The 57,671-nt window shown below is 34.3% G+C and carries 39 protein-coding genes (1 of these 39 cut by a window edge); 37 read left to right on the forward strand and 2 right to left on the reverse strand.

The genetic code is table 11. The features are described from left to right. Positions 1-454: 454 nt before the first annotated feature. Complete coding sequence (locus tag ACT53I_RS01245) at positions 455-1,336, forward strand: DUF72 domain-containing protein (RefSeq protein ID WP_476078065.1); 882 nt, start codon at positions 455-457, stop codon at positions 1,334-1,336. Between the two features lie 217 nt (positions 1,337-1,553). Here the strand turns inward: ACT53I_RS01245 and ACT53I_RS01250 are convergent, their stop codons facing one another. Further along, positions 1,554-1,883, reverse strand: coding sequence for a hypothetical protein (locus ACT53I_RS01250; RefSeq protein WP_133159982.1), 330 nt, complete (start codon positions 1,881-1,883; stop codon positions 1,554-1,556). A gap of 35 nt (positions 1,884-1,918) precedes the next feature. On the opposite strand from ACT53I_RS01250, the gene glyA reads away from it, so the two are divergent. From glyA to ACT53I_RS01290, 8 genes are all read left to right on the forward strand, one after another. Next, on the forward strand, positions 1,919-3,190 hold the full coding sequence (gene glyA, locus ACT53I_RS01255) for a serine hydroxymethyltransferase (RefSeq protein ID WP_476078066.1): 1,272 nt from the start codon (positions 1,919-1,921) through the stop codon (positions 3,188-3,190). Between the two features lie 51 nt (positions 3,191-3,241). After that, positions 3,242-3,859, forward strand: a complete 618-nt coding sequence (locus ACT53I_RS01260; RefSeq protein ID WP_476078067.1) for an outer membrane beta-barrel protein — start codon at positions 3,242-3,244, stop codon at positions 3,857-3,859. Between the two features lie 123 nt (positions 3,860-3,982). Next, positions 3,983-4,750, forward strand: a complete 768-nt coding sequence (locus ACT53I_RS01265) for a polysaccharide biosynthesis/export family protein (protein ID WP_476078068.1) — start codon at positions 3,983-3,985, stop codon at positions 4,748-4,750. Between the two features lie 5 nt (positions 4,751-4,755). Continuing rightward, positions 4,756-7,125, forward strand: a complete 2,370-nt coding sequence (locus ACT53I_RS01270; RefSeq protein WP_476078069.1) for a GumC family protein — start codon at positions 4,756-4,758, stop codon at positions 7,123-7,125. Between the two features lie 16 nt (positions 7,126-7,141). Continuing rightward, positions 7,142-7,993: an ABC transporter permease gene (locus tag ACT53I_RS01275; protein WP_476078070.1), complete on the forward strand. Its 852-nt coding sequence runs from the start codon at positions 7,142-7,144 to the stop codon at positions 7,991-7,993. Positions 7,994-8,249: 256 nt separating this feature from the next. Continuing rightward, the gene (locus tag ACT53I_RS01280; protein WP_476078071.1) at positions 8,250-9,485 is read left to right on the forward strand and encodes an ABC transporter ATP-binding protein; all 1,236 of its coding nucleotides are present in this window, start codon (positions 8,250-8,252) and stop codon (positions 9,483-9,485) included. A gap of 4 nt (positions 9,486-9,489) precedes the next feature. Beyond that, positions 9,490-10,554, forward strand: coding sequence for a glycosyltransferase family 4 protein (locus tag ACT53I_RS01285; protein ID WP_476078072.1), 1,065 nt, complete (start codon positions 9,490-9,492; stop codon positions 10,552-10,554). Then, positions 10,547-11,695: a glycosyltransferase family 4 protein gene (locus ACT53I_RS01290; protein ID WP_476078073.1), complete on the forward strand. Its 1,149-nt coding sequence runs from the start codon at positions 10,547-10,549 to the stop codon at positions 11,693-11,695. The genes ACT53I_RS01285 and ACT53I_RS01290 overlap by 8 nt, the downstream gene beginning before the upstream one ends. A 60-nt stretch (positions 11,696-11,755) precedes the next feature. Here the strand turns inward: ACT53I_RS01290 and ACT53I_RS01295 are convergent, their stop codons facing one another. After that, a complete protein-coding gene (locus tag ACT53I_RS01295; protein WP_476078074.1) occupies positions 11,756-12,316 on the reverse strand; it encodes a helix-turn-helix domain-containing protein in 561 nt (186 codons plus the stop codon). A 634-nt stretch (positions 12,317-12,950) separates the two neighbouring features. On the opposite strand from ACT53I_RS01295, the gene ACT53I_RS01300 reads away from it, so the two are divergent. The 28 genes from ACT53I_RS01300 to ACT53I_RS01435 form a co-directional block, all read left to right on the forward strand. Further along, positions 12,951-13,586 (forward strand): DUF6266 family protein, encoded by a 636-nt coding sequence (locus tag ACT53I_RS01300; protein WP_476078075.1) that lies wholly within the window; start codon positions 12,951-12,953, stop codon positions 13,584-13,586. Between the two features lie 288 nt (positions 13,587-13,874). Further along, on the forward strand, positions 13,875-14,777 hold the full coding sequence (locus tag ACT53I_RS01305; RefSeq protein WP_476078076.1) for a glycosyltransferase family 2 protein: 903 nt from the start codon (positions 13,875-13,877) through the stop codon (positions 14,775-14,777). Beyond that, positions 14,778-15,725: a polysaccharide pyruvyl transferase family protein gene (locus ACT53I_RS01310; RefSeq protein ID WP_476078077.1), complete on the forward strand. Its 948-nt coding sequence runs from the start codon at positions 14,778-14,780 to the stop codon at positions 15,723-15,725. It abuts the gene before it with no gap. A gap of 58 nt (positions 15,726-15,783) precedes the next feature. Then, positions 15,784-16,620: an SP_1767 family glycosyltransferase gene (locus ACT53I_RS01315; protein ID WP_476079360.1), complete on the forward strand. Its 837-nt coding sequence runs from the start codon at positions 15,784-15,786 to the stop codon at positions 16,618-16,620. Then, on the forward strand, positions 16,617-17,594 hold the full coding sequence (locus ACT53I_RS01320; RefSeq protein ID WP_476078078.1) for a glycosyltransferase family 2 protein: 978 nt from the start codon (positions 16,617-16,619) through the stop codon (positions 17,592-17,594). Before ACT53I_RS01315 ends, ACT53I_RS01320 begins: the two co-directional genes overlap by 4 nt. A 965-nt stretch (positions 17,595-18,559) precedes the next feature. Further along, positions 18,560-19,570, forward strand: a complete 1,011-nt coding sequence (locus tag ACT53I_RS01325) for a glycosyltransferase family 2 protein (RefSeq protein WP_476078079.1) — start codon at positions 18,560-18,562, stop codon at positions 19,568-19,570. Then, positions 19,567-20,724, forward strand: coding sequence for a polysaccharide pyruvyl transferase family protein (locus ACT53I_RS01330; protein WP_476078080.1), 1,158 nt, complete (start codon positions 19,567-19,569; stop codon positions 20,722-20,724). The genes ACT53I_RS01325 and ACT53I_RS01330 overlap by 4 nt, the downstream gene beginning before the upstream one ends. A 450-nt stretch (positions 20,725-21,174) precedes the next feature. Then, a complete protein-coding gene (locus ACT53I_RS01335) occupies positions 21,175-22,410 on the forward strand; it encodes a glycosyltransferase (RefSeq protein ID WP_476078081.1) in 1,236 nt (411 codons plus the stop codon). After that, complete coding sequence (locus ACT53I_RS01340) at positions 22,376-23,362, forward strand: glycosyltransferase family 2 protein (RefSeq protein WP_476078082.1); 987 nt, start codon at positions 22,376-22,378, stop codon at positions 23,360-23,362. Before ACT53I_RS01335 ends, ACT53I_RS01340 begins: the two co-directional genes overlap by 35 nt. Positions 23,363-23,366: 4 nt before the next feature. Then, on the forward strand, positions 23,367-24,251 hold the full coding sequence (locus ACT53I_RS01345; protein ID WP_476078083.1) for a glycosyltransferase family A protein: 885 nt from the start codon (positions 23,367-23,369) through the stop codon (positions 24,249-24,251). Beyond that, the gene (locus ACT53I_RS01350) at positions 24,248-24,802 is read left to right on the forward strand and encodes an acyltransferase (RefSeq protein WP_476078084.1); all 555 of its coding nucleotides are present in this window, start codon (positions 24,248-24,250) and stop codon (positions 24,800-24,802) included. The genes ACT53I_RS01345 and ACT53I_RS01350 overlap by 4 nt, the downstream gene beginning before the upstream one ends. After that, positions 24,799-25,926: a glycoside hydrolase family 88 protein gene (locus ACT53I_RS01355; RefSeq protein ID WP_476078085.1), complete on the forward strand. Its 1,128-nt coding sequence runs from the start codon at positions 24,799-24,801 to the stop codon at positions 25,924-25,926. Before ACT53I_RS01350 ends, ACT53I_RS01355 begins: the two co-directional genes overlap by 4 nt. A gap of 4 nt (positions 25,927-25,930) precedes the next feature. Further along, the gene (locus tag ACT53I_RS01360; protein WP_476078086.1) at positions 25,931-27,118 is read left to right on the forward strand and encodes a glycosyltransferase; all 1,188 of its coding nucleotides are present in this window, start codon (positions 25,931-25,933) and stop codon (positions 27,116-27,118) included. 747 nt (positions 27,119-27,865) lie between these two features. Then, the gene (locus ACT53I_RS01365) at positions 27,866-28,987 is read left to right on the forward strand and encodes a glycosyltransferase family 4 protein (RefSeq protein WP_476078087.1); all 1,122 of its coding nucleotides are present in this window, start codon (positions 27,866-27,868) and stop codon (positions 28,985-28,987) included. 385 nt (positions 28,988-29,372) lie between these two features. After that, positions 29,373-30,464, forward strand: a complete 1,092-nt coding sequence (locus tag ACT53I_RS01370; protein WP_476078088.1) for a glycosyltransferase — start codon at positions 29,373-29,375, stop codon at positions 30,462-30,464. After that, a complete protein-coding gene (locus ACT53I_RS01375) occupies positions 30,464-31,021 on the forward strand; it encodes a serine acetyltransferase (RefSeq protein ID WP_476078089.1) in 558 nt (185 codons plus the stop codon). Before ACT53I_RS01370 ends, ACT53I_RS01375 begins: the two co-directional genes overlap by 1 nt. Positions 31,022-31,074: 53 nt before the next feature. Next, the gene (locus ACT53I_RS01380) at positions 31,075-32,115 is read left to right on the forward strand and encodes an EpsG family protein (RefSeq protein ID WP_476078090.1); all 1,041 of its coding nucleotides are present in this window, start codon (positions 31,075-31,077) and stop codon (positions 32,113-32,115) included. Between the two features lie 2 nt (positions 32,116-32,117). Next, complete coding sequence (locus tag ACT53I_RS01385; RefSeq protein ID WP_476078091.1) at positions 32,118-33,293, forward strand: glycosyltransferase family 4 protein; 1,176 nt, start codon at positions 32,118-32,120, stop codon at positions 33,291-33,293. Between the two features lie 345 nt (positions 33,294-33,638). Then, entirely contained in the window at positions 33,639-34,040 is a 402-nt protein-coding gene (locus tag ACT53I_RS01390; protein ID WP_476078092.1) for an endonuclease domain-containing protein, read from the forward strand. Positions 34,041-34,375: 335 nt separating this feature from the next. After that, positions 34,376-35,422, forward strand: a complete 1,047-nt coding sequence (locus ACT53I_RS01395; protein WP_476078093.1) for a glycosyltransferase family 2 protein — start codon at positions 34,376-34,378, stop codon at positions 35,420-35,422. Between the two features lie 183 nt (positions 35,423-35,605). Further along, positions 35,606-36,739 carry a glycosyltransferase family 1 protein gene (locus tag ACT53I_RS01400; protein ID WP_476078094.1) on the forward strand — a complete coding sequence of 378 codons (1,134 nt, stop codon included), beginning with the start codon at positions 35,606-35,608 and terminating at the stop codon, positions 36,737-36,739. A gap of 112 nt (positions 36,740-36,851) precedes the next feature. Then, the gene (locus ACT53I_RS01405) at positions 36,852-37,751 is read left to right on the forward strand and encodes a glycosyltransferase family 2 protein (protein WP_476078095.1); all 900 of its coding nucleotides are present in this window, start codon (positions 36,852-36,854) and stop codon (positions 37,749-37,751) included. Positions 37,752-38,125: 374 nt separating this feature from the next. Next, positions 38,126-39,289 carry a glycosyltransferase family 4 protein gene (locus tag ACT53I_RS01410; RefSeq protein ID WP_476078096.1) on the forward strand — a complete coding sequence of 388 codons (1,164 nt, stop codon included), beginning with the start codon at positions 38,126-38,128 and terminating at the stop codon, positions 39,287-39,289. Between the two features lie 133 nt (positions 39,290-39,422). Then, positions 39,423-42,650: a T9SS type A sorting domain-containing protein gene (locus ACT53I_RS01415; RefSeq protein ID WP_476078097.1), complete on the forward strand. Its 3,228-nt coding sequence runs from the start codon at positions 39,423-39,425 to the stop codon at positions 42,648-42,650. Positions 42,651-42,838: 188 nt separating this feature from the next. Then, entirely contained in the window at positions 42,839-46,105 is a 3,267-nt protein-coding gene (locus ACT53I_RS01420) for a choice-of-anchor D domain-containing protein (protein ID WP_476078098.1), read from the forward strand. Between the two features lie 204 nt (positions 46,106-46,309). Further along, positions 46,310-50,020 (forward strand): T9SS type A sorting domain-containing protein, encoded by a 3,711-nt coding sequence (locus tag ACT53I_RS01425; protein ID WP_476078099.1) that lies wholly within the window; start codon positions 46,310-46,312, stop codon positions 50,018-50,020. 383 nt (positions 50,021-50,403) lie between these two features. Beyond that, positions 50,404-53,136 carry a PKD domain-containing protein gene (locus ACT53I_RS01430; protein ID WP_476078100.1) on the forward strand — a complete coding sequence of 911 codons (2,733 nt, stop codon included), beginning with the start codon at positions 50,404-50,406 and terminating at the stop codon, positions 53,134-53,136. 366 nt (positions 53,137-53,502) lie between these two features. Then, on the forward strand, positions 53,503-57,671 hold the 5' portion of the coding sequence (locus ACT53I_RS01435) for a choice-of-anchor D domain-containing protein (RefSeq protein WP_476078101.1). 310 nt of this gene lie beyond the right edge of the window; the window shows 4,169 of its 4,479 coding nt (coding positions 1-4,169); the start codon lies at positions 53,503-53,505; its stop codon lies off the right edge, out of view.

Raw genomic sequence — 57,671 nt, forward strand, 5'->3', positions numbered from 1 at the left:
TTAACTCTATAAAATCATAAATCCTTTTAGATTCCTACGGAACGATAAACATAAAATCCAATCTTTGTGTTCTCTGTGAAAAAACTCTGTGCTCTCTGTGTTAAAAAATCAGCGCAATCCGTGAGAAACTTTTAACTCTATAAAATCATAAATCCTTTTAGATTCCTACGGAACGATAAACATAAAATCCAATCTTTGTGTTCTCTGTGTTAAAAAATCAGCGCAATCCGTGAGAAACTTTTAACTCTATAAAATCATAAGATTCTTCAGATTCCTACGGAATGATAAACATAAAATCCAATCTTTGTATTCTCTGTGAAAAAACTCTGTGCTCTCTGTGTTAAAAATCTGCGAAATCTGCGGGAAATATAAATTCACTTTCTTTTTAAAATCTACAAGAAATTTTTACCTTTGAAACCAATCCCTTTTTCCTAATCCCTAAAAACTAAAAAAAATGAAATTCGGACAAGTTGCAGACCCATCACAAATAGACTTCACCCTTCCAAAAGACCATCCTAAAACCCAAGAAATTCTAGGAAAATCAAAAGGAAATGATTTTAACATCTACATCGGTTGCGCCAAATGGAACAAAACAGACCTGAAAGGGTTTTACCCAAAAGGAACCAAAGACGAGTTGAAATACTACGCTACACAATTCAATTCTATTGAACTGAATGCTACATTTTATTCTTTGCCGAGTCCAGAGCAAGTGCTCACATGGAAAGAAAAAACGCCACCTAATTTTAAGTTTTTCCCAAAAATCACCAATACCGTTTCACATTTCAGAAGACTGATTAATGTGACTGATGTAATAACCGATTACGCTACTTCAGTTTTGAATTTCGGGAACCAGTTGGGAATGGTGTTCTTGCAGTTGCATGATAATTTCAAACCTAAAGATTTTGACAGGGTAGAAAAATTTGTAAAAGACTGGCCAAAAGAAGTTCCATTGGCGATAGAAGTGCGCAGTGCAGAGTGGTTTGAAGAAGAAAATTTTGAAAAATTCTCTCAATTGCTGGAAGAAAATAACATCGCGAATATCATCGTAGATACGGCAGGTAGAAGAGACATGTTGCACATGAGACTCACATCAGACACTGCTTTTGTAAGATATGTAGGCGCTAATGCAGACAGTGATTATGCAAGATTAGATGATTGGCTAGAACGCATTAAATTATGGAAAGAAGAAGGTTTGAAAAACCTGTATTTTTTCGTTCATCAAAATGTAGAATTGGCTTCACCGTTGTTGTCGGCTTATTTCATTGAGAAAATCAATGCAGCATTCGGAACAGAAATTCACGTTCCTATAATGGCAGAAACAAAGACTTTGTTTTAATAAAGAATCATAGAAGAGATTTAGAAGTAATCCAGAATGCATTATGGTAAAGAATCTGAAATTTAACTAAAGCATAAGCTTTTGCGAATTTATTCGCTTCTTTGCTCGCTTAAAAACAGGTTGAAAGGATAAAGAATCTTTGCGTTTTAAAAAGAATGAAGTACATCATTTTTAAATAAAAAAAAGCAATCTTTCATGAAAGATTGCTTTTTTATTTTTACGATAAGAACTTAATTTCTTTATCCTTGAAATTATTTTTCTCCACCAATTTATTCATGGTTTTCATCATTTTATGACGAAGTTTTGCCATTTTTCTAATGTTTTTGTCTTCGCTGTAATCAAAAATATTGTCTTTAAAAGTAAAGGTGTCTCCATCTTTAAACTCAATATTGTTTTTCTTCAATTCTCCTAGAAGCATCAAATTGGTCATGCTCTCCAACAAAAGATGTTCAGATTTCCCTAAAGATTTCAGAGATTTAAGCAACTGTTTTTTATATTTTTTCTTTCCCATAATTATTAATGTAAAGTTATCTGCAAATATCTGCATAATTTCTTATTTTTGAGCAAAATAAAAAATCTAATATGAGCAACGATATCATTTTTGAATTGATTGAAAAAGAAAGACAGAGACAAACGCATGGCATAGAGCTTATTGCATCAGAAAATTTTGTTTCTGATAACGTGATGAAAGCCATGGGAAGCGTCTTAACGAATAAATATGCAGAAGGTTACCCAGGAAAGAGATACTACGGAGGTTGTGAAGTGGTAGACGAAGTGGAAACTTTGGCAATTGAAAGAGCAAAACAACTTTTCGGCGTAGAATATGCCAACGTACAGCCGCATTCTGGTTCACAGGCCAATGCAGCGATTTATCTTTCGGTGTTAAAACCGGGAGATACCGTAATGGGAATGGATTTATCAATGGGAGGTCATTTGACACACGGTTCTCATGTAAATTTTTCGGGAATTAATTTCCGTCCTGTATTTTACGGAGTTGAAAAAGAAACAGGGTTAATCGATTATAACCAAATGCGTGAAGTAGCACTTCGCGAAAAACCAAAAATGCTGATTGCAGGTTTCTCTGCCTATTCTAGAGATTTAGATTATGCCAAATTTAGAGAAATAGCAGATGAGGTAGGCGCTACATTGTGGGCAGATATTGCACACCCTGCAGGTTTGGTTGCCAAAGGATTATTGAACTCACCATTCGAACATTGCCATGTAGTAACCACCACTACGCATAAAACCCTTCGTGGACCAAGAGGAGGAATGATCATGATGGGCAAAGATTTCGAAAATACCTATGGTCACAAAACACCAAAAGGCGAAACCAAAATGATGAGCGCCGTATTAGATGGAGCAGTATTCCCAGGAACTCAAGGTGGGCCGCTAGAACACGTGATTGCTGCAAAAGCAGTAGCCTATGCAGAAGCCATCGACCAAAAATTTGAAACCTACACCAAACAAGTGGTAGCAAACGCTAGAGCATTGTCCCAAGCAATGATAGACAGAGGTTTTGACATTGTAAGTGGAGGTACAGATAATCACCTGATGTTGGTAGACCTTAGAAACAAAGGCGTAAACGGTAAAGAAACCGAAAAAGCTTTAGTAAAAGCAGACATTACGTGTAATAAAAATATGGTTCCTTATGATGATAAGTCGCCATTCATTACTTCGGGAATCAGATTAGGAACCGCTGCCATTACCACGAGAGGTTTAGGAGAAAAAGACATGGAGACCATTGCAGATTTAATCAATGAAGTGGTAACCAATATCAAAGATGAAAATACCCTAGAACAAGTAAAACAAAAAGTACATCAGTTAATGGAAGGAAGAGCATTATTTAACGGATAATGTTGCTTAACTGAAATGAAAACTGTTAATTTGTTATAAATTTCATGATTTATGAAAAAAATATTCTTTGTTTTTGCCATTTTGCTTTCAGGATTTTCTTTTTCGCAAGAAGTAAGATGGGGAGCAACTGCAAACGTGCATTCTTCGTCTATCGAGGGAATTCATGACTTTTCTAGAGGGAGAATTGCGCCAAGTGTAGGACTATTTATGGAAATTCCTTTAGAATCTTTCCAGAGAAGTATCTATGCACCGCTTCGTTATTACATTTATCCTGTAGTAGAATTCAGCATGGAAGGCGAAAAAACCATTCTAGAGCAAGGCAGACAATATTACAGAAATGATTTTGTAGCTTTTGCATTGTATGGGAAATTTCACTTGTACAGAGGATATTTTGAGAATTTTTATTTCATGATTGGGCCTAGAGCAGCCTATGCCGTTTCGGTAAATTTCAAAGGACCGAATATAGAGTATGAATCAGGACCTTTAGGCGATGATGTAACCAATAAATGGAGCTTTGCAGCTTCTGCAGCAGTAGGATATGTAGTAAGTGATAATTTAGAAGTGTACCTCAGATTTGACCAAGGTTTATCCGAAGTATACCCTAATTACAATCTCATGCGCACATGGAACAGATTATTAGGAGTAGGATTTAGTTATTCTTTTAACTAATCAAAACAATATAGAGCAACAAGGCACAGTATTCACCATACTGTGCTTTTTGCATAAAGTTAAAGCGCCTAAAATGGTTGTTTATCATAAAATTATATTATTTTTGTTTTATAAATTGCCCACGTGAAGAAGATACTAAGATTTTTTATACTGCTCATTTCTTTGGCTGTAATTTCTTGCGGTCCTAAAAAGAATATGATTTACATGGATAAAGTAGATTATAACCAAGAAATAAAACAAGCGCAATATAACGGCAGTCTTATACAAACAGGAGACGAACTCAATATCCAAATCACGGGATATGATGAGCTAGCCATCAAACCTTTTAACATCAATACCATCTCAAATACAAATGTGAAAGAAGCTTCTGATGCTTCTGCGGTACAATCTTATATCGTAAACAAACAAGGCGAAATTACCATGCCCGTTTTAGGAAATATTCCCGTGACAGGCAAAACCATAGACGAGGTAAAAGTTGACCTGGAAGAACGCCTGAAAAAATACTTAGTAGAGCCTATCGTGATCATTAAACCCATGAACCTTAAAATTATTTTCTTAGGAAAATTCGGAGCAGCGGGAATGAAAGTACATGATAATGAGAAACTCAATATTTTACAGGCCATCGCATTAGGAGGTGGAACTTCTGAAGATGCAGACCTTAAAAACATCAGACTCATCAGAAATGTAAATGGGGTAGACGAAACCTATGTTTTAGATGTTACAGATTATGCCATCACCACTTCTCCATACTACTACTTGCAGAATAACGATATTCTCTATGCGGTTCCAGACAAAAATGCACAGATTGCAGCCAATAAAAATGCATATTGGATGAAAGGAATGGCAGGTTTTGGCTTCTTAATCACTATTTACACCTTGTTTTTTAGATAAAATAAATGGAACAATTACAACCCATACAATCAATACCTCAGAAAGTTAGAAAAATAGAATTTAAAAAAGAAATTTTTAAATATCTAAGAGTTTGGTATTGGTTTGTACTTTCTATCGCTTTTTTTTATGCTTGTGCCAAGATTTATTTGAGATACACCATACCCGTTTATAACTCTCAAGCTTCCGTTTATTTTAACACCTCTTTGAAGAAAAACACAGGCGTAATTGGGCTTAATGACTTACAGAGCTTAGGTTCTGGAGGAGTTTCTAAAAATTCTATTGCAGACGAAATTGTGCTCTTCAAGGCAAAACCTTTATTGAACAATGTAGTAAAAGAACTGAATCTGGATGTAGAATTTGTAAACAAAGGAAAACTGAAAGACGATGCTTTATACGGTTCCGAAGCGCCTTTCTACGGTAAAATTATCAGACTGAAAGACGAAAAAAAATTCGGGGGAGCCAGTTATAAAATAAAATCACAGAATTATAAATCATACATTCTCACAGATTTTAATGGCAATAATCCTAAAAGCTATTACTATGACCAGCCTTATGATTTAGGATTTGGGATTGTCACCATTTCTAAAAATCCAAACATCAACTTTGATTATCCCGTAGATTTATATTTTAAAAATTATAAAGGGGTAGCAGCAGGAATTGAAGGTGGCATCATTGTCAATTACTCCAGCCAAGATACTAATATCTTAGACCTCATTTACAGAGGAACCACTCCAGAAAAGTCAGAAGATATTATTGATGAATTAATCGTTCAGTACAATAAAGATGCAGACAATGATAAAAAATTAGAAGCCAGAAATTCTGAAAAATTCATCAATGACCGTCTGAGAATTATCTCTAGAGAACTTTCTAATATTGAAGGCCAAAAAACCAGTTTCAAAAAAGAAAATAATATTTTCGACATCGAAACGCAGGCACAATCGAACATCAGCGGTTTAGACCAAGGAACCCAAAAAATACTAGAACTTACCTCTCAGTTAGAGATGGTAAACTCTGTTTTGGCATTGGCTAATGCTTCCTCAGAGCAGTTGCTCCCTACCAATATTGGCGTACCTACTTCTGCAGAAAGCCTCATCAGCCAATACAATGATTTAATCATTCTAAGAAATAAAACACTGAGACAAGCCACTCCTGCAAACCCTGTCATCATTCAGTTCAATAAAGAAATTGCAGACCTTAAAAAACTCATCAGAGAAAATTTATACAAATCGAGAGACGTCTTAGCCAATAATTTAAATTATCAACAGTCCAAAATCGCTCAGTATAAACAGGAAATGAACATGTTCCCAGAACAAGAAAATTTCTTTAAAAATATTGATCGCCAACAAAAAATTAAAGAGTCACTTTACCTATACCTCCTTCAAAAAAATGAAGAAATTTCTATGGCACTTGCCGTAACCACTCCTAAGGTAAAAGTCCTGAATCCTGCTTTCACTACGGGTGTAATGACGCCTAATGTGAGCAAAATTATGATGTATGCCTACGGTTTAGGTTTTTTCCTTCCGTTGATATTTTTCTTCCTCAAAAACTCTTTAGACACCTATGTGCATTCTAAATATGATGTGATGGAAATTGCCAAAGAAATTCCAGTGGTGGCAGAAATCCCAAGTATAGAAAAAGGAGATAGTGATACAGTAGGAGTAAATGACCTTTCCTCCTTTGCAGAATCCTTTAGAATACTGAATTCTAATATCAAGTATTTCTTCAATAAAAATGAGAAATGCCCAGTCATTCTCATTTCCTCATCCATCAAAGGGGAAGGTAAAACCACCATTTCGGTGAATACAGCCCTTACCTTGGCTTTAACCAAAAAAGTATTGATGATTGGGGCAGACATCAGAAATCCTCAGCTCAAGAGATTTATGAAATTGCATGGGCAAGGATTATCAGAGTTTTTGAGCGATTACAATGCAAAACCACAAGATTTTGTACAAGATACCAGCATCAGCAAGAATTTAAAACTCATCCATTCTGGAGCCATCGCTCCGAATCCTAATGAATTATTAGAAAGCGAAAAATTTGAAGAACTCTTGCAATATGGCAAACAAAATTATGATTACATCGTCATAGATTCTGCGCCGTTATTGATGGTAGGAGATACCTACAACTTAATCAATTATGCAGAGGTAATGTTGTTCTTGGTAAGATCTGAGTATACCGACAAAGAAATGCTGGAGTTTGCCAACCAAATCTACCGTGACCATGCCAAAGGAAAAATGGCCATTGTACTGAATGATGTAAGCTACCTTAACCTTACCTACAGCAATAAATATGGCTACGGATATAAATACGGTTACGGATATTCTTATACCGCAGATAAAGATAAGAAACCTTGGTACAAAAAGATATTTTCTTAAAGTAATTTTCTAAAAGATGAAGGAACCCAAACAAATGTGGACTGAAGAAATAAAAGCAGAGTCCTCTCTTTTTGCAATTAATTTCAGGGAAATATGGCATTACAGAGATTTGCTCTTCATGCTCGTAAAAAGAGATTTCATCACTTTCTATAAGCAAACCATTCTTGGGCCGTTATGGTTCATCGTGCAGCCACTGCTCACCACACTTATTTTTGTGGTGCTTTTTGGGAATATTGCCAAACTCTCTACAGACGGGATTCCGCAGTTGGCTTTTTATTTGGCGGGCATCACCATTTGGAATTATTTTTCAGAAAGCCTTACCAAAACGTCATCTGTTTTCACCGCCAATGCTTCTATTTTTGGGAAAGTCTATTTTCCCAGATTAATCATGCCACTATCGATAGTCGCTTCTAGTTTATTGAAATTTGCAGTGCAGTTTGCCCTTTTTATTTTGGTAGTTCTCTATTATACCTTTGTAGCACAAAGCATACAACCCAATCTTTGGATATTGTTTACCCCTGTGTTAATTCTATTGATGGCACTTTTTGCTTTAGGCGTGGGAATGATTTTCTCTTCCCTCACCACTAAGTATAAGGACCTTACGTTTTTATTGGCATTTGGCATACAGTTGTTCATGTACATTACACCCGTAGTTTACCCAAGTTCTGCTTTGCCAGAAAAACTCCAAATATTAGCAAAAATCAATCCTTTATCCAGCATTTTTGAGTGTTTCAGATATGCCTATTTAGGGACAGGAACTTTCACCATAACAGACCTGCTCATCTCCGCACTCGTGATAGTATTTCTATTTTTTACTGGCGTGCTCGTCTTTAATAAAGTAGAAAAATCATTCATGGACACCGTGTAAAAAGGAGACAAAGTGACGAAGCGATGATGTCAGTAAAGCAATTAAAGAATTAAAGAACTAAGAATTAAGAATTATAGATTTTAAATTATAAATTTTAAATTATTTAAGAATTAAAAAATTTAAAGAATAAAACAAACCATTATCAAATTATCAAATTATCACATTGCCTTATAACCTTATAACCTTTTAACTTTATAACTTTATAACTTTATAACCTCATAACCTCATAACCATTTAACTATATAACTTTTTAACCTTGAAAAAAAACCTTGCCATAAAAGCCGAAAACATCTCCAAGCAATACCGATTGGGAGAGGTAGGAACGGGAACCATCACCCATGACTTAAATAGATTTTGGGCAAAATTGAGAGGTAAAGAAGACCCGTATCTTAAAATTGGCGAAGCCAATGACAGAAGTAAAAAAGGAGACAGTGAATATGTATGGTCGCTGCGAGACATCAATTTCGAAATTGAACAGGGAGATGCAGTAGGTATCATTGGGAGAAATGGTGCGGGGAAATCTACCTTGCTGAAACTATTAAGCAAAGTTACCAAACCCACCACTGGAAGCTTCAAAGTAAACGGAAGAATTGCTTCCTTGCTAGAAGTAGGTACAGGTTTTAATCCCGAAATGACGGGCAGAGAAAACATCTACCTCAATGGAGCCATTCTGGGAATGAGAAAACACGAAATCGATAGGAAATTTGACGAAATTGTAGATTTCTCAGGTGTAGAAAGATATATAGATACACCAGTAAAACGCTATTCTTCTGGGATGTATGTACGTTTGGCTTTTGCAGTAGCGGCGCATTTAGAGTCTGAAATCCTGATTGTAGATGAGGTTTTAGCCGTAGGGGATGCAGAATTTCAGAAAAAATGCCTCGGCAAAATGGGCGACGTTTCCAAAGGAGAAGGCAGAACCGTACTGTTTGTGAGCCATAATATGGCAGCGGTGAAAAAATTATGCAATAAAGGGATGCTTCTTCATAATGGTTATTTGAATTCTTTTGATGAGATTGAAAAAATTACAACACTTTACAATCAGTTGAATATTTCACAGAAAGAAAATCATTATTTCAATGAAAAAGGAGTTTTACAGAGTATAAATGTTTTAAATAGTAGTTTTCAGAAAATAGGAACTGTTCAAAATGATGATGTACATTATTTAGAGTTTGTTTTTAATATAGATAATCCCAAATCATTAAATTTTGGATTTACTTTATATAATATGGATGAAATCCCAATTATATCTTCACCAGTAACAGAAGGATTTACTTCTGGAATTAATAAAAAAAGAATACAGTTGCCTACAAATATATTAAAAGCAGGTTCTTATTATATAGAAGGAGCTATATGGAGAGATGGCGGTGAGGTGCTTGATAAAAATGATTGCTATATGGTTTTTGAAATAGAACCTAGAACTAAAATTGAAATGATAAGTGGTATAAAAGGTTTAGTTAATAATCCTTATTCATGGTTAGATAATAAATAGTATAATGATTGATAATAAAATATTAATTTTTTCACTTTTTAATTTTAATATAAATTCAGGAGGGCCATCAGGTTTTCTTGCTCAGAATCTTATAGATAAACCAAGAGATTTTTTTGTTTTTCCTCAAGATTTAATTTTTCCAAATAGATTTAGAAATATCCTTAAAAATTATATCAATGATAAATTTTTGAAAAAGGAAAAAAACTATTTGATAGATATTTTTAAAGAAAGTAATGCAAAAAACTACAAGTATATTTTTTTTCATGATTGTGCTACTCTCTATAAGTGTAGAAATCTTATTCAAGACCATCAAATCGTAATTCTACAATCTCATTCTCCTGAATTACCTTCAAAGGAAAGTAAAGAAGCTGGTGCTTCATCAGATTATATTGCGTTTTTACAACAAGCTGAGCAATATTCTTTTCAAAGGGCTAATTATATTGTTTTTCCGAGTGAAGGAGCTGTAAATATATATAGGACATTAAATTTTGATGAGAAGAAAGTTAGATTGATTTTATCGGGTTGCAAAAACATAGACTTAGTAAGAAAAGATTATCCATTAGAAAATAAAATTAATTTATTTTTTATTGGAAGGAGAAATAAAGTGAAAGGTTTTGATATTGTATTAGAGAGTTTCAAAAGAGCAGTAGAAGTAAGAGATGATATTAATCTCATTATTGCAGGTGGAGGAGACGAAATAAAATACAAAAATGTATATGATTTAGGATTTATAAATAATCCTTTAGATTGGTATCATAATGCAGACTATGTTATTAATGCGAATAGACAAAGTTATTTTGATTTATCAATTTTAGAAGCATTATCTGTTGGAGCTCGATTAATCATGACCACTAATTTTGGACATAGTTTTTTTAAGGGTACTTCAGAAGATATTTTAGAATTTGATGCGGAAGATGCAAACGGACTTTATAATGTTTTAACTTCCGAAAAATTGACTAAAAAGATATTACCAAGCAATCTTAATAAGGAGTTATATCAAAAACATTTTACAGACCAATTGTATTATGAAAGACTTAAATCTTTTTTCCAAAAATTAAGAAATGAATAAACCAAAATTAGGAATTATCGCATACAAAGCACTTTCTGGTGGAGTGATTGTGATTTTTGAGCATGCGTATTACCTTACGCTCAGAAATCAATATGAGGTATTTCTAATTTTCGATACAGAAGTTACAGACGAAGACATCAGTTGGTTTGATAGAGCTACGACATTAAATAAAATTTCTTTTGAAGAAGCAAAAAACATTCACTTTGATGTAGTAATAGCTACTTTTTGGAAAAGTTGTTATGAAATAGCAGAATTGAAATCTAATTCTTACCTCTACTTTAATCAATCAGTAGAATCTAAATTCTATAAAGATAATCCACATAAAGCAGCATTAGCAGAAGCCACTTATTTACTGGGGCTTCCCATCATTACTGAAGCCACTTGGATAAAAAATTATCTTAACGAGCAATATCACATTGATGCAGAATTGGCAAAAAACGGAATCAATAAAGAGGTTTTCTTTGTACAACAAGAAAAAGAAAAAAATCGTCCTTTTCGGGTGTTAGTTGAAGGACCTTTAGGCGTTGATTTTAAAAATGTAAATAGAACCCTAGAAATTTGCAAACAATCAAAAGCAGATGAAATTTGGTTACTCACAAGTACAGAGGTAGACCAAATAGAAGGTGTGCATCAAGTTTTTTCTAAAATCCCAATTCACAAAGTACAAGAGGTGTATAATTCTTGTGATGTTTTGGTTAAACTGAGTAAAGTAGAAGGAATGTTCGGGCCACCTTTAGAAATGTTTCACTGTGGAGGTACTGCAATTACGTATAACGTTTCAGGGTTTGATGAGTACATGAAACACAATCATAACGCACTGATTGCAGACATGGATGACGAGGAAAAAGTATTAGAATACATAAATTTCTTAAAAGACCATCCAGAAGAACTAGAAAGATTAAAACAAAATGCTCTTATTACTGCCAATGAATGGACAAATTGGGAACAAGCTTCAAGAGGTTTTGAACAAGCTATAGAAAAATCATTAGCCAAAGGACAAGTAACACAAGAGCAATTAAAATATAAAATAAAAACCATAGAAACGCTTTACTCTAGTCATAATGTTCAAGAACAAAATAATGTTCAAGAACATATTTTGGTAAGAGTTTATAGAAAACTGAAATATCTGTATATTAAATAAAAAAAACATATATATCAAACATAAAAAAAACTCCCGAGCATACACTCGGGAGCTTTTTATTTAAAATTTCAGGGGAATGATGTTGCTTTTTATATTGGGCAAGCCAATCAGTTTTATTTTCTTAGGCCAAAGTTGTAGGGTGGCGTGGTGCAGCTTTCGTTTGACCTTGAGGTGTTGGATGTATTTTTTTAATTCTTTAGGACTATGTTTATTTCCACCTCTCGGAAAATAGGTCAGTCTTTTGGCCAGTCGGTCTACATCTATTATTCTGCTTCTCGGTCTTGGCGTGTTATATCTTTTTATAAATTCATTAAGCGGGATGATATTGTCTTTTTCGTCTTCAGGAACTTCGGGTTCGTGTGCAGGCAAGACCATAAAATTTTTTGGATAGTAAATCTTACCCCCAAAGCGAATAAATCTTATTTCACCGTTTTTTCTGCGGCGTTGCAAGGTTCTTTCAGAGACCATTAGCTTTTCCATCATTGAGACATTGTCATAAAACAATAAATCTTCATCAGATGGTCTGTCTAGAACAGATCCTGCTTTTTTTAAAGGGTTCATTACTTTTGAAACTAGCTCTAAGGCTTTTTCTAATTCCTGTACGTTTATTAAATACGTCATAAATAAGAATTTTATAAAAATATATAGTTATTAGCTTTTGTTTACCCCATTTTTTTACTTTGTAAATCAGAGGGATAGGCCAAAAGTGTATTTCAAAATTAGCGAATAAATTTTAAAAAAAATATTTTTTTTAGTTGTTTTAAAATAAAATTGTAAACTTTTTTTACTAAAAAAAGTACATAACATTAATATTTTGAGTTACTTAAAATTAAAAAAATGTAAACTTTTTTAGTTCATATTGTTATCAAATTAATTATTGTTTGGAGTAAGTTTCCCTTGAATCAAAGTGCAGTCAAAGTGCAGTTTTGTTCGGAAAAAGTACCCGTTTTCCGAAGCAGACTCGAACCTGATTCGAACCTGATTCGAACAAAACCCTATTTTGAGGGGTAGAAAATCCCAATTTCTACCCTGTTTATTTTTTAATTCTTAGAAATTCTCTCCACAAAATCAATCTCCTCACTCCAGCCAAAACGCCACTTCAAGACAATACTTGCTATACCTAGACAATACCCGACAAAAGCAGATAAGTGTTTGATTTACAATATTTTACGATTTATATTTGTACTCGTAATAGCGCTGCAGAGCTAATACAAGTGACTTAAATTTTTTGTATAACCCCTAAAAATAAATAACAGTGGGAAAAATCAAGACAGGAATCCTCGGAGGATTCCAAGGCAAAGTAGGAACGGTAATCGGTTCCACATGGAGAGGTGAAAGCATTATGAGAGCTTTACCTAAAACAGCGGCGAAAGCGCCAACTGAATCGCAAAGAATTCAGAGATTAAAATTTAAAGCAGTGAGTGAATTCCTTAATCCGTTAAGAAGCACCCTAAGTACTTACTTTGGAAATGACACTGGAGTGAAAAGCAAGTACAATATGGCCACTTCTTACCACATTACCAATGCGGTAGAGATTACAGAACAAGGAACTCAAATTCTCTATCCTAGAGTATTGGTAGCCAAAGGAACACTCTTTGGTTTTCAGAATCTTACCACTACACAGTCAGAAACGGTAATCACACTGAATTGGGAAGACAATACCGTTTTCGGTAATGCCAAAGCAGAAGACACCGTAAATGTGGTGTGCTACATCGAAGAGGTGAATACCTTTTATGTCTTCGAAAGCATAGCAAACAGAGATGGACTTACTGCCAGTGTTACGCTACCGCAGAATTTCTTAGGGTATAATGTAGAAGTCTATGCATTCTTGTATGACACGGTTTCTAAAACCTCCAGCAATTCTGTTTATCTAGGAAACATTGCTTTCTAATCAGTAAATTTTGTGTGTGTAAAACAACTCTGAAAGCTTATGCTTAAGGAGTTGTTTTTATTTTAGGATACTCTATAAAAGCGAAGCGAAACAAAACCTCACCATTAATGTAGGCAAATAGATTTCAAAATCCACCCTTTAGGGTAGGGGCATAGATTTTGAAATCTGTCCTTTGGTTTGAAGCAGAGATTTTGAAATTTCCGCTCTATTTTATGAAGACTTTCAATAGTGACTTAAATAAAATCCCTATTTTTGAATAAAATAAAAACAACTAATTTTTTCTAGAGAATGCTCGCCATCATCATTCCATATTTCAAAATCGATTTTTTTGAAAAAACCTTAGCATCTCTTGCGCAGCAAACAGACCATAGATTTCAGGTGTATATTGGGGACGATGCAAGTCCAGTTCCGCCAACCGAATTATTAGAAAAATACCAAGGGAAATTTAATGTTACCTACAAAAGATTTAAGGATAATCTAGGAAGTGTTTCTTTGGTGAAACAATGGGAACGTTGCATAGCCATGATGCAAAAGGAAGAATGGTTCATGATTTTAGGAGATGATGATGTTTTAGGGGAGAATGTAGTAGAAACGTTTTATAAAAATCTTCCAGAAATAGAAAAAACTGCTCATGTAGTGAGATGTTCTTCGGTTTTAATCAATGAAAAAGACGAACCTATTTCACAAGAATATCACCATTCTCAATTAGAAAACGCCATAGAAAGTTATTGCAAAAAATTAAGAGGAGAGAGCCGTAGTTCACTTTCAGAATATATTTTCAGCAAAGAAAGTTATAGCAATGTGGGGTTTAGAGATTATGCTTTGGCGTGGACTACTGATGACAGAGCGGTGATTGATTTTTCACAGAATAAACCCATTTATTCCATCAACGCATTGGTGAAAGTGAGAATGTCTGACCAAAATATCACGGGTAAAAAAGACAATCTACAACCCAAAATTTTAGCCAGATTGCAATCTACCAAAGCTATATTACAAGATTATGCTCCCCAACTCACTGTAGAACAAAAAAAGATTTTGTTTTCAGTGTATGAAAATCAGTGGTATAGAGCTCATACTTTTGATTTTATTCATTTATATACACTTCTGAGATATTCTTTTGCTATTTTTGGAATTAATTATACTTTAGTTCAAGTAAAATCTGTCATTTTTCACGTTTTTATAAAAAAATAAATGGGTTCAATAAAACTTTTTTGGCATCAATCAAAACCAAAGGGAAACTTTGGGGATGAACTTAGTCCTTGGATTATTGAAAAATTGTCGGGTGAAAAAATAGATTATGTTCCGTTATTGAAATTGAGTAATGATAAAATAATATCATTCAAGTCTATTTTAAAAAAACTTTATTCTAAAGAATACAAAATTGCAGAGTTTAGAAATTTTTTTGAATGGATAAGTATTTTTAATAAACAATTTATTATTTCCATTGGAAGTATTATCTCTTGGGGGAAATATAAAAATACAATTGTCTGGGGAGCGGGTATTTTGACTGAAAAAGATGAAATTTATCCAGCGAAATTTTTAGCAGTAAGAGGAAAATATACACAGAGAAGATTAGAAGAATTAGGATATGAAGTGCCTAGTGTTATTGGGGATCCCGCATTATTATGCAATTTATTTTTTCAACCTCCTGTTTCCAAAAAATATAGATTAGGAATGATACCTCATGTTTTTCATTATGAAGAGACCAAACTAAGCATTAATGATGAAGATACTTTAATCATTAATCTTAATGATGATATCGAAAAAGTGATAGAAGATATCTTGTCTTGTGATGTAACCATTTCCACTTCTTTACATGGGATTATTGTTTCTCATACGTATGGAGTTCCTTCTTTATGGGTGAGTTTTCTAGAACTTAATAAAAACTTAAACGGGGATAATGTAAAGTTTAAAGATTACTTTTCTTCAGTCAATATTCAAGAATATAATGCTCCTAATTTTTCGTTTTCTGAATTACAAAATACGACGGGTTTTATAGAGAAAATTAAAAAAGATTACTCAACTGAAATGTTACCTCATAAGCAAGTAATAAAAGAAATCCAAAAAAAACTCATTCAATCAGCTCCTTTTAAGATTAAAGAAAAATACAGAAAATACAATGATGCTTCAGAGAGTTAAAGATATATTTTTTAATACCCCATTAGGCAACTATTATTGGTTATTGCGTACTTGGCCTATGAGAAAAAGTTTTCCCAAGCTTCATATATTGACCATTGAGGAAACGATAGATAAAATTATAAAAAACAAACTAAGCATCTCGAGATTTGGTGATGGAGAATTTATACTCTTGATGGAAAAAAGAGATATTGTATTTCAAAAATTAAGTCATAAAATTTCACAAAGACTTTTTGAAGTCATCAATTCTAATGCTTCAAATCATTTAGTTTGCCTTACAAGTGCTTTAACCGATAGAAAAAATTACACTCATTATTCTAAAACGTACTGGATTAATTTTCTGAATCGATATGGTCTTGATCTGATGAATAAAATGATGAATCATAAAAACATTTATGGCAATGCTCTTATTTCTAGATTTTATCTGCATCGTAAAAACAAAGAAAATACCATCTTAATCGTTGAAAAACTGAAAAAAATTTGGGATAAGCAAGATGTTTTATTTGTAGAGGGAGAATTGTCCAGATTAGGAATAGGCAATGATTTGTTTGATAATGCCAAATCCATTGAGCGCATTATTTGTCCAGCAGAAAATGCATTTGAAAAGTATGATGAAATTTTAAATAAATCTTTAGAATTTGGGAAGAATAAATTGGTGATTCTGGCTCTAGGTCCTACAGCAACTGTTTTGGCTTATGATTTATCTCAAAATGGAATTTGGGCATTAGACTTAGGTCATATTGATATAGAATACTCTTGGTTTAGAATGAATGCCACCTCACACATGGCTGTGTCAGGAAAAAAGACCGCTGAAGTTTCTACACAAACAGATTTTGACTTAAGTCCAGAACTTAAAAAAGAATATGAATCAAGTATTGTTTATAAAATTTCAGAATGAAACTCTCCATCATCATACCAGTTTATAATGCAGAACAGTATTTGCAAAAATGTTTAGAAAGTGTTCTTAATCAAAATCTTTCTCCACAAGACTATGAAATACTCTGCATCAATGATGGTTCTACGGATGCCTCATTGTCTATTTTAAATAAATTTCAAGAAGAAAATGCCAATGTAAAGGTAATTTCTACAGAAAATAAAGGCCCTGCTCATGCTAGAAATATAGGTTTAGACAGTGCTAAAGGAAATTATATTACTTTTCTAGATTCAGATGATTTAATATATCCCAATACATTAGATAAAATTATCACCAAATTAGAAGAAGAAAGTATTGAAATTCTATATCCTATTATTCATTTTTACGATGAAAAGGATAATCTTCTAGAAAAGTCAAAAATAGAAAACAATAGTAAAATAAATTCAGGTTTGCTTCAAGAGCGCAGAACACTTCCTGCTACTTTTTACAAAAGAGGTTTGGTGGGAGAGATGCGTTTTCCAGAAGAGATTTTAGTAGGGGAAGATACGGTCTTTAATGCCAAAGTGCAGAGCAATGCACAGCGAGTTTCTTTTGAGGAAATACCATATTATAAATATTTAGTCCGTCCCAATTCTCTTTCCAAGAAAGCCATTACCGAAGAAGGATATCAGGGATTTATCAATGCCATTCATATTTTAGACGAATATAAAAATCAACATTTCTCTCCAGAAAATAAAGAAGCTCAACAGTATTTTGATAAGGTGATTTTGGTGTTTGTAACCAGAATCGTAGAACTGCATATTTTGCCCAACCTCTATCAACCCAAATACAAAGAGCTCAAAAAACTGCTTTCCGAAAAAGGATATTGGCATTTAGCAAAAACCATCGCCGAAAAATATCCCTATTTTGACACCTCATTCTCTAAAATGGCAAGACACCAAAAAAAACTCATCTTCAAAACAAAAGTCTACCAACTCCTACAAAAGCTAAAACCGTAATGTTAAACCAATATATACACCTTTAAAAAAGTAATATTGCGCCCTTGCATTAAATTAAACCATCAATTTTGAAGATTTTCACATCCTTTAGGACTCGAGGCAATGGAAATCTTCAAAAAAAATCATTAAAATTTTCTACCTCGTTGGCTGAGCCTGTCGAAGCCAGGGGAGGGGAAAAGAAAAATTTTTTACATCACCCCTTCATTTTTAACGAAGTTAAAAATCCTTGCGCCTTAAAAACATAAGAATTTTAAAAAAAATACATTGCGCCTTTGCGTTAAAAAACATTAAAAAAATCTATCCACCTCGGTGGCTGAGTCTGTTGAAGCCAGAGAGAAGGAAAGAAATTTTTCCACCCTTTAGGGTTGGGGAAATAAAAATTTAAAAAGGATAATAAAAAGAGATTACCCCAGCCCTAAAGGGAGCTCATTTTATTTCCTAAACCTAAAAAATTTTTCCACCTCGGTAGCTGAGCCTGTCGAAACCAGGGTCGGGGAAAAAGATTTTTTAATAGGGAGAAGAAAATTTTTTAAAAGGTTCCCCTCTTTTAGAGGGGTGGCATTCCGAAAACTCGGAATGACGGGGTGTAAAATAAAAAGATAGAAATTTTGATAATAAAATACACATAAGCTTAGGAGTTGAATTGATTCACTTTCCTTGCGTCTTAAAAACATAAGAATTTTAAAAAAAATACATTGCGCCTTTGCGTTAAAAAAACATTAAAAAAATCTCTCTACCTCGTTGGCTGAGCCCGTCGAAGCCAGGGTTGGGGAAAAAGATTTTTAAAGGAAAAGAAAAATTTTAAATCACTCTATCATTTTTAACGAAGTTAAAAATCTTTGCGCCTTAAAAACATAAGAATTAAAAAAAATAATATCGCGCCTTTGCGTTAAAAAATATACGCACGAACTTAAACGCCCAACACCCAACACCCTTACTAAAGATAAAATCCTTAATTTTGCTCTATGCCAAAAATCTCCATCATCATCCCGGTCTACAATGCAGAACAATATCTGGAAGAATGTTTGCTGAGCATCAGTCAACAGACCTTTACGGATTTTGAGATTTGGGCAATCAATGATGGTTCTCCCGACCGTTCTTTAGAAATCCTTAAAAAATACCAAGCGAAAGAACCACGGTTGCATATCATCGCTCAAGAAAACAAAGGGGTTTCTGCGGCTAGAAATCTTGGATTAGAAAATGCGCAAGGCGAGTACATCACCTTTGTAGATGCAGATGACTGGCTCCATCCTGAAACGCTAGAACAGTATATAGAAATTGCAAAAAATGAAGAGATTGACATCGTCATTTCACAATTTTTAACCGAAAAATCAAGGGAAAAGCAATCGCCTTCATGTATAAAAAGCTTTGATAGAAAAGAGATAGAACAAAAGATATTTCCAAAATTCATAGAAACAGATGTTTATAATTCGGTGTGCAATAAACTCTATCGAGCAGAATTAATCAAAAAAACGAATACCAAATTTCCATTGGGGGTGAGAATTGCTGAAGATGCCCAATTCAATCATCAAGTTTTTTCTCCGGCTCAAAAAATTGCGGAAACTCCTTTCAAAACTTATTTTTACAGAGAGGTACAAGGAAGTGCTACACGAAATGTAGTAAGAAGTGATTATTGGCAAAGCAATTTAGCCATCTTTCAATATGATTATCAAAAATATTTTGGCAATGCGCTTTCTGAAAACACCATCCATGAACTGAAAACCAAACGCTTTTTCAGAAGCATCATGGCCTTGATTTATATTTATTTTAACCCTAAAAATCAACTTTCCCTATTCCAAAGGTTTTCTAAAATCAGGGAAATCGTAAATCATGAAGTGGTGAAAAAAGTCTTTTCTGATAATACTTTACAAAAGGATTTAGGGCGTTATGATTTAGCAATTTTTAAAGCCATTCAGTCAAAAAATATTTTGAAATTGTATCTTTACACTTTATACAGTTATTACAGAAATTCATGAAAATACTCCTTTTCCTTCACGGAGGCAGTTTAAACAGAGGTTGCGAAGCGATAGTGAGAACTGGTGTCGCAGAAATTAAAACCCAATTTCCCGATGCGGTAATAGATTTGGCTTCTTACGAACCAGAAACGGATGCCCATCTCGAAAACATTCATCAGGTTTTTAGACACGAACAAAAACCGCCAAAGAAATTTTCTTGGGCAGGCTTGAAGTCAGCATTTTTTGTGAAATTCTTCCAAGACGAAAAATACCATCATCAATACACCCAAAAAGACATCATTTCCAAAATCAAAAATTATGACGTCTTTATTTCGGTAGGAGGAGACAATTATTGCTATGGCGAATTACCCGGATTTTACGAAATCAACCGCCTCATCAAAAAAGCAGGCAAAAAACTCATTTTATGGGGAGCTTCCATTGGCGAAGAAGATTTAACGCCTGCCAAAATACAAGATTTACAACGCTTTGATTTGCTCTTGGCAAGAGAAACCCTCACCGAAAAAGTATTGAAAAATGCAGGGTGCAAAAACGTGAAATTGGTGGCTGATGGCGCTTTTTTAATGGAAAAGACAGAACTGCCATTGCCTGAAGGATTCATAGAAAATAAAACACTGGGTTTTAATTTTTCACCATTGATTTTTGGCAGAAACCCACAGTCTAAAGAAGCAGCTTTTCAATTGGTGGAGCACATTTTAGCAACCACAGATTTTAATATGGCTTTGGTTCCGCACGTGACCATAGCAATCAGCAATGATGAGGAAACCCTAAAAGAATTTTTGGAGAAATACAAAGAAACCAAAAGAGTTTTTCTTTTACCCAATAACCTCAATGCTACAGAATACAAAGGCTACATAGCGAGAATGAGATTCTTTATAGGCGCCAGAACTCATGCCACCATTGCAGCCTATTCTACAGGAGTGCCAACGATGGTACTGGGCTATTCTGTAAAATCAAAAGGCATTGCCAAAGATATTTTTGGAGAAGAAAAATTAGTGTTGGGCATAGAAGAAATTTCAGATGCAGAAAAATTAATTGCTAAATTTGAAGAAATGAAGCAGGAAGAACTCATGCTGAAAGAAATTCTAAGAAATAAAATCCCCCACATCAAAGAAATGGCACAAAAAGCCAAATCTTATTTAGCAGAAATAATATAAAAATTTCAAAAATAAAAAATCTCACCTCGGTGGCTGAGCCTGTCGAAGCCACTGAGAACGAAAGAAATTTTCCACCTCGCTGGCTGAGCACAGACCGAAGGTCTGCGAACGAAGTTCATGAAGCCACAGCAGAGAAATGAGAAAAATTTAAAAATTTTAAAAAATCTCACCGATGGCTGAGCCTGTCGAAGCCACGGTCGGGAAAAAAGATATTTTAAAGGGGGAAAGAGGAATTAAAAAAAGAAATAAAATGAGATTACCGCAGCCCTAAAGGGAGCTCATTTTATTTCCTAAACCATTAAAATTTTTCCACCTCGCTGGCTGAGCACAGACCGAAGGTCTGCGAACGAAGTTCACGAAGCTAGAGAAAATGAAAGAAATTTTTCCTCCCTTTAGGGCAGGGGAAAGAAAAATTTTAAAAAGAAAAATTTGCGTTAAAAAAACATTTTCATGAAGAAAAAACTACTTTTTGTAATCCCAAGTTTAGCCTTAGGCGGAGCAGAAAAAAGCTTCGTCAATTTGCTCAATGCTTTAGATTTCGAAAAGTATGACGCAGAGGTCTTTCTCTTTGTGAAATCTGGCGAATTCCTTCCTTTATTGCCTAAACAAGTGAAAATCCTACCCATTTCAGAAGATTTCGCTACCTTTTCTTTACCTTTCCTAAAATCGGTTTTTACCTTTTCTAAAAAAGGAAGATTAGATTTGGCTTTATACAGATTGCTTTTTGTTTTAGGAAACACCAGAGCGAGAAATGCTTCGGTTTCCGAACAAATCACTTGGAAATACTTGAGAAATTTCTTCCCAAAAATTCAAGGGAATTATGACGCTGCTATTGGCTATTTGGAAAAATCTTCGAATTATTTCATCACAGACCGCGTTTCGGCTTCTCAAAAAATAGGTTGGATTCATACCGATTTGAAAGCATTGGATTTAAATTTTGCTTTTGAAGAAAAATACCTGAAAAAATTAGACAAAATCATTACGGTTTCCGAAAATTTAGTAGATAAATTACAAACCTATTTCCCTGAAATAAAAGAGAAATTTTATTGCATAGAAAACATTAATTCAGCGAAAATCATCAATGAATTGGCTAATCAGACACAAGAAGCAATCCTCAAAAACGATGAGGTGTTCAATATCATTTTTGTAGGGAGATTGGTCAAAGAAAAAGCCTTGCATATAGCCATAGAAGCATTAGAACTGTTGCTGAAAAAAAACATCAATGCGAGACTTTATTTGGTGGGAGAAGGCAATAAAAGACCGGAACTTCAGAAAATGGTTCAAGAAAAAAACATCGGGGAAAAGGTGGTGTTTTTGGGAGTGCAGAGCAATCCTTATCCTTTGGTAAAAGCTGCAGATTTATTTTTAATGACTTCTGTTTTCGAAGGAAAATCAATTGCGCTTGAAGAAGCAAAGATTTTGAAAAAACCGATAGTCATTACTAATTTTTCTACGGCTTCAGAACAGATAACAGACGGGAAAACAGGTTTGATTGCAGAAATGAATGCCCTGTCTGTAGCCGGAAAAATAGAAAAACTCTACCGAGACCAAGATTTCAAAAATGAAATCATCAATAACCTTTCTCAAGAAAAATTAGGAAATGAAGACGAAATTGAGAAATTTTATAATTTAGTTTCAAATAATTTAATACATGCAAAAACTATCAATCATAATTCCAGTTTATAATGTTGAATCTTACATATCTAAATGTCTTGATACCATTGTAAACCAAATATATAATAATTTAGAAATTATTATTATTAATGATGGCTCAAGTGATAATAGTTTAGAAATTATTAATGAGTTTGCTAGAACGGATAGTAGAATAAAAGTTTTTTCACAAAAAAATAAAGGGGTATCAGCAGCAAGAAACCTGGGGTTAGAAAATACAACAGGAGAGCTTATTGGTTTTGTAGATCCTGATGATTGGATTGACATAAAAATGTATAAGATACTAATTGATTTAATGAATGAACATCAGGCTGATGTTGCTAGCTGTCATCTTAGAGGTTGTTTTTCAAGAGATTATGTGGAATCTGTAAGTGAAAATAATAAAATTGAAGTTTTTAATCATATAGAAACACTTGAGAAGTTTCTTAGTCAAGCTTACTCTTTTAATGGTTTAAATGCTGTGGTAGTAAACAGGGTTTATAGAAGAGAAATTTTCAATGATTTAAGGTTTAATGAGGATTTAATAAAAGGAGAGGATACTGAAATAATTCATAAAATATTTTTTAAAAGCCAGAAATTGGTATTCATTGATGAAAGATTATATTTTTATTTCAGAAGAAATGATGGTCTTACTCATTCCGAGATTTCTACAGAAGATAGAGTAAAAGTAGATGTAAATATATTGAATTTATTTGTAAATAAAATTAATACGACAAGAGGAAATATAATTTATAATACAGTTTATCTAAACTCAATTAATGATTTATTAAGCTATAATATTGAATTGTATTTTAATTATAGTACAGTGAATGAAAAGAAATTAATGAAAAAACATTTTTATAATAATTATAGTAAATTCTTGAGGACAGTAGTCAAAAAATTTACAATTTCAAGAAATTTGCGATTTATATTATTTTTGATTTCTCCAAAGCTTTATAAAGCTATTTTATTAAGTTCTAATGCTTAGAATAATGATGACAATTTTCACGCCTACCTATAACAGAGCCCATCTTCTAGAGAGGCTTTATAAAAACCTATGCGAACAGGAATATCAAAATTTTGAATGGCTCATTATAGATGATGGGAGTACAGACAATACTAGAGAAATAATTGAAAATTATAAAAGAGAAGGAAAGTTAAATATTCAATATTTCTATAAAGAAAACGGAGGCAAACATACCGCTATAAATTTTGGATTGGAAAAAGCACAATCTGATATTTTTTTTCTGCTAGACAGTGATGATTTTTTAGAGAAATCAGCGACCAAAGTGGTGGCCGAAAAATGGAATGTCATCAGAAACACCCCTTCCTTATGCGGAATTGTCGGACTTTCTAAATTTCTAAACAAAGAGGTGCGAACAGATGCCTTTCCTGAAGATGATTGGGTAGTTTCTTTTACCGATATTTATTTCAAATATGAAATTTTAGGAGATAAACCAGTGGCTTTTAAAACCTCAGTGATGAAAGAATTTCCTTTTCCCGAAAAAAAGGGAATTCATTTTGTTTTCGAGGCGGTTTCTTGGCACGAAATGGCAAAAAAATACAATGTTCTAGCCGTAAATGACTTATTACAGTACAAAGAATATACAGAAGATGGTATCACCCGAAACACCTACAAAAAAGACTATGTAAAAGGCTTAGCATTTTCTTTTTTTCATTTGGTGAAAAACAGAACATATCCTTTTGCTAAATATCCGCATCATTTTTTGTGGAACTACATTCACCTGGCGATTAATTCACTTTTATCAGGCGAAAGTTATTTTAATCAACTATCTTTGATAGACAAAATAATTTACTTAATATTCTATCCAAGAGCGTATTATACATATTCAAAATTGAAAGATAAGGTGGTATGATGAATAGAGTAATCAATAAGATTAAACAAATCATTGCTGGAGTGTCAAACGAACAGCTATCTGTTCAAGCGAATGTAAAAGAAGGCATGAAAGTGGGCAAAAATGTATATGGATTAGTCAATTGTACCATAGACCATGGTCATTGTTGGCTCATCGAAATTGGAGATGAGGTAATGTTTGCACCTCAAGTGTATCTTTTAGCGCATGACACCAGCACCAAAAGAAGCACTGGTTATGTAAGAATAGGCAAAATAAAAATAGGGAAGAACTGTTTCATTGGAGCCAGAGTAATGATTTTACCAGGGGTAGAAATTGGCGAAAATTCTATTGTAGGTGCAGCAAGTGTGGTAACCAAATCTTTTCCAGAAAATTCGGTGATTGCAGGAAATCCCGCACAATATATTTGCAGCGTGGAAGAATATGAAGCAAGGGTAAAAGAAAAATTTCAAAATACGCCTCATTTTTCGGAGGACTATGAATTGGGAAGAATTACACCCGAAAAAAAACAAGAAATGCTCGATAAAATAGAAAAATTTGGTTTTGTAAAATGATGACAGTTTTATTTTTGATGACGCTATTTCTGCTGTTGGTACTATCAGTAGATTTTCTTCCTGATTTTTGGACTTGGCAAAGCCGTATTAAAATAGGAAGATTTACCAATGAAAAAGAATGGAAAGATAAAGTACTCCAAAAATCGGTGACTTGGCTCAATAAAATGCCCAAAACCAAAATAAAAGACGAAAATAGACTCTTGCTAATAGACCTTCTGAGAAATCAGTACACCAATAAAACCTTACAATCGTGGCAAGAAGCCTCTTTGCTTTTGGGGTTAAATCAAGCTTACAAAACTTCTCCCGAATCTCATCTGAAAGCGGAAATCTTAAAATTCGTCCATTCCAAATTAGACCAAAATGGAAATTGGATTTCAGAACCCCAAGAAGTAGATACTGCTTGGTTGGCTTTTGCCCTTTCAGAAATTCCTTTCCTAGATAGAAATATAAAACCAGCATTAGATAAGGTTTATCAATTAATCAAATCTAAACTAGGAGAAGACGGAACGGTGATGTACAGAGCGTCCACTCCCAATTACAGATATGTAGACACCATTGGTTTTACAGCTCCATTTTTAGCCAAATATGGTAGAGATTTTCAAAACGAAGAAGCCATTAATCTGGCCATTGCGCAAATCAAAGCCTTTGAAAAATACGGAATGCTAGAAAATAAAATTCCAGCTCATGCGTATGAAATTCATTCTAAAAATCCTGTGGGGATTTTCGGTTGGGGACGCGGTTGCGCTTGGTTTTTAATCGGTGCTTTAGAAACCTATAAAATATTACCAGACACACATTCCGAAAAAGAAGATTTACAAGAAATATTACAACAATTAGCAGAAACCTTAGTGAGTTTTCAAAAAAAAGATGGCAGTTTCTCTTGGAATTTCTTAGATACAGATGCGAGAAGAGATTCCTCTGCAACCGCTGTTTTTGCTTGGTTTTTAAAAGAAATGAATAGAGCAGATTTCGCTCAGAAATCGCTACAATATTTACAATCGGTTACCCAAAGAAATGGAGCCGTAGATTTTTCTCAGGGAGATACCAAAACCATTGGCGTATATTCCCAAAAATTTGAAATGTTACCTTTTACACAAGGTTTTGTACTAAGAACTTTGTTTTAGAATGATGAAGAAGAAGATATTATTTGTATTAAATAATTTAAGAGTAGGAGGTGCAGAAAAAGCGTTAATAGCACTCTTGCATGAAATGGATTTTTCTCGATATGAGATAGATGTTTTTTTATTTTCCCATGATGGAAATTTTCTAAAACGACTTCCCGAACAAGTCAATTTACTTCCTGCACCTAAAAATTTTAAATATTTTGACAGGTCTACCAAATCTGCAATTTTTCAAAATCTCAAAAAAGGAAATTTTTCTTTAGCATTAGACAGATGGAAATTTTCTAAATTATTGAACACCGAAAAAAACGATGCCGTAGCGGAACAAAAAGTATGGAAACTTCTCAAAAATCATATCGAAAACGTAAACAAAGAATATGAGGTAGCATTTAGCTTTTTAGAAAAAACGCCTAATTATTTTATCATTGATAAAGTAAAAGCGAAAAAGAAAATCCTTACGGTAATGACGGATTATAAAAGTTTGGGTATGCAAAAAGAAATAGATGTTCCCTACTTTGAAAAAGCAAACCAAATCTTTGTACTTTCCGAAGAAAATAAGGCGTCTTTACAGCAAATTTTCCCAGAATTCAGAGAAAAAATCATCATAATTGAAAACATGATTTCTGAAAAAGAAGTCTGTTCTTTGGCGGAAGAAAAAATAGAAGATTTTCCAGAAAATACCTTTACCATGGTGTCGGTAGGAAGATTGGTAGAAGGCAAAATTCATGAGGTAGGAGTGAAAGTGATGAAGATTTTGAAAGATAAAAATCTTACATTGAATTGGTTGATTTTAGGAGAAGGCAATCGAAGAAAATCGATAGAAGATAAAATCAAAGTCTATCATCTAGAAAAGTACGTCACACTTTTAGGGGAGAGAGACAATCCCTATCCTTACATCAAGAAAGCAGATGTTTTTTTACATTTGTCAAAATTTGAGGGTTATGGAATTGCGATTGCAGAAGCGAGGATTTTAAAAAAATGCATCGTGCTGAATGATTTCAACACCGCTTCTAGTCATATCAAAAATGGCTTTGATGGGGTAATAACTTCATTAAATCCTGTGGAGATTGCAGCAGAAATAGAAAAACTGATGTTAGATGAAAATTTAAGAAAAAAATACGAACAAAACGTAAGCTTCGATAAGGATTTTGCCCAAAAGATTTTGAAAAAAATAGAAAACATCATAGAAAACTAAACTCCATTTTTGAAGATTTTCACATCCTTTAGGACAGGAGGCAATGAAAATCTTCAAAAAAAATTAATAAAAAATTCCACCCCGCTGGCTGAGCCTGTCGAAGCCAGAGAGAAGGAAAGAAATTTTTCCACCTCGGTGGCTGAGCCTGTCGAAGCCAGGGTTGGGGAAAGAAAAATTTAAAAAGGATAATAAAATGAGATTACCCCAGCCCTAAAGTGAGCTCATTTTATTTCCTAAACCTATAAAATTTTCCACAATCGGTGGCTGAGCACAGACTGAAGGTCTGCGAACGAAGTTCACGAAGCCAGGACAGGAGGCAATGAAAATCTCACTTCGCTGGCTGAGCCTGTCGAAGCCAGAGAAAATGAAAGAAATTTTTCCTCCTCGAGGGCTGAGCCTGTCGAAGCCAGGGAAGGGGGAAAAGATTTTTTAAGAGAAAAAAAAGATGAATTGAAAACGGTTCCCCTCTTTTAGAGGGGTGGCATTCCGAGAACTCGGAATGACGGGGTGTAAAAAAAAATAGCGAGAAATTAAAAAAATAAACACACGCTTAGAAGTGAATTGATTCGCTTTCTTTGCTCACTTAATATAGGATAAAAAAGAGATAAAATCTTTGCGTTTCAAAAAAATGAGCAATACGGTTTAGAGCCACGGCTAGAAAAAGAAAAATTTTAGAAAAAAACGAGTAAATAATTAAAAAATACATTTTACTTTGTACTTAGTACAGGGTATACCAAACAAGCACACTTGAAAAAACTACTCTACATCACCAATGCAATTGACGGTTCAGGAGGTCTGGAACGCGTGCTTTCTGTGAAAACAAAAGTGTTGACAGAAGATTTCGGGTATGAAATTCACATCATCACACTCTCGAAGTCTGACCCTCTCGAAGACCAATCTTCAAAAAATGATGCCTTCTTTCCCTTTTCGGATAAAATTGTGCAACATAAGATAGACGTTTCGGGAAATCCTTTTCAATACATTTCCAAATACATTTCGGGGATAAAAAAGGTGGTCGCAAAAGTACATCCAGAGATTATTTTAGTCTGTGATGATGGATTAAAGGGTTTTTTCTTGCCTAAAATACTAGGCACCAAAATCCCCATCATTTATGAGAGACACGTTTCTAAACTCATAGAAATTTCAGAAAATCAATCTTTTATAAAAGGAATCTTTACAAAAGCAAAATTCTTTTTGATGGATATTTTAGCCAAAGATTTTACCCAATTCATCGTCTTAACAGAAGGCAATAAAAACGAATGGAAATCCAAAAATGTAAAAGTCATCCCCAATCCATTGCCATTTTTCCCTTCTGAAATATCTGCTCTTCAAAACAAAAAAGCAATTGCAGTAGGCAAACAATCCTACCAGAAAGGTTTTGATAGATTATTGAATGCTTGGGCGCTATTAGGCGAAGAATTTCAAGATTGGCAACTCCACATCTATGGAAAGTTGGACGAGAGTTTAGGCTTAGAAAAACAAGTGCAAAACTTTAAAATAGAGAACCAAGTATTTTTTCACCCACCAGAAAAAAAGATTGAAGAAAAATATGCAGAATCCAGTATTTTTGTGCTGAGTTCCAGATACGAAGGTTTCGGGATGGTGCTCATAGAAGCCATGAGCTTTGGGATTCCTTGTGTGAGTTTCGATTGCAATTATGGACCTTCAGACATCATTAGAAATAACGAGGATGGTTTTTTAGTAACCAACGGAAATGAAAAAGAATTCGCCGAAAAACTACAATTGCTGATGAAAAATGAAACCCTTCGTCTACAAATGGGAGAAAAAGCCAGAGAACATGTACAACGATTTTCACCCCAAAACGTAGTAAAACAATGGGACGAACTTTTTAAAAAACTGAGCTCATAGAGTAATATAAATATTTATAAAAAATCTCACCACGTTGGCTGAGCCTGTCGAAGCCAGGGTTTGGGAAAGAAAAATTAAAAAATAAAAAAAATCTCACCCTTTAGGGAAGGGGAAAAGATTTTTTAAGAGAAAAAAAAATTATAACCCCGATGGCTGAGCACAGACCAAAGGTCTGCGAACGAAGTTCACGTAGCCAGGGTTGGGGAAAGAAAAATTTATCACCACGTTGGCTGAGCCTGTCGAAGCCAGGACAAAAAAAGCACGCAACCCAATGAGAACTAAAAAGTGCATTCATCATTTTTAACTTTGTTAAAAATTTTAGCGCCTTAAAAACATTAATTAAAGAAAAGTAATTTAGCGCCATTGCGTTAGAATAAACCAACAGATGAAAATTTTTATTTTAATAGACCAACTACATACGCACGGAGGAATAGAAAAATTAGTGGTAGAAAAAGCCAACTATTGGAGCGATGTTTTTGGCTTTGAAGTAAAAATCATCAGTACAGAACAAGAGAACAAACCATACGTATATAAACTTTCAGAGAAGGTAGCGTTTCAAGATCTTGCCGTCAACTATCACCGGGAAATCAGCTTTTTTCATCCCAAAAATCTGGGGAAATTGACAAAGAATTTCTTCCAAATTCAGAAGTTAGTAAAGCAAGAACAACCAGAGGTGATTTTGGTGGCGTCTCACATTCCCATGACTTACCTTTTGCCTTTGATGAAAACAAAAGCAAAAATCATCAAAGAATTTCACTATTCCAAATACAATCAACCTCATAATTTCAAAGAAAACATTTTCAATTTCATTGAAGGGAAATATGATGCCTTAGTGGTATTAAGCCAAGAGGAAGCGAGTTTTTATAAAACCAAAAATACAGTGGTCATTCCCAATCCTGTAAAAATTCCAGATTTTAAAATCAATACCATTTCAGAAAGAGAAAACAGGGCCGTAGCAGTTTTGCGCATAGCACCAGTAAAGCAGTTAGAGAAAATGGTGAATGTTTGGGAAAAATTTTCAGCAAAAAATCCAGATTGGCAATTGTATATCTATGGCGCAACCGAAGGAGAATATTTTGAGAAAATTCAACAATTAGTACAAGACAAAAATCTAGAAAATACCATTGTTTTCAAAGGAAAAACCAATGAGGTTTACACAGAACTCAATAAAGCCAAAATTTTTCTGATGACTTCTGAACAAGAATGTTTCCCGATGGTCATTTTAGAAGCGAATGCTTGTGGCGTTCCTGTACTGTCTTTTGATTGTCCTACAGGTCCTAGAAATATCATTCATCATCAGGAAGATGGGGTTTTAGTTCCCCATAATGACGAAGAAAAAATGCTGGAAATGTTGGAGTTTTTAGCCCAAAATCCCGCAGAAATTCAGCGTTTATCTGAGGGTGCAGTACAAAATGCTAAAAATTATGAACTCCAAAAAGTGATGAATCTTTGGAAAAGTCTTATTTTTGATCATTGATGAGAAACTTATTCTATTTTTTCGGACAATTGTTGTGTATTCCGCATGTCTTGTTGTTTCTTTTTTCTAAGGAAAAAGAAGCCATTACCAAAGATTTATATGCGAGAAAAAATTTTAATGCTTCCAAGTGGCATCAAGTATGGGACTTGTCAAAAGAGTTGTGGCTGAATAGATATTTCAGAACGCTCTTCTACCACAGAACACAGAGTATTTTTTCTAAAATATTGAGAATTTTCTATCCTAAAGCATCTACTTTCATCATCGATGTCAATACCAAAATTGGAGGAGGTCTGCAACTCGCACATCCTTATGCCACAATTTTAAACGCCGAAAAAATTGGCGAAAAGGTATATGTCAATCACTTGGTAACCGTCGGCGAAAAAAATGGCAAAAGACCAATCATTGAAGATGGGGTAGAACTTCATGCCAACTGCATCGTCATCGGTGGAATCACCATTGGCAAAAATGCGAAAATAGGGGCAGGAGCTGTGGTGACCAAAGATGTTCCCGAAAATGCCATCGCTGTAGGAAATCCCGCTAAAATCATTTTGAAATAGTGTTTGATTTTATATTCATATCAGATTATAATCCCTTGTATTTTCATTTTATAATGATCATTACAAGCTATTCTTTTCTACAATCCAATGTAAAAAAAATAGACGATGTAGATACTGTAAAAATGATGACTTTCTTGGGTTATTTTTTGCTGATTACGGTACTCTTATACATGGGAACTCGCCCTATCTCTTTCGTTTTTGGAGACATGATTAATTATGCGGATGGATTTCAGAAATTACAATTGAGCCCCAATGTAGAGATTGGGAAAGATTATATTTTTTGGTATTTTACCAAGCTTTGTGCACAGATTATTGACGCACGAGAATATTTCTTCTTAATCGCAGTAATCTATATTCTACCGAATTATTTTTTTGTGAAAAAATATTTTAATGAATACTGGTACATTCCCTTGCTCATGATTTTTGGTTCCTTCTCTTTTTGGACCTATGGAACCAATGGATTAAGAAATGGCATGGCAACTTCAGTATTCATAGGAGCGCTATGTTTGTATGACAGGAATAAATGGCTCATGTACGGATTGATGGCGTTATCGTATGGAATTCACAATTCTTTAATGATTCCGATAGGGGCTTTTATCGTTTCAGGGTTATATAAAAACCCGAAAGCTTACCTATACATTTGGCTTGCGGCAATTCCACTATCTATAGTAGGGGGAAGTGCCTGGGAAAATTTCTTTGGTTCATTGGGAATCGGAGATGAGAGGGTAAATAATTACATGACGGGTTCAGTAGACGCTGGGACAACTTTCTCTTCCACAGGGTTTCGCTGGGATTTTGTGGTGTACTCTGGTTTTGCAGTTTTTGCGGGATATTATTACATCATCAAAAGAGGGTTTCAAGATAAATTTTACACGCATCTTTGGGGAACGTACATGATTGCCAATGCGTTTTGGATTTTAGTAATTAGAGCCAATTTCTCGAATAGATTTGCCTATTTGTCTTGGTTTCTCATGGCAGTAGTGATTGCATATCCCATTTTTAAAGTGAAATTTTGGGACGAACATTATAAAATGGTAGGAAGAATTTTCTTTGCCTATTATTTATTCACCTATATCATGTTTTTAAGAAGTTAACGATGAAGATTGTTTATTGTTTAAATAGTATTAAAGGAATAGGGGGAATCCAACGGGTTACGGTGGTTAAAGCAAATTCTTTAGCTGAAATAGAAGGAAATGAGGTATTTGTATTAGTCACAGATAATCAGCAAAATGTACAATGTGAAAAACTTTCAGACAAAGTCAAGTTCATACATCTAGAAGTAAATTACTATGAAGATGATTGGATTCCTGGCATAAAAACAAAATTTTCACAATTCAGAAAAAAGAGAAAGCATAAAAAGGAATTAAAGAAAGTACTCAATAGTATTCGACCAGATGTTGTAATTTCTGTTGGCCAATCAGAAAAATTTATATGTAGAAAAGGTTTTGTAACCACGACTAAACCTATTTATATAAGAGAACTACATTTTGTGACGCATTATAGAAATATTTTGGCGAAAACATTTACAGAAAAGATAAAAGCGAAAATTCAAAACGAAATAGATTTCGGATTTTTTTGTAAATACTTTTATGATGCAGTTATTCCTCTTACGCCAAAAGATTTAGAAACGAATTGGAAGAATTTTCAGAATGTCTGGTTTGTTCCCAATCCTATAACCACCAATTTACACGTAAGTGAAGAAGAGAGAAAAAACCAATTAAATAATAAAGAAAAAAAGATTGTTGGGATTGGAAGGCTTACTTTTATTAAAAACTTTAAAAGTCTAATTAACGCTTTTTCAAAAATTGCCAAAGAATTTCCAGAGTGGAGTTTAGAAATTTATGGAGATGGAGAAGATCATAAAATGTTGCAAAATTTAATAGAAGAAAAAAAATTGAAAAACCAAGTTTTTTTAAAAGGATTTACCAATGATGTGGATGGTATTTTAAATAATTCTTCTATTTTGGCGCTCACTTCTATGATGGAAGGGTTTCCACTAGTGATGTTTGAAGCAATGTCACATGGAAATGCTGTTGTATCTTATGATTGTGATTTCGGCCCCTCATTTATAATAGACAATCATGAAAATGGATTTTTAGTAGAAAATGGTAATGAGGAAGATTTTGCAAAGAAATTAACCTTATTAATGAAAGACGATGTTCTACTGAAATCATTTGCAAAGGCTTCAATAGAAAAAAGTTTTAAATACACTCCTGAAATAATATCCCATCAATGGATGCGTTTATTTAAAGAAATAAGATTAAAAAAATAGCCTCACCTTATCATTCTGAGCAAAGTTGAAATAAGGCAATAGAAGTAAAAAAACAATCAATAAAAAATCTCATCTCGGTGGCTGAGCACAGACCGAAGGTCTGCGAACAAAGTTCACGAAGCCAGGGTTAGGGAAAGAGAAATTTAAAAAATAATAAATCAATCGGTGGCTGAGCCTGTCGAAGCCAGGACAGGAGGCAATGAAAATCTTCAAAAAACACAATTCAAATGCGTTTAAAAAAACGAACGCAATACATTATAGAATAAAGTGTTGAGGAAAAGATTTTTCAAAGCTCAATAGAAAAGTAGGTTTTAGCAAAAAGTATTAAATTTAACAAAAACTTTAATGAAAAAACTTAAACCTAATCATGATGAAGGAATGTGGAAGGGTGCGCCTTCGGATTTATTTTCAAAAGCTCAGTTTCTTAGAAGAAATGAAACTATAGCGGAAAAATTACTTTGGGAAAAATTAAGAAATAATCAGTTAGAAGGATTAAAATTTAGAAGACAACATCCTGTTAATATTTACATAGCAGATTTTTATTGTCATAAATTCAAATTAATTATTGAACTTGATGGTGACTATCATAATCAAGAAGAGCAAAAACAAAAAGATGAGGTTCGAACGGAAGTATTAGGATTGAATGATTTAAAAATAATTAGATTTAAAAACGAAGAAGTAGAGCAAGATATTAATCAGGTTTTGATAACGATTAAAAATAAAATAGAGCAATTAAAAGAAAAATAAAATGATTTAGCCCCAACCCTAAAGAGAACTCATTTTATTGATAGAAGTAAGAATTTTTCCACCCTTTAGGGTAGGGGAAAGAAAAATTTTTAAACTAAAATAATAAATAAACCGGTGGCTGAGCACAGACCGAAGGTCTGCGAACGAAGAATAAGAGGATGTTTTTTGAAGATTTTCACATCCTTTAGGACAGGAGGCAATGAAAATCTTCAAAAAACAATTGATTAAAAATCTCACCTCGGTGGCTGAGCCTGTCGAAGCCAAAGAGAAGAAATAATAAATAAACCGGTGGCTGAGCTTGTCGAAGCCACCCTTAGAGAAAAGTTTTTTGTGTAATGAAATTATCCATCATCATCCCATGCTACAACGTAGAAAATTTTGTGCAAAACTGTACAGAAAGCATTGTGATGCAGCAAGGTTTTGACTTTGAGCTCATAATGATAAATGATGGTTCTAAAGACAATACACAGCAAGTTTTAGAAAATTTAGCAGAAAAAGATTTTAGAATTAAGGTAATCAATCAACAAAACCAAGGACTTTCGGGAGCGAGAAATACAGGAATAGAAAATGCAACAGGAGAGTACATCATGTTTGTAGATGCAGATGATACGCTAGAACCAGAGGCTCTAAAAACCATTGCGGATTTTTTTCAAAAAGAAGACCTTTTTTGCTTTTCTTACAACAGAGTGTTTGGAACTAAAAAACTTCCAAGAAAATTCAATCTTCAAGGGAAATTTCCTGCACGTTTTATCCAAAGAAGAATCGTAGGATTAATAGATGCAGAATTGTCAGACCCTTCTCAAACCGACGCTTTAGTAACCGCTTGGGGAAAAATCTACAAAACAGAAATCATCAGAAAAAACCAAATCCAATTTACAGATACCAAAGAAATAGGAACCGAAGATGCTTTATTCAATATTCAGTATTTAGAGCATGCGCTAACCGCTCAAGTCTTGGATATGCCTTTGTACAATTATGTAAAAATCAATGCCGATTCATTGACCAAATTACATAAACCCAACCTCTTTGGACAATGGAAAAATCTCTACGTAAAAATTTCAGAAATCATCACAACTAAAGATGCAGAATTTAAAAAAGCTTTGAACAATAGAATCGCGCTGAGCATCATCGGTTTAGCATTGAATGAAACCTTTTCAGTAAAGCCTTTTTCCTTAAAAAGACAGAAGATTTCAGAAATATTACACGATGACTTATACCAAAAAGCCTATCAAAATCTAGAAATGAAATATTTTCCACTCCATTGGAAAGTATTTTTCTACGCCGCGAAATACAAATATGCCACTTGGGTTTTATTTTTAGCATCAACCATGAATTTTATAATCAATAGAAATAATTCCCCATCAAAAAACCAAGATGCGTAAATTTGCAAACAATAAATAAATTTCATAAAATCATAAAAATAAACATAATCATAATTATAATCATTCACCATTGACCATTGACCATTGACCATTCACATTAATAATTCACCATTCACATATAACTATATAACCTCATAACTCTCATAACCTTCATAACCTCATAACCTCATCACCTCATAAACCATGCCCATCAAAATCCTACAAATTTTTACCGTACTCAACAAAGGAGGTGCCGAAACCAACCTGATGAACTACTACCGTAATATGGATAGAAAACAGTTTCAGATAGATTTTTTGGTGCACAGAGAGACGGGTTTTTTTGAAGAAGAATTGATAAAGTCTGGGAGTAAGATTTTCAGATTACCTGCGATTCTTCCTTGGAAATTAAAGGAGTATAAAAAAGCGGTAAAAGCATTTTTTGAGGAACATAATGATTATGACATCGTTCACGGACAATGTTCAGAATTAGGCGTTTTTATTTACGAAGAAGCAAAGAGAAGAAATATTCCTGTAATCATTGCTCATGCCCATAATGCGAAAATGGACAAAGACAAAAAACTGCTCTTCCGTTTGATGTGGAAGAGAAGAATGAGAAAATCCATCAATGCTTATTTTACCTGTGGCCAAGAAGCAGCAGAAAATCTTTTTGGAAAGAAATTGGCGAATGAATCTTACCAAATGAACAATGCGATAGAAGTAGAAGATTTTCAGTTCAATGAAGAGGTCAGAGATCAAAAACGAAAAGAACTTCAAGCAGAAGAAACCATTAATTTGGTGAATATTGGCAGGTTCAATACCCAAAAAAACCAGTCTTTTCTGTTAGAAGTTTTTGCCGAACTTATAAAACGGAACAAAAAGTACAAGTTATTTTTAGTCGGGCAAGGTGAATTAGAGTCTCAACTCAGAGAAAAAGCCAAACAGTTACAAATAGAGCAGGATGTAGCGTTTTTAGGATTAAGAAATGATGTTCCCGAACTCTTACAAGCGATGGATATTTTCCTATTCCCGAGTTTGCATGAAGGATTTTCGGTAGCATTTGTAGAAGCGCAAACGACAGATGTTAAAGCGGTAATTTCTGATGGTGTACCAACAGAGTCTATTCTGATTCCTGAAAATGTAACCGTCATTCCTTTGAAAAATTCTGCTCAACAATGGGCGGAAAAAATTGCAGAAATTAATAATTTTGAAAGAAAAAATGTTGCAACCCTTATTAAAGAAAAAGGCTACGATATTAAAGAAAACGCCCAAAAACTAGAAAAAAAATACAAGGAACTCATCCAACAATATAAAAAAAATCCCAACGTTATATCATCCTAACCAAAATCAATGAGCCTATTCACAATAATAATTCACTATTCACCATTCACCATTTGTCATCCTGAGCGGAGTCGAAGGACACATTTAACTATATAACCACATCACCTTCCCCATGAAACCCCTCACCATTTTCACCCCCACCTTTAACCGAGCATCTTTGCTTCCGAGATTGTATGAATCTTTGAAAGCGCAGACCAACCAAGATTTTGTGTGGATGATTATCAACGATGGTTCTTCAGACCATACAGAGGAGGTAGTTCAAGGTTTTATAGACGAGAAGGTGTTGGAAATTCAGTACATCAAACAAGAAAATCAGGGAATGCATGGCGCGCACAATACGGCTTACGAAAATTGCAAAACCGTGTTGAATACCTGTGTGGATGATGATGATAAAATGCCCGAAAATGCAGTAGAAGTGATTCTAGAAAAATGGAATTCCCTTGGTGAAAAACAAAATAAATACAGCGGCATTATTGCCCTAGATGCTCATTTTGATGGCCAACTCATCGGGACGGCGTTTTCTACGGAATCTACTACGCTGGAAGATTTTTATTTGAACGGCGGGAGTGGCGACAAAAAACTGATTTACCGTACGGAAATCATGAATAAATATCCTAAATATCCCATTTTTGAAGGAGAAAAATACGTAGGATTAGGGTATAAATATTTATGGGCAGACCAAGATTACGAATTGGTAACCCTGAATGAAGTGGTTTGTTTAGTTGATTATCAACCAGAAGGTTCATCGAACAATATGTGGAGGCAGTATTATAAAAATCCAAAAGGGTTTGCTTTCATCCGCAAACAAGGAATGCTGCTTTCTAAGTCTAGAAAAAAAAGACTATTAGACGCAATACACTATGTTTCTCATAGTTTTAAATCCAGAAATGGGCGCTTTATTGCAGAATCTCCAAGAAAATTTCTCACGATAGCCATGATTCCATTGGGTTTTGTTTTATACCTTTACACCATCTATCAAAACAAAAAACAAGGAGGATTATACCACAGGTAAAAAGAAAATGACCACCAACGTAAATTTTCGAAGAGGCTCATATTCTTTAAGATTGGAAGTGTAAAATCTCCAGAAATAAATTTTAAAAAAAAGTAAAAATAAATCTAAATTGAAATAATCAAGAAAAGTTTAAATAATAAAATTAAATAACAAAATAAACCATCCACAATTGACTATTGATAATAAAACAATTCACCATTTGTCATCCTGAGCTGAGTCGAAGGACACATTTAACTATATAACTTCATAACTTCATCACCTCATAACCCATCACCTTTGAAGTATAGTTGTAGTATAGATAAAGCATAGATAAAGCATAGATAGTGTATGAAAAAGGCATTGAATATTGATATTTAGAATGACGAAATTTTACCATGCAAGATAAACCAAAGCTTTTCAGAATCGCTACCGTTCCCATGTCACTGAATCTCTTGTTAAAGGGACAACTAGAATTTCTGAATAAACATTTCCAGGTTACCGCTATTTCAGGGGAAGGAGATGATTTGCAAACCGTAGCCAAAAGAGAAGGTGTAAATATCCACAAAATAGAGATGCATCGTCCCATCTCTTTAAAACAAGACCTTAAATCCCTATGGAATCTGTATTGGTATTTTAAAAAAGAAAAGCCCGCAATCATTCATTCCATCACCCCAAAAGCAGGTTTACTCTCCATGATGGCAGGAAAATTAGCAGGAGTTCCCGTAAGAATGCACACCTTTACAGGATTAATTTTTCCGCATAAGTATGGCTACATGAAACGTACACTGATTATCATGGATAAAATCTTGTGCAGATGTGCTACACATGTTTATCCAGAAGGAAGAGGAGTAAAAGAAGATTTGCAAAAGTATAACATTACCAATAAACCTTTAAAAGTCATTGCCAATGGCAATATAAACGGTGTAGATGTAGACTATTATCATCCCGAAGCCATTTCTGAGGAAGCAAAGAATCAATTAAGAGATTCCCTTCAAATAAAAGAAGACGATTTTGTGTTCGTATTTGTGGGGAGATTGGTTATCGATAAAGGTTTAAGAGAATTGGTTAAAGTATTTGATGCTCTGAGCAAACATCATCAAAACATAAAACTTATTTTAGTAGGGCCCAAGGAAAATGCACATAATCCTAAAAAAAGAGCGATGTTTCACAGCATACACCAGAATGAAAATATTATTACCGTAGGTTTTCAAGAAGAAGTAAGACCTTATTATGCCATTAGTAATGTGCTCATCTTGCCAAGTTATCGTGAAGGATTTCCCAATGCAGTTTTACAAGCAGGAGCGATGGGTTTGCCGAGTATCGTTTCTGATATTTCGGGGTGTAATGAAATCATTGAGCATGAAGTCAATGGACTTTTGGTTCCGAAAAAAAATCATATAGAACTTCAAAAAGCAATGGAAAAAATGCTTCATAATCCTTCGCTTTTAAAAGAATTTCATCAAAATGCCAGAAATATAGTAGTAAAGTCTTTTGATAAAAATTTCGTATGGCATTGTTTATTAGAGGAATATAATCAAAACCTGACTTTTTTTGAATAATATGTAATAAGCTAAACATATGTTTAATGTATGTTAAACATCTTTTATTATTGTGTTTTTGTGATTTTTTAACACTTTTTTTGTAGTTTTGTGGCATCCTTTTCCGTAAAGGATTGGTCTAATAAACACAAACATGCTAAAAAAATTATTGCTAGTCTTTGCACTCTGTGCAATGACGTTTTCGTTGGCTCAAACATTAGAAGAGAGCTTTGATGAAATTTTCCCTAAAACAGGATGGGTTAATAACAATTGTAGCCTCGGTCTTGTCCCTCGTTCAGGTAAATACAGTCTTAAATTTGATGCAGCTGGAGAATACATAGAAACTCCAATTATAGCAGCTCCTGGTAAATTGTCTTTCTTTTATCTTTCAGAATCTTATGATACCACTACTTGGAGTGCGGTAGTAGAAATTGTAGATGCATCCAATACAGTGCTGAAATCTTATTCTATTACAGATGCCAAGTACGAGTATTCTAATGAATTTTCACAAGATATTTCTGCTTATAGCAATGTAAAAGTGAGAATTAGAGATACTAGAGCCAGTGGAACCTATGCGAGATATGTAGATGATATTACCATTGTTGGAAGAAATCAGCCCAATATCAATATCTATTCTTTTAATCATACTATTTATCACAATAATTCTACATACATGTCTGAAGATGGAACAGATATGTTTAGAAGAATTACCTATGCTACAGATGCTTTTGGGTATTGGGATTATGTTTATACAGTAAGAAATATTGGGAGTCAAAACTTAGTATTAGGAGAAATGACTATTACGGGTGAAGATGTGAAAAATTTCTCATTTCTGTCTGATATTTCTAATACAACCATACCACCGAATAGTGAAAGTAGTTTTGCAGTGAGATATGATCCTAGATATGCAGGAAACCATAAAATATCAGTAAATATTCCAAGTAATGATCCAGATCAACCAAATTTTATAATTAATCTAAAAGGTTATGCGGTAGACTGTGATTTGCCACAACAGGTGATCGCTGAAAACGGATTTGAGAATAATACTACGGCTTCTATGCCGTATAAAGTTCTCACAAAAATTGGTACCCAAAACCTAGCAGCAATGACTTTCAATGCTCGTACTAATTCTAATTTTACCTATTTTCCAAATAATTCTCAGATGACTGTGGGAGGTGCAGGTAAATCTTGGTGGATTAGTCAAAGTGTTCAAGGATTAGAGTTTGGTCCAATTGATGTAACCGGAAAAAAAGGTTTAGCCATTACATTAGAATCTGCTGGTTTTGGAAAAACCAATTCTGGAGGACTAGACCCAGATGATAGACTAGAGATTTATGTAAGTTTAGACAATGGAGCAACTTGGTCTAAAGAAGCTTATATAGAAGGAGCTAATAGAAGTAAGAATCAAACCAACTATAAATACTCTTTTAGCACGAGTTCTAACAGAACCTTTATGATGAATTTAGATGGAAATAATAGTTTCATCAGATGGGGAAATGATAAAGCAGCAGGAGATGCTATTGGCTATTTTATTTTAGATATTCCAGATGAATTAAATGCCTCTTCTATTATGTTAAGAATTATTGCTAAAACAGATGGTGTTACACCTCAAGGAGGTATGAATTATAGTGATTCTGGAGAAACATTAGTAGTGGATAATGTTAAAATTGTATCTCGTGGCGTGCCAAAAACCAAAAAATGGAAAGGAAATGGAGAATGGAGAGATGAATTAGGGGCTGTAAGTACAAAGCCTTTATATACCCAGAAAGTAATTTTTGAAGAAAGCTATGATTCTGCGGTATATGGAGATGTAGAAGCGTGTAAATGTGACATTGCAGCAGGCAAAACCGTGAATATCAAGGCCAATAACTACATGAAAATCGAAAGTGATATCCAAAATGATGGTACACTCACCGTAGAGAGTGATGGCAATTTAATTCAGGTGAGTAAGAAAGGCACTTATACTGGAGCCAATCCTGTGGTAACGGTTAAGAGAAATGCTAATCTGAAACTTAAAGACTATAACTATTGGGGAACTCCAGTTTCTGGAAATAATAAATTAATGGCTTTTTCGCCCAATACCTCTTCTACAAGTTTTTATACCTATAATGAGACCAACGATCTTTTTGTAAGAGTATCTTCTCCTAGTACTACAGATTTTATCACAGGAAAAGGGTATGCCATTAGAGCGCCGATGAATTTTCCAGCAGATTTTTCCACTCCTACCAATAATATATTCAAAGGAGAATTTTTGGGAAAACCAAATAACGGAGACATTCTAGTGCCTTTGGCATTTACAGATGCAGCACACGGATTTAATTTGGTTTCTAATCCTTATCCTTCGAACATAGATTTTGAAATGCTCTATCAGGCCAACTCTGATTTGATTTACAATACCATGTATCTTTGGACCAATACCAATGATAATCCAAAAATGCAGGGTTCTAATTATCCTCAGAATTTACAAAATGGAAAAAAAATTACCAATAACTATGCGGTCTATAACGGAACAGGTGGAGTAGGAGCGCCTTTTGGGTTTGATCCTTTAAAACCAGCTTCTGCAGCGCCTAATAAATATGTGAAAGTAGGGCAAGGTTTTATTGTTAAAGCCAAAAAAGCAGGAGGTCTATTGTTTGAAAATGAAGTAAGAAATGCCAATACCTCATCAGTGTTTTTCAATAAAATGTCTGGGAATAAAGCCAAAAAAGCAAATGAAGAACAACTGGATAGATACTGGTTACAATTGAAAACACCTCTAGATTACGTATCGCCGTTACTTATCGGTCATGTTCCAGATGCAACCAATGATTTTGAGATGGATTATGATGCAGAACATTTGGTAATCGCTGGTGACTCATTTTATTCTATACTCCAAGACAAGAAGTTAGTGATACAAGGGAGAGAAATGTTTCAGCAAAAGGATGTGATTCCTTTAGGAGCGATGATAGGGGTTTCAGGCGAACATGTGATAGCGCTAGCGAACAAAGAAGGAATTTTTGCAAATGGACAGCCCATTTATCTTAGGGATAAGTTAACCAATCAGTGGGTAAATCTTCAAGAAAAGAATTATACTTTTTCTGCGGAACAAGGAGCACTTGATAATCGTTTTGAGATTCTTTATTCTACTGATGCACTGTTATCTACTAAAGATATTACTTATCCTGAAAAAATAAAATGCTATCAAAATGGAAACGGTTTCACAGTGGAAGCTCCAGAAACAATTAAAGAGGTGAACGTTTACGATATTTCTGGAAAATTGATTGAAAAATATCAAGGAACGCATGCTAAATTGGATATTCTCATGAATTTTGAACATCGAGGCATATTTTTGGTAAAAATTAAGACTCAAAATGATGAAGTTGTGAAAAAAATAGCTAAATAATTGATAAAGAGCCTGAAAAATTAATTTCAGGCTTTTTTTTATTTATATAGCATGGATAAAGGGTTTTAAGGAGTATTTATGATAATTATATTCGCTTATTTTTATTATATTCATGTAAATATTTTGATTTTTTTGATTTTTAATTAAAATTTTGTTTATTTGTGGCGGTCCGCAAATCGCAAACACAGATGAAAACAAAATTACTAACCTTTCTTTTAGGGAGTTTCTCCCTATGGGCATATGCTCAAGCAGATATAACCGAAAACTTTGATGGTGCTGTATTTCCTCAACCAGGATGGTCTGTGGTAAATGCTACCGTAGAAGTATTGAATGCTTCTAAATATCCAGAACAAGGAAATGGGTTAAAGTTTGACCAATACAATGAAAGCATTACTACGCCACCTATTTGTAATGTAAGTTATATTTATTTCAAAACCATTCAAAAAGTTCCACTTAAAGTAAGAGTGCAAGAAGTAGGAAATCCTACCAATACAATAGAAATAGATGCCAATACCAATAATGGGAACACATTGGTTTCTTGGGGCTTCAATCTTGGCGCTCAACCCAGTTTCGTAGGGAAGATTGTAACCATCACATTTATTACAGTAAATGATGGAAGTAATAGTGGTTTCGCTGGGTCTCTAGATGATATTAGAATTGTAAGAGCAGCAAGTCCAGAGATAGATGTAGACGGATATGGTTTTCCTATTGCAGATAATTCTACTACGCTAGATACAGAATCAGGAACAGATTTTGGAAGACAAGTCATTGGAGATACAGAAAAAGTTCAGCGTTTTACTATAAAAAATACAGGAGCGCAAAACTTGACAGTAACTTCAGTTTCTCTTACAGGAACACATGCAAGCAGTTTTAGATTGGTAGCATTTTCTACCAATACATTAAATCCTAATTTTAATCAAACATCTTTACCGATTACCGTTTTACCAAATAATGAAATCTATGTGTATGTAGCATTTAGCCCAACAAGTTTAGGCACAAAATCAGCGACACTTAACATATCAAGTAATGATTGTGATGAGCAATTCTATGATTTTAGCATTGCCGGAACTGCTGTAGAATGTAAACTGAAAAATGTATTGCTTTTCCAAAATACTTTTGAATCAGGCCAAAATACTTCATCACCTAATTATTTACCTGTGGCAGCAGGTTCTAGTACTTTAGCTTATAACTCTAAAGCCAATACCAATGATACCAGTCAATGGTATCCTGTCAATACTACTTTGTATTCGCCTTCTAAAAATACACTTACAGGTGTAGCAGGAAGTAGAGCTTTACTCGTAAGCAATGAAACCAAAACCTTTACTTTCGGCCCAGTTAATATTTCATCGTACAACAATGTAGCGGTTTCATTCGAAATGGCGGGCATCTCTAAAACGAGCAGCGAAGGGTTAGATGGAGATGATATGGTAAAGCTGTACATCAGCTCAGATGGTGGGCTGACTTGGTCTTATGAAGCCATGATCAAAGGTGCGTATGATAAGTCTCCAAACATAAAATCTAATCTTAAATTTCCGTTCTCTGATGCAGATGCGTATACCAATGATAGGAATTATGATGGGAATAATAAAGAATACTATTGGGGAAATATTGACAGTTCTATTACAGGAGTGACCAATAACGAGTTAGGGACTTTTGTACTTTCCATTCCAGACCAAAAGAAACCCAATCAAATCATGATAAGGTTAGTCGTAAACACTACCAATGCAAATGAAGTTTGGATGATTGATAACGTACAAGTGGTACAGAGAGGAACTCCTATAACTAAAATTTGGAAAGGAGCATGGTATGATGATAACAATACCCCTACATCAGAAGGAGCTTCTTTACAGCACAGAGTTCTCGTAGAAGAAAATTATAACTCAGATGTTAATGGAAATCTTTTGGCTTGTAAATGTGAAATTAATGCCGGGAAATCATTAGTCATCAAAGGAGACCAATATGCGAAAGTAGTGGGAGATATTACCAATAATGGTACGCTGACCGTTGAAAACGATGGTAACTTGATTCAAATATCAGATGATGCACAGTTTTTAGGAACCAATCCTGTGGCTTTAGTGAAAAGAAATGCCTCTCTCAAAAGATTAGATTATAATTATTGGGGAGCTCCAGTAGAAAATCAAAATTTAAAGAATTTCTCTCCAGGAACTCATCCTAATAGATATTATACCTATGTAGAAGCTACAGATTTATTCCAAAAAGTGAATGCGACTACTACCAGTTTCCAAAAAGGAGTAGGATATGCCATTAGAGCCTATGATAATTATACAACCGGACAGGTAAACCTTTTTGAAGGTCAATTTACAGGGAAGCCAAATAATGGAGTGATAGAAGTAGATGTATTGTGTACTTCTTGTACACCTACAGCAAGAGGATATAATTTGATAGGGAATCCTTATGCTTCTAATATTGATTTTGAAGCCTTATACAATCTCAATAAAGATTTAATTTATCAAACTTTTTACGTGTGGACCAATACCAACTATAATCCAGAGATGCAGGGAGCAAATTATCCTCAAAATCTACCAACAGGAACCAATATAGTAAATAATTATGCGGTTTATAACGGAACTGGAGGAGTAGGAGCACCATATGGTTTTGATCCATCTAAACCTGTAGTGAAAAATGATGTGAATAAGTTCATACGAGTAGGGCAAGGTTTTATCGTAAAAGCAAAAACGGCAGGAAAATTAAAATTTAATAATTCGGTAAGAACACCAGATGCATCGGCTGTTTTCTACAATAAAAAAATGACATATAACGCAGATGAAAAAGATAGATTCTGGCTCAACCTTAAAACACCACTTAATTTTGTATCTACTATTCTAATAGGATACATTGAAGGGGCTTCAGATGATTTTGAACTCGATTATGATGCAGAGCATTTAGTGGTAGGAGGAGATTCTTTTTACTCATTAATTGAGGATAAAAAAATAGTCATTCAAGGGAAAAAGAAATTTTCAGATACAGATAAAGTTTTATTAGGAGCAAGTTTTGGACTAGAAGGAACATATACCATTTCTCTGGAAAAAGCAGAAGGAACATTTGCAAAAGAACAAGCTGTTTTCCTCAAAGATAAATTAACCAATGAAATCGTAAACTTAAAAGAGAAAGACTATACTTTTACAGCAAAATCTGGAGAAGTAAAAGACCGTTTCGAATTGGTATATAAAAATGCAGGCATTTTATCCACAAATGAAAATAATGTAGAAGAAATAGTGAAGGTGTATAAAAAAGCAGAAAGTGTATTTGAAATAAAATCAATTGAAAAACTTCAGAAGGTAAATCTAATAGATGTATCAGGGAAATTACTAAAATCTTATCAGCCGAAAACATCAACTTTCGAAATGAATATTTCAGGACTTCCAAAAGGCATGTATATTGTTCAAGCGAAAACCGCTAATGCGACCTATACTAAAAAGATACTTAAACAGTAATAAAATCTAATTATTATCATTTCAGTCAAGACGTAAGTCTTGACTTTTTTATTGCATATAGTCACAATTGTATGTTCAAAATCTTCTTTTAGATTTTAATGGATAATTGAAGTTTTTTTGAGAAAAAATGTTAAAAAAATAATTTTATTGGTGTGTTAAGAAATAAAAAATTAATTTTGGTACAGTCTAATAAAAAAATGAAATATGAAAAAGTATCTACTTTCTCTATTTTGTGCTCTATTTTCGATTTTATCGTGGGCACAATATTCAGAGAATTTTGATGCAAGTACTGCATTGCCTACAGGATGGAATGTAACTGGTGCTACAGTTACTTCAGGAGTAGGAGTTACAGGAAATGCACTAAATCTTGATGGAAAAGGAGAACAAGCAACTACACCTACTATTACAAATCCTGGTAACCTTACTTTTTATTACAAAGTAATTTACTCTAGAGATACAACACTAAAGGTGCAAGCGACCGATGGAACTAATACGGTAGATTTAACCACCATAAATATCACCGCTAATGTATCGACCTATCAGCTCGTTACCCTAAACAATCTCTTTGATCAAGTTACTATAGATCCTACTAAATTTAAAATTAAATTCCTCTTGGGGACTTGGAGTGGTACTACAACTAATACCATATATATTGATAATATTGATATTACCAGTCAACCAATTAATAATCAGGTAAGCGCTTTAGAAGAAGGTTTTGAGGGAGTGTTTCCGGGAAGTGGTTGGATCAATAATAATTGTACAATAGGGCTGGTTCCAAGATCGGGTAGAAAAAGTTTACTTTTTGATGCTACTGGAGATGCAATCACCACACCTGTTTTGTCAAGTCCTGGCAGAATTTCATTTTTTAGACTTTCAGAATCTTATGATACAACTACATGGAGTGCTTCAGTTGAAGTGCTTAATTACTCTGGCGCAGTTATAGCTACATTAACAAACATTACCACAGCACCTTATGAATATGCTAATGAAAACACCTATGATTTATCTGCATATTACAATGTGAGAATCAGAATAAGAGATACGAGAAGTTCAGGGAATTCTAAAAGATATGTAGATGATATTAAAGTAATTGGAAAAAATCAACCCGATATCAGTATCTATTCCTTTAATCATACGATTTATCATAATAATACAGAATATTTATCTGAGGATGGAACAGATATGTTTAGAAGACAGACCTATGCTACAGACGGTTATGGAAATTGGACGTATGTTTATACCATACGCAATATTGGTAATCAGACACTTTCTTTAGGAAAAATGTCTATTACAGGAGCTGATGTCAAAAACTTCACCTTAGGAGCAGATAGATCTTTTCAAAATATTGCTTCAGGAGGTGAACTTTCTTTTAGTGTGACTTATGATCCTAAATATGCTGGTTTTCATTATGTTACTATTAATATACCTTCTAATGATCCAGATTTGCCAATACTTAAAATTAATTTAAAAGGTTATGCCGTAGATTGTGATTTGCCCCAAAAAATTATTGCTGAAAATGACTTTGAAAATAATGCAACTTCTTCTATGCCATATACAGTTTTAAATTCTTGGGGGAGTCAATCTTTATCATCATTTACAACGAATACACAAACCAATTCTACTGGTGCAACTCAGTATTATCCTGCAAACCAGCCCATGACAGCAAGTGGTGTGAAAAGTTGGATGGTTTCTGGTAATCAGATTCAAGCCTTACAATTTGGCCCTATCAATGTTGCCGGAGAAAAAGGATTAGCCATCACATTAGAAGCAGCAGGATTTGATACTTCTTCTACTGGTGGACTGGATCCAGATGATAGGATAGAATTGTATGTAAGCTTTGACAATGGTACAACTTGGTCTAAAGAAGCTTATATAGAAGGTGCAGGAAGATCTAGTGGAACGGCAAGTGTAAGAATAAATAATTTATATAATTTTTCAACTGCGACAGAAAGAACATTTATCTTTACAGCAGATAATAATAATTCTTTTATTAGATGGGGGAACGATAAATCTGCAAATGGAGGAGTTGGAGATTCTGTAGGCTATCTTATTTTAGATATTCCAGATGAATTGAATGTATCTTCTGTCATGATAATGATTATTGCAAAGACAGATGGGCAAACCATTGATCCCAAAACCAATACCAATTATGGAGCAGATCTTGGAGAGACCATGCTCATTGATAATGTGAGAGTCGTGTCAAGAGGAATACCAAAAACCAAAACCTGGTATGGGCCAGCCATTGGATGGAAAGATGAATTTAATGCACCAAGTTCTAAATCTACATACATTCAAAAAGTAATTTTTGCAGAAAATTATGATTCTTCCGTGCATTCTGGTGATATAGAAGCTTGTAAATGTGATATTGCGGCAGGTAAAACCGTAACCATCCGAGGAAATAATTATATGAAAATAGAAAGTGACATTTTAAATGATGGAACTTTAAATATTGAAAGTGACGCTAATCTGGTTCAAGTCAGTAAAAAAGGAACCTATACAGGAACCAATCCTACGGCAATTGTAAAAAGAAATGCAAATCTTAAAATTAGAGATTATAACTACTGGGGAACACCTGTGTTAGACCCTATAAATTTGCAAGCGTTTTCACCAAATACTTTGTCTACTAATTTTTATACCTATAACGAATCAAATGATTTATTTGTAAGAATTGCAAGCCCTGCAACGACAAATTTTGAATTAGGAAAAGGATATGCAATCAGAGCACCGAATGACTTTACCACTACATCTACTGTTTTTAATGGTCAGTTTATCGGGAAGCCTACAAACGGAGATATATGGGTTCCTTTAGTATTTACAGATGCAACACATGGATATAATTTAATTTCAAATCCTTATCCTTCTAATATTGATTCTAGTTTGTTGTACCAATCCAATTCTAGTTTGATATATAATACCTTCTATCTGTGGACCAATACCAATTACAATCCAAAAATGCAAGGGTCTAATTATCCTGCAAATCTTCCTACAGGAACCCAGGTCATCAACAATTATGCTGTGATAAATGGGACAGGAGGTTTAGGAGCGCCTTATGGTTTTACAGGAACAGGAACCAATACACCAGTTTCATTTCCAAATAAATTTTTAAAAGTGGGGCAAGGTTTTGTGGTAAAAGCGAAAAGTGCAGGAAACCTTCTTTTTGAAAATGAAATGCGTTCTACAGATAATAGTGCAATATTCTTTAATAGAATGTCTAGCAATACGAAAGGAAGTAACAAAAATGCAGAAACTACGATGGATAGATTTTGGGTAAATCTTAAAACACCGTTAGATTTCGTAACACCTCTATTAATAGGGTATCCGAATGGAGCAACTGATAATTATGAAATGGATTATGATGCAGAACTTTTTATTCTAGGAGGAGATAGTTTTTATTCCATTCTAGATGGGTTAAAACTAGGGATTCAAGGTAAAAAATATCCATTGAACACTACAAAAGATGTCATCACTTTAGGAGCAAGGTTCGGGTTGCAAGGAAGTTATGAAATCGCTTTAGACAAAGTGGAAGGCGTATTTGCAAATGGACAAAGTATTTATCTTAAGGATAATTTTACAGGAGTCGTGACAAATCTTTCTCAATCACCTTACACTTTTACTGCAGATGCTGGAGAAGTAAACAATAGATTTGAAATTATATACAACTATAAAACATTGGGAAGCAATGAGGCTAGTCAAAAAGAGCCTGTGGTGATTTATAAAGAAGATAATGGTTTTGTAATCAATGCGAATGAAGTAATCACTTCAGTGAAGTTATTTGATGCTACCGGAAGATTGGTCAACGAACAAAAAGTGGAAGCTAAATCTACCAAGATTATTTTTTCAAATACTCAAAAAGGTGTATTCTTAGTAGAAATCATTACTCCATCTAAACGATATACCAAAAAAATTATCAACTAGATAATGATTTTATACACCAAAAAAAGCGCTGAGATTCATCTCAGCGCTTTTTTTATCACCACATCACCCCGCATCCATCACCCCACAATTTTCAAAAAAATCTGTATAATCTGCGAAATCAGCGAGAGACAAAAAAATATTTATGAAAAGAATCCGCGAGAATTTTCCTCATCCACCATTTTTTGAAGATTTTCACATCCTTTAGGACAAGAGGCAAAGAAAATCTTCAAAAAATCCCACACCTCACACCATCACCTCATTACCTCATCACCCCACACTCCCCAATTTTTTACGCTAAATTACGTATTGCCAGTTTTTGTCAGTCTTTGTTATTTAGGCAATTGATAATTCTACCGAATTATTAGCTAAAAACACACAAAACGATGAAAATAAAAACTTTTACTTTTTTAGTAAGTCTTCTCTATGTCCAAATTTTTTCACAAAACATTGGAGATTTTAAGTCAGTAATTTCTGGGAATTGGGCTTCAGCAGCCACTTGGCAGATGTACACCGCTACAGGCTGGGTTTCAGCTACTCAATATCCTGGACAAACCTCTGGTAATTATTCCGTCACCATTAGTGATGGCAATACGGTAACAGTAGGAAACTACACCAATGGAAATAACAGTGGCCCCTCTCTTACGGTTTCTTATAACATTGGAGACCTTGCAGTCCTTGGTCAACTCACCTTAAACATCAATATGGAGCTCAATAATACGGATGACTTGTTAATTGATGCAGGAACTGTGCTATGGAACCAAAACAATGTTTACCTCAAACTGAAACAAAACGCCGAGGTGAAAATCATCAATACAGGAACGGGTTCTTGTGGAAATAGTACTGGATTGAATGGATATGGTTTCATAGGAGGAAGCTGTTCTAATCAAACATCTTTAGAAATCGGGAACATTACGTATACCAATTGTGCGGGAAGTGGCAACGCTGTTGCAGGAACATTCTGCGATGTGGTAGAAGCGGGAGGAACCCTCAATGCTACACCTATTGCATCAGCAACTAATATATGTTTACCAAATAATTCAGTAACGCTTACCGCAGCCAGCAATAGCAATGTTACCGAAACCAAAACCTATACATGGTCGGTAGTTTATGCTCCAGTTGGATTCACTGGTTTCTCTAATAATGGTCTTTCTTCCATTACCGTGAATAATTTAATAGCAGGAACCTATGTGTTCAAACTTAAAATCTCAATTACTAAATCAGGAAAAACGTTTAGTGCAGAAGATACGGTTACAATAAACGTATATCAAGCGATTGCATCGGGAACAATTAATAGTTTAAATATTTGCAGTAAAAATAATACAAGCAATGTAATCACCTTATCTGGATATAATGGGACAATAACAAAATGGCAATCCTCTACCACCAGTAACTTCAGTACTGCTGTTACAGATATTGCGAATACCACCAATCAATTAATATTACCCAATAATTTAAATACAGATAGGTATTATAGAGTGGTGTTATCAAATGGCTCTTGTAATGGCTATTCTGCAGTAGCAGAGGTGAAAACCAATACCACCATTTATACAGGGACATGGAGTAACGGAACACCAGATATTTCGAAGAGAGCGGTTTTTTCTAATAATTACTTAATAGATTTAGATCTAAATGCTTGTGCGGTAGAAGTAAATAATAATGCAGTAGTAACCATTCCTGCCAATAAAACGCTTACAGTAGATGCTGAAATAGAAGTGCTATCAGGAAATATAAAAGTAGAGAATGATGCAAGCTTGGTTCAGGTGAGGAAAAATGTAACAAACATGGGAAATATTACCGTCAATAGAGATGCTAATCTCAAGCGTTTAGATTATAATTATTGGGGAACTCCAGTGGCGGGGCAAGAATTGAAAGCTTTTTCACCCAATACAGTTTCTAATAGATTTTATACTTATAATGAACGCACAGATGGTTTTGAGGTCATTAATCCTACAGGCAATAATTTCGTAGCAGGAAAAGGATATGCGATAAGAGCACCCAATAATCATCCTACTTCAGTTACCGTATTTAATGGAGTATTTACTGGAGTGCCCAATAATGGTGATTTCACAGTTCCTGTGAGCAATAGCCTTAATGGATTTAATCTCATTGGAAACCCATATCCATCCAATATGAGTTTTGCAGATTTTTATGAAGCCAATAGCTCAGTGATTAATAATATTGCATATTTCTGGACCAATATCAATCCTAATCCTGCTATGCAGAATAGCAATTACACTACCAGCAATGAGTATAACAATTATGCAATATACAATGGAAGTGGTGGAGTACCAGCTACTGGGCCTACAGTGTCTAGCGTTACGCCGAATCCTGATTTTAGAGTAGGACAAGGATTTATTATTCAAGCAAAAGCCAATGGAAATGTAGTATTCAATAATGCCATGAGAAACGGAAATACGACAGCTAAGTTTTTCAATAGAACCGCAGCCAAAGAAAAAGTTGACCGTTTCTGGCTACAGTTAACTACTCCGTTGGATGTTGCTAATAAAATTTTGATAGCCTATAAAAAAGAGGCTACAGATGGTTTTGATGTAGATTATGATGCGCCACATCTTATCATAGGAGCAGATTCTTTTTACAGTATTTTGAATCAGGAAAAATTAGCGATCCAAGGAAAAAAATATCCTTTGTTAGAAAATGACAAAATACAACTCGGAGCTAGTTTTTATGATGCAGGAAACTTTACCATATCACTAGAAGAAAAAGAAGGAATTTTCGCAAACGGACAAGCAATTTATCTCAAAGATAATCTTACAGGAATGATGACCAATTTATCTCAATCTTCTTATACTTTTAGGGCAGAAAAAGGAGAGGTAAATAATAGATTTGAGATTTATTTTAGTAATAAAATATTGGCTACAGATCAAGCCAATTCAAAAAATCCTATTGTGATTTATAAAGAAGATAATGGTTTTGTAATCAAAGCATCAGAAATAATCACGGAAGTAAAAGTCTTCGATGCTTCTGGAAGATACATCAAACATCAAAAAGTAAATGCTAAATCTACTCAGGTGCTGCTTCCTGAAAATCAAAAAGGAGTGCTCGTCTTCGAAGTCATTACTGCAACAAACAAATACACCAAAAAAGCATTAAAATAAATGTTAAACAAAAAGCGCCGAGATTAATCTCGGCGCTTTTCATATCATCCCACACCCCTCATCCCTCATCCTTCATCCATCACCTCACAATTTTCAAAAAAATCTGTGCAATCTGCGAAATCAGTGAGAGACCAAAAAAATATTTATAAAAAAGAATCCGCGAGAAGTTTCCTCATCCACCATTTTTTGAAGATTTTACATCCTTTAGGACAAGAGGCAAAGAAAATCTTCAAACAATCCCCGCATCATCCCGCACCCCACATCCCTCAAAATACGTAAAATGCATTAGAACATTTCTTCTGTAATACTTGTAATTTTGATAGTGACTTAGAAAAAAAAGACTGATGAAAAACAAAAACACAAACAATGAAAAAAAATTTATTCTCGAGAGGTATTTATATCTCTGTTATATTAGTGTATTTGTTACTTGATGCAGTATTGAATGCACAGATACAATCTGCACAATCAGGAAATTGGTCTTCTTCATCCACTTGGATAGGAGGAGTAATTCCCAATGGAAATGATGCAGTTATCATCAATGCCAATCATCAGGTAACCTTAGATAATACCGCTTTTGCAACCAGAAACGCCAATACTACCATAAATCTATATGGAACATTAGCAGCAAGTGTTACGTGTGTGAATAATGCATCTATGCTAGTAAATGGCAGTTTTAAACTTATTTCTGGAGGTTGGGCTACAGGCAATAATTTTGTCTATGGAATGAGTTCTAATTTAATTTTCGACCTAGGTTCTGGATTTTATGAAGTAAACAATACAGATGTATTTTGGCCAGTAACCAGTGGACCTAGAAATGTATATCAGGCAACCATTCCACCTACTGCTTTACCTGCAGGACTCAGACTAAACAATATGACCAGAACCGTAGAAGGTCTCATGTCGGTAGATGCAGGAATACATTTATCAAATGCTTCCCTTATTCTTAATGGAACGGTTCAAATCAATACCAATGGATATTTTAACGATGCACCAATTTATGGAAATAACTCTACTTTAATTTACAATACAGGACTTTCTTATAACAATGGCAATGAATGGAATGCGGGAGGAAACAATACAACAACTGCAGGTTTAGGAATTCCTCAAAATGTCACGATCCAAAACGGAACCCAGCTCAATATGTTTGCAGCGAGAGGATTAGCAGGAAATCTTTTAATCAAAGATGCAAATTCTAAACTCAACCTAGGAAACAATATTGGAGATGACTTATTCTTAAAAGGCAACTTGAATATTCAAATTGCGAATGGTCTGAATGCCAATAATAGAGCGGTAGTGTTCATTAATAATGCCTTACAAACCATACAGTCAGTAACCAATCCACTTATACTTCCTTATATCAATTTAGCGAGTCCTTCTGGAAACACCAATGTTCAGTTGCAAACAGATCTAAACATCACCGCTCCCAATGGTGGAAATGCTATTTCATTTCTTAATGCGTCAGATGTTTTAGACATCAACGGCAAGAGCTTAACCATAGGAACTACAGGAGTAAATAACACCATCGCTGGAACAGGAAGGTTTAAAGGAAACTATGCTTCAAAACTCACATTGCTCGGAAACGGAAGCATAGGAATTATGAGTTTTTTAACAGGTTTTCAGACTTTGGGAAATTTAACTATCAATAGACAAGCAGGACAAACAGCCGTAACTCTAGGCTCTTCTGTGGTGATTTTAAACAATCTTACTCTTACCAATGGAAATGTAGAACTTAAACACAATTACCTTACCCTAGGAGCTACTACCACACTTACCGGAGGAAGCGCCAATAGTTTTGTGATTTCAGAAAAATCTAATGGAGGGGGTAGATTAAGAAAATATGTAAATGCTAAAATCACCTACTTTTTCCCTGTAGGCGATAATCCGAATTCCAATGCAGGAAGCGAATACACACCACTAGAAATTACCTTGCACTCAGGAATCCTTAATTCGTCTGCATTTATAGAAGTGGCAACCGAAAATGCAAAACACACCACCAATGATTCACCCGTAGATTATCTTTTGAGATACTGGGTGCTCAATTCCCAAAATACCGTAAATCTAAGATACAGCGTTAATGCCTATTATACCAATGCAGATATTTTTGGTACAGAAGTAAATTCTGTGGCAGGTCAGTGGAATGGGACACAATGGTTAGAACACATTCACATCGGTAGCAATATTTTAAAATTAGAAGGGTTAACAGATTTTCCACTCATCAATGAGATTACTGCAGGTAATCCTCTCAAAGGAAGAGAGATCAACGTAAGAGGAAACGGACTCAATATTTCCAGTGGAGATATCACACCAGATAATTATGACAATACTTTCTTTGGTACTACAGTAGTAGATGGTGGAACCATAGACAAAACCTTCGTTATCGAAAATGTAGGAAATCTTCCACTTTCTATCAATGGAGTAACCATTACAGGAGCTAATGCAAGCGATTTTACTATCATAACCAATCCTGCCAATAACATCCTCGAGCAAACCTCCAGCAATTTAATTATTAGATTCAATCCTTCTGCTAATGGATTAAGAAACGCTACCGTAAATATTCAGAACAATGATACTAACGAGAGTCCTTACACCTTTGCGATTCGAGGAGGAGGCAGTACTTCTGTCCCATGCAGTTCAGATGTAATCATTGTACAGCAAGATTTTGAAGATATTCCAAATGAACCACTATATGATTATACCACAAATGTTTATACGGGTTCTGTGGTGGTTTCAGGAGGCTTTGCTTTTGCCAATGAAGCCCTCAAAAACAAATACTTAGGTCAAGAATCTTTACAGATATTTAATACAGACGCCGAAATAAACTTTAATTCCATCAACACCAGTTTTTATTCTAATGTAGAGTTAAGTTTCAATCTCGCTTCTTTAGGCGGAAATTTTGGAGTAGGAACCAATAGTGGTGATGTAATTATAGTTTCGGTGTCTGCCAATGGTGGGGCATATTCAGATGAAATCATCATCAGAGGAAATGTAAACAGCAATTGGTCATTTGCAGATGGTTTAGGTGCTGCCAGTAAAATATATTCTGGCACCAATGCTCCAGTAACCTTCCAAACACCTACGGGAAGCCAAACCACCAATGCCTTAAAAACCATTGTACTTTCTCAATTGCCTGCCGTAAATGATTTAAAATTAAAATTCAGATTAATATCAGGCTCAGAATCTAGAATCTGGAGCGTAGATAATATTCTGCTCAAGGGAACGGCTCCTGCTAAAGTTTGGAACGGCTCAGCATGGTCTGGCTTAGGAACTTCAGCACCAGATGCTTATGAAAAAGTATTGTTGGCCGAGAGCTATAATACAGACCTTCATGGCAATTTTGTCACTTGCGAATGCGAAATTACTTCTGGGAAATCATTGCTCGTAACCGCCAATCATTATGTGGAAATTCACAATAGGCTCATCAATTATGGTACAGTAACCGTAGAAAATGATGGTAATTTGATTCAAAGAAATGATACTTCTGTAAACGTAGGAAATATAAAAGTGAAAAGGAATGCCAATCTAAAACGTTTAGACTACAACTATTGGGGAAGTTCTGTAGCAGGACAAAATCTTAAAGCATTTTCTCCAGGGACTTTGTCTACAAGATTCTATACCTATAACGAAGCAGATGATTTCTTCTACGTGATTTCACCTACCAGTAATGATTTTATTCCTGGAAAAGGATACGCCATTAGAGCGCCAAATGATTACGCACTTACCAATACTGTTTTCAACGGAGAATTTTTCGGAGTGCCGAATAATGGAGTGATTGCTGTAAATGTAACCAAATCAGCAAATGGATATAACCTCGTGTCTAATCCTTACGCATCAAACATCAATTTTGCCAATTTCTATGCAGCTAATAGCAGTATCATCAATAACATCGCGTATTATTGGACCAATGTAAATCCTAATCCTGAAATGCAAGGCGCCAATTATCCTAATGGTGGTTTTCTTAATAATTACGCCATCTATAACGCTAGTGGAGGTGTTCCTGCAACAGGTCCTGCACAAAATGGTTCTGTAACACCAAATCAATACATAAAAGTAGGACAAGGCTTCATTATCCAAGCCAAAAATAATGGAACAGTGGTCTTTAACAACAGCATGAGAACTAATAATACCACCGCTAAATTCTTTAACAAAATGTCGAAAAATGCCAAAGAAGAAACCAACGATAGATTTTGGTTGCAGTTAACCACACCATTGCAGGTGGCAAATAAAATCCTCATAGCCTACAAAAAAGAAGCGACCAATGATTTCGAAATAGATTATGATGCACCACATCTCATCATAGGAGCAGATTCATTCTATTCTATTTTAGGTGAACATAAATTAGCCATTCAAGGCAGAAAATATCCATTGGCGATGAATGAAGTAATTCCGCTAGGAGCATCTTTCTATGCGCCGGGAAATTATACCATTTCTTTAGCCGAAAAAGAAGGAATTTTTGCCAATGGTCAAGCCATTTTGATTAAAGACAATGTCAACAATTCACTCGTGAATTTACAAACCGAAGACTACACTTTTACGGT

The sequence above is a fragment of the Cloacibacterium sp. DMC96 genome, assembly GCF_056313765.1.

Excerpts from the sequence above, each read along its gene's own strand:
- ACT53I_RS01245 (WP_476078065.1), top strand. The coding sequence starts at position 455 with ATGAAATTCGGACAAGTTGCAGACCCATCACAAATAGACTTCACCCTT.
- ACT53I_RS01250 (WP_133159982.1), bottom strand. The coding sequence starts at position 1,883 with ATGCAGATATTTGCAGATAACTTTACATTAATAATTATGGGAAAGAAA.
- glyA (WP_476078066.1), top strand. The coding sequence starts at position 1,919 with ATGAGCAACGATATCATTTTTGAATTGATTGAAAAAGAAAGACAGAGA.
- ACT53I_RS01260 (WP_476078067.1), top strand. The coding sequence starts at position 3,242 with ATGAAAAAAATATTCTTTGTTTTTGCCATTTTGCTTTCAGGATTTTCT.
- ACT53I_RS01270 (WP_476078069.1), top strand. The coding sequence starts at position 4,756 with ATGGAACAATTACAACCCATACAATCAATACCTCAGAAAGTTAGAAAA.
- ACT53I_RS01275 (WP_476078070.1), top strand. The coding sequence starts at position 7,142 with ATGAAGGAACCCAAACAAATGTGGACTGAAGAAATAAAAGCAGAGTCC.
- ACT53I_RS01285 (WP_476078072.1), top strand. The coding sequence starts at position 9,490 with ATGATTGATAATAAAATATTAATTTTTTCACTTTTTAATTTTAATATA.
- ACT53I_RS01290 (WP_476078073.1), top strand. The coding sequence starts at position 10,547 with ATGAATAAACCAAAATTAGGAATTATCGCATACAAAGCACTTTCTGGT.
- ACT53I_RS01295 (WP_476078074.1), bottom strand. The coding sequence starts at position 12,316 with ATGACGTATTTAATAAACGTACAGGAATTAGAAAAAGCCTTAGAGCTA.
- ACT53I_RS01305 (WP_476078076.1), top strand. The coding sequence starts at position 13,875 with ATGCTCGCCATCATCATTCCATATTTCAAAATCGATTTTTTTGAAAAA.
- ACT53I_RS01310 (WP_476078077.1), top strand. The coding sequence starts at position 14,778 with ATGGGTTCAATAAAACTTTTTTGGCATCAATCAAAACCAAAGGGAAAC.
- ACT53I_RS01315 (WP_476079360.1), top strand. The coding sequence starts at position 15,784 with ATGAGAAAAAGTTTTCCCAAGCTTCATATATTGACCATTGAGGAAACG.
- ACT53I_RS01320 (WP_476078078.1), top strand. The coding sequence starts at position 16,617 with ATGAAACTCTCCATCATCATACCAGTTTATAATGCAGAACAGTATTTG.
- ACT53I_RS01325 (WP_476078079.1), top strand. The coding sequence starts at position 18,560 with ATGCCAAAAATCTCCATCATCATCCCGGTCTACAATGCAGAACAATAT.
- ACT53I_RS01330 (WP_476078080.1), top strand. The coding sequence starts at position 19,567 with ATGAAAATACTCCTTTTCCTTCACGGAGGCAGTTTAAACAGAGGTTGC.
- ACT53I_RS01335 (WP_476078081.1), top strand. The coding sequence starts at position 21,175 with ATGAAGAAAAAACTACTTTTTGTAATCCCAAGTTTAGCCTTAGGCGGA.
- ACT53I_RS01340 (WP_476078082.1), top strand. The coding sequence starts at position 22,376 with ATGCAAAAACTATCAATCATAATTCCAGTTTATAATGTTGAATCTTAC.
- ACT53I_RS01345 (WP_476078083.1), top strand. The coding sequence starts at position 23,367 with ATGATGACAATTTTCACGCCTACCTATAACAGAGCCCATCTTCTAGAG.
- ACT53I_RS01350 (WP_476078084.1), top strand. The coding sequence starts at position 24,248 with ATGATGAATAGAGTAATCAATAAGATTAAACAAATCATTGCTGGAGTG.
- ACT53I_RS01355 (WP_476078085.1), top strand. The coding sequence starts at position 24,799 with ATGATGACAGTTTTATTTTTGATGACGCTATTTCTGCTGTTGGTACTA.
- ACT53I_RS01360 (WP_476078086.1), top strand. The coding sequence starts at position 25,931 with ATGAAGAAGAAGATATTATTTGTATTAAATAATTTAAGAGTAGGAGGT.
- ACT53I_RS01370 (WP_476078088.1), top strand. The coding sequence starts at position 29,373 with ATGAAAATTTTTATTTTAATAGACCAACTACATACGCACGGAGGAATA.
- ACT53I_RS01375 (WP_476078089.1), top strand. The coding sequence starts at position 30,464 with ATGAGAAACTTATTCTATTTTTTCGGACAATTGTTGTGTATTCCGCAT.
- ACT53I_RS01380 (WP_476078090.1), top strand. The coding sequence starts at position 31,075 with ATGATCATTACAAGCTATTCTTTTCTACAATCCAATGTAAAAAAAATA.
- ACT53I_RS01385 (WP_476078091.1), top strand. The coding sequence starts at position 32,118 with ATGAAGATTGTTTATTGTTTAAATAGTATTAAAGGAATAGGGGGAATC.
- ACT53I_RS01390 (WP_476078092.1), top strand. The coding sequence starts at position 33,639 with ATGAAAAAACTTAAACCTAATCATGATGAAGGAATGTGGAAGGGTGCG.
- ACT53I_RS01395 (WP_476078093.1), top strand. The coding sequence starts at position 34,376 with ATGAAATTATCCATCATCATCCCATGCTACAACGTAGAAAATTTTGTG.
- ACT53I_RS01400 (WP_476078094.1), top strand. The coding sequence starts at position 35,606 with ATGCCCATCAAAATCCTACAAATTTTTACCGTACTCAACAAAGGAGGT.
- ACT53I_RS01405 (WP_476078095.1), top strand. The coding sequence starts at position 36,852 with ATGAAACCCCTCACCATTTTCACCCCCACCTTTAACCGAGCATCTTTG.
- ACT53I_RS01410 (WP_476078096.1), top strand. The coding sequence starts at position 38,126 with ATGCAAGATAAACCAAAGCTTTTCAGAATCGCTACCGTTCCCATGTCA.
- ACT53I_RS01415 (WP_476078097.1), top strand. The coding sequence starts at position 39,423 with ATGCTAAAAAAATTATTGCTAGTCTTTGCACTCTGTGCAATGACGTTT.
- ACT53I_RS01420 (WP_476078098.1), top strand. The coding sequence starts at position 42,839 with ATGAAAACAAAATTACTAACCTTTCTTTTAGGGAGTTTCTCCCTATGG.
- ACT53I_RS01425 (WP_476078099.1), top strand. The coding sequence starts at position 46,310 with ATGAAAAAGTATCTACTTTCTCTATTTTGTGCTCTATTTTCGATTTTA.
- ACT53I_RS01430 (WP_476078100.1), top strand. The coding sequence starts at position 50,404 with ATGAAAATAAAAACTTTTACTTTTTTAGTAAGTCTTCTCTATGTCCAA.